Below are 55,191 nucleotides of genomic sequence, written 5' to 3' on the forward strand. Positions count from 1 at the left end.
ACCTTAGACAAGCTCTATTTTCCCTGATCCGAGGGGCATTTCCGTGTCACGGCACCCGCTCACACCCCAAACTCATCGGTGGATCGAGGCTTAGTGGTGGTGGCGGGCGGATTGCGCCCGTACTGCCGCAGCGGTGCCGCAATGGGTTCATTCTATGCACGGCCGGCGCGCGCGCCTGAACGCTGGACGGCCTGAACGCTCTGAACGCTGGGAGCCCGGCAGGCCGCCGTCGTACGCCTGCTTTTCCTAGGCCGGGGCGAGCGGCGTGGCCTGCTCCCCAACGTGCCGGATCTCCAGCGCCTCCGGGTCCAGCAGCTTCCGCGTGCCGGTCCTCGCGTCCAGGATCCAGAACAGTTCAAGGGCAGGCACCACGTCCATCACCCGTCCCCGGTGGAAAAGTTTGCCGTTGTGCCATGCCTCGATCTGGTCGCCGATCCGAAGCTGGCCGGTGAGAACTCCCTGTGCCTCCATGATGCGCCTCCTGCTGTTGTGTCCCCGTAAGAGACAGCATGCCGTGGCCAGGTTGCTGAATTGTTTCAATGTGGTGTTTTTTCTGTGACCAAGTGAATCGCAGGCTTCTGCCTCACGCGGACGGGGCAAGGGTTCCGCCGGAAGGAATCTTTGGTGAGTTTAGTGGTTACCGCGCACGACGGCGGGTAGGGACTTAAGCGATAGCCGAACGGCACAGAAGGAGGAACAGGCGTGACACGGGAAATCCCAAGTACGCCGGCCGGGGCAGCCCGCCGGTCGCTGTCACCGGCTGCCGCGCCGGCGTTTTTGTTCGGTATGGGCATGGGCGGTTTTGTTGACGGCATCGTGCTGCACCAGCTTCTGCAGTGGCACCACATGCTCAGCCACACCGCCGGCGGGAACACCAAAACGCTGGCAGGGCTGGAGCTTAACACCTTGGCTGACGGCCTCTTCCATGGCGCCATGTGGGTGCTGGTGGCAGCCGCCGCCGTCCTGGCCGTCCGCGCCCGAAGGCTGGGGCGCCTCTCGGCGAGCTGGCGGTTCCACACCGGCCTTGTCCTGGCCGGCTGGGGTGTGTTCAACATCGTGGAGGGCCTCATCAACCACCAGTTGCTGCAGATCCACCACGTCCGGGACGATCTGGGCGGACCGCTGGCCTGGGACCTTGGCTTCCTGGGGCTCAGCGTAGTCCTGGTGGCGGCCGGCTGGCTTTTGTACCGGGGTAGTCCAGGGTCTGGAAAAAGCACGGGTCCTGCCGCAGGATAGTAAGCACGCTGATTAAATTCGGCAGTCGGAACAGATCAGTTCCCCAACGGCTTTGGGGGGACGGGTAACGTGTCCATACCCCTCCCGGACCAAGGCTGGACATGCGGTGGGAGGGCAGTTTCGGCAGCATTTTCCGGTAGTACGCTGGAAGAGCCGCAGGAGTCTGCTGTGGTGCAGGTTAGCGTTTTCGGCGCCGGGCGGCAGGCGCAGGGCTACGAGGAGGAGGCCACGCCATGGCTCACGAAACAATCAGGCAACCCCTTGCCGTACCACTGGATGATCTTGTCCTCAGCAGTTCCCACGTGGAGGAATTCCTCCATAATCTGGCCGTCGCGGCGGCCGCGGACCTTTCCTCACCCGGCCAGGACATCTCGTGTTCAGTGACCGTGCTGCGGCGGAAGAAGCCGGCCACGGTGGCCAGCAGCGATGACAGCGCCCGGAGCCTGGACGAGGTGCAGTACGCCTTTGATGAAGGACCCTGCCTATCGGCCATCCGGGAGGGCGGCACAATGCATGTTCCGGATGTGCGCAGTGAACACCGCTGGCCGCATTACATTGCCGCCGTGCACGAATCGCCGCTCGAGTCCGTCCTGGCAGTTTCCATGCTCGAGGGGGGCGAAGCGAGGGCGGCACTGAACCTGTATTCCACCCGGAAACACGCCTTTTCCGGGGAAGCGATCAGTGCTGCGGAGAAATTTGCCCGGGATGCCAGCACCTCCCTGGGACTGGCGCTGCGCATCGCCCAGCTGACTGATTCCCGGGACGACCTCATAGCAGCCATGTCCTCCCGGACCGTTATTGACCTTGCGGCGGGTGTGATCATGGGACAGAACCGCTGCAGCCAGGACGCGGCAATGTCCGTGCTCAAGAGGGCGTCGAGCAGCCGGAACATCAAGCTGCGTGAGGTGGCGGCCAGCGTGGTTGCCTCTGTCACGGACGATCCAGCAGTAACCACCCACTACGATGCCTGAGCCCTACCACCAGGCCTAGGGGCCGGGGCAGCCAGCAGGGTGTCAGGCCGTACCGTCCGGGCTGGAAAAGCCCCTCCCCGTATGGTTCCCTGGAATCCAGCCACGGGAGCCGTCGCAGCCCTGGGCAGTGTCCTGCCCTCCGGCTTCAGCGCTGAAACTGTCGAGCTCGTCCGCGTAGGGCGCGCGGAGCTGCGGCTTTTCGTCAATGAGTTCGTTGGCCGCCATGGCCAGCAGGTCGCGCTGTGCCACGGGCAGGGAGATGAGGCCCTGGGCGTAGGCCTGCACCTCATACTCGCCTGCCGAGCCGCTCATGCTGAAATACCGCAGCCAGAGTTCCCCCACGCTGATGCCGGCCGCGCGGAGGGCATCGTTAAGCTTCCCGCGCTGCTCCGGTTCGTGAGGATCGAATCCCATTGTCCTCACTTCCCCCTCATCGCCCCTCGGGCGGCGGCACCTTACCGATCAGCTGCTCGCTCATCGAGATAAGGGGTACGCCGGCAACCCGGGCATTTTGAATGAGCTGCTGCATCGCCCTGTCCTGGCTGATGCCCTGGCGTTCCATCAGAATTCCGCAGGCACGGTTTACGGCATCCCGTCCAGCCAGTGCAGCCTTGAGGCTTTCACTCATCTGCAACGGCGTTTCCGTACCCTGGATGTGTGCCAGCAAAGTGGCTGCCGCCCCTGCGAACAGGGACAGGATGCGGCCGGTCGTGTCGTCGTACTGCCCTGGCAGGGCAGAATAGATCTTCAACGCGCCGATGGTTTCCTTTCCGTGGAGCAGCGGCGCGCTGATGACCGAGCGGACGGGGAGCTCCGCGACTTCGGATCTCCACGCCGGCCATCGCCCGTCTGTACTGACGTCGTCCACTATCACCACCTGTTCGGTGGCCCAGGCTGTCAGGCAGGGACCCTCCCCGAGCCGGTACTGGGCGTTATCGGCCTGCTGCACCAACGCATCGGTGAAGCCGCTGCTGGTCCTTCTGCCTCCCGCATCCATGAGGGAAACCCCGGTTCCCGAAGCTCCTGGAATGGACTCCTTGATGGCCTGGGCCAGGAGGTGGACCGCGCGGTCCACTTTTTCCTCCGTCAGGAGGATCCCACGGATGCGGGCCACCGCCAGCGTCAGATCATCCAGCGGAAGCCTGCTGGCGCCGCCTGCTGAGTAGTTCACGGCGCAGTGCTGACTGGCGGTCCGGCGCCACACCCGCCCGGCTGGCGGGACATCATGCCACGGCCGGGTAGCTGCGGAGGATGTAGTCAGCCGCGGCAGGACCCGTCATGTGCAGTCGGATATCGTGCAGGTCCACTCCGCAGCGCTGCATCCCTGCGCGGAAAGCCTGGTCCGGTTTGGGCTGGAGTCCGTGAAGCTCTGCCCAGCTGACGTAGAGGCCGTAAAGGCAGTCGGGCCCAAGGGTCGAATCGGTGGATGGATCAAGAACAGTTGCTTCGTCGAGGAACTGCTGAAAGTGCGAGGTTGCCAAGGTTTAGGCCCGTTCCGCTTCTGCATCCTTTGCCGCCGTTTTACTACAGCGGCTGCTCCGCCGGCTGTGCAGAGGGGCCGGGGAGGGGACGGGGCATGACCCCCGTCACACTTCCGAATGTACCCGGGCTGTGGCCGGAAGTACAGGGCAGCCGGATCTTGTACTGCGGCTGGCATCACCGTACCGTAAAACAAGTAAGGGTACTTACTAAGCCTGTGATCTACGGTAAGGAGTTCAACCACCATGAACGAAATGCCCCAGAGCGCCGACGTTCCGCAGCACGGAGATCTTCCGCTGCCGGACTACGACCACCTGCCGGCGGGAACTCTGCCCTCGCGGATCTCCGGCCTGGCAGAAGGGGACGTGGCACGGCTGGTTGCGTATGAGAAAGCGCACGGGAACCGGCTTCCCATCCTGCAGATCCTCGAGAAGAGACTTCAGGACCTGCAGGCCGGCGCCGTTCCCAGCGGACCGCTCAATCCGGGCACACCGGAGGTCAACACCGGCCAGCCTGTGAGGCAGCAGCCGGCAAGCACTCCAGGGCCCCCGGTTAACCCGCCGTCCCAGGGCGTTCCCACGAACCCCGCGCAGCCGCGCCGGTAAGGCCGCGGTGAGGACATGGACGGGCCGGGGACGCAGGCAGCCGCTGGTGCAGCGGATGGCGACGGCGTGGCGCCATTTCCCGGAGCAACTATTGGGCGCGCCCCCGGCCACACCCTGACCCCGGACGTGGCAAAGGCGCAACGGGCAAAGACGCACCGGGCAAAGACGCGCCGGGCAGAGGACGACGGCGATGGCCAGCTTGGGCAATGACGGCACCGGCACCGGCACCGGCAATGACGGCACCGGCACCGGCAGCGCCCGCAGCGAGAGCGGCGACCGGCAGGTCCGGACGTTCGGGATCGAGGAGGAACTCCTCCTCGTTGATCCGGGCACGGGTGAGGCGGTGCCCATGGCCCGCGGGCTCCTGGACCTGTACGTCCGTCCTATGGATTCCAGCAAGGGCCCTGTGCTCACGGCCGAGTTCCAGCAGGAAATGATCGAGGTGGTTTCGCCGCCTCATTCCACCATGGATACGCTGAAGGCAGACATTGTCGCGGGACGCGCCATCGCGGACCGGGCGGCCCGGGATGTGGGGGTGCGCGCCGCTGCCTTGGGCACGTCGCCGCTGCCCTGCGATCCGCATCCCGTCCAACTGCGCCGCTTCGCTGCCATGGCAGAGGAGTATGGGCTCACCGCACGGGAACAGCTCACCTGCGGCTGCCACATCCACGTTTCGGTGGAATCAGCGGAAGAGGCGGTGGCCGTCCTGGACCGGATTCGGATCTGGCTGCCGGTGCTGACCGCGCTGAGCGCCAACTCGCCCTTCTGGCATGGCGAGGACACCGGGTATGCGAGCTACCGTTCGCAGGTCTGGAACCGCTGGCCGTCCGCCGGTCCGCTGGAGATCCTCGGTTCACCCGAGGTGTACCACCAGCTCGTGCATGACATGGTTAGTACCGGCGTGGCGCTTGACGAGGGGATGATCTACTTCGACGCCCGGCTCTCCCGGCACTATCCCACCGTGGAATTCCGGGTCCCGGACGTGTGCCTGCGCCCGGAAAACACGGTGCTTCTTGCCGGGCTCGCGCGGGCACTGGTGGACACTGCCGCCCGGGAATGGCGCGAGGGGATCGAGCCGCTGGGCGTGCCTTCAGCGCTGCTGCGGCTGGCGGGGTGGAAGGCGGGCCGCTGGGGACTGCGCGGGGAACTTCTCGATCCGTACACGTCGCGCCCGGCCCCGGCGCTCGCCGTCGTCAATTCCCTCCTGATCCACATCCACGAAGCACTGGAGGGCACCGGGGACCTGGCGCCGGTGGAAAAGCTGGTCGATGACCTGCTGCGGGCCGGCACCGGCGCAACGCGGCAGCTCGAGGTGCTGCACCGCACCGGCGGCCTCAGGGATGTGGTGCGGGACGCCGTCGACTGCACGGTAGGGAACGCCTGAACTGTCCGTCCCGGCGGGGGCGGCAGGGCGGTCTGCTGTGGGCGTACAGGCACGATCGCACGCATCCTGTGCCCGTAGGATGGAATGCATTATGGATGACCCTCCTTCACATATGCCCAAGCCCCTCCGCCTTCTGACCGGTTCGCCGGCCACCACGGGAGAGGGGCGCCTCAATGTATGAATGGATCATGCTCGGTATTGGCCTCGTCCTGACGGTTGGTACCGGTTTCTTTGTCGCTTCCGAGTTCGCGCTGGTCAACCTGGACCGCAATGACCTCGAAGCCCGCCAGGGGCGCGGCGAAAAGCGCCTCAAGCCCACCATCAAAGCACTGAAGATCACCTCGACGCACCTCTCGAGTGCGCAGCTGGGCATTACCCTGACCACGCTGCTCACGGGTTACACGTTCGAGCCGGCAATCAGCTCCCTCTTGCGTGGCCCCCTGCTCTCGACCGGCCTCCCCGAAGCTGTTGTGCCTGGTATCGGTGCAGTTGTTGGCATCTTCATCGCCACTGTCTTTTCCATGGTGATCGGCGAGCTGGTGCCCAAGAACTTCGCCCTGGCGCTTCCCCTGGCCACGGCCAAGTTCGTGGTCCCGTTCCAGGCTCTCTTCACCACCGTGTTCAAGCCCGTGATCCTGCTGTTCAACAACACGGCCAACAAGATCATCCGGTCCTTCGGCATCGAGCCGAAGGAAGAACTCTCCGGCGCCCGCAGTGCCGAGGAACTCAGCTCCCTGGTCCGCCGGTCAGCCCTCGAAGGTCTCCTTGACGCCGACCATGCCGTTCTGCTGCACCGGACACTCCGGTTCTCGGAGCACTCCGCCGCCGACGTCATGACTCCCCGTGTGCGGATGACGGCAGTCAACGCTGACGACACGGCCGAAGAGATCGTGGCACTGGCAACCACCACCGGTTACTCCCGCTTTCCCGTCATCGGCGAGGACCGCGACGACGTGCAGGGCGTGCTCCACGTGAAGCAGGCCTTCGCGGTGGACCTGGCCGACCGGTCACGTGTACTTGCCTCGGAGCTGATGATCGAGCCGCTCCGGGTGCCTGAGTCCATGGGCGTGGATACGCTCCTGGTCCTGCTGCGGAAGCAGGGGCTGCAGGTGGCCATCGTCTCCGATGAGCACGGCGGCACCGCCGGCATCGTGACGCTGGAGGACCTGGTGGAGGAGATCGTCGGCGAGCTTGAAGACGAACACGACCGCGCACGCACCGGCGTGGTGCGGACCGGGCGGTCCATCACCTTTGACGCGTCGCTGCGGCCCGACGAACTGCTGGACCGGACAGGCATCACCGTGCCCGACGGCGAGGAATACGACACCCTGGCCGGGTTTGTCACGGACCAGCTGGACCGTATCCCAGAGCTGGGCGATGAAGTAGGGATCGACGGCGGCACGCTCCGGGTGGAGCGCGTCCTGGGTACGCACGTGGAGCGGATCCGGTTCACCCCCGACACTTCGGAGGACGCGCCGAAGAGCGCCCATGACCGCATTATCGATGGCCTGACGCAGGAGCTGACCCATGAGTGAATACCTTCCCGGCATCATCTGGCTGGTGATGCTCCTGGTGGTCAACGCCTTCTTCGTCGGTGCCGAGTTTGCCGTTATTTCCGCGCGCCGCTCGCAGATCGAGCCGAAAGCCGAGGCCGGCAGCAAGGCCGCCAAGACTACCCTGTGGGCCATGGAGCATGCCACGCTGATGCTGGCCACCAGCCAGCTGGGCATCACCGTCTGTTCCCTGGTGATCCTGAACGTCTCCGAACCTGCCATCCACCATTTGCTGGAAATTCCGCTGGGCCTGACGTCCCTCTCCTACGAGGCGATCAGCATCATTGCCTTTATTACGGCGCTCCTGCTGGTCACCTTCCTGCACGTGGTGCTGGGGGAGATGGTCCCCAAGAACATCTCCTTCTCCGTCCCAACCCGGGCAGCCCTCATCCTGGCCCCGCCGCTGGTGATGGTCTCCCGCGTGGTCAGGCCGGTGATCTGGACGCTGAACGGCATCGCGAACTCCATCCTTCGCCTGTTCAAGGTGGAACCCAAGGACGAGGCCACCAGTGCCTACACCCTGGATGAGGTGGCCAGCATCGTGGAGCAGTCCACCCGGGACGGCATGCTGACGGACACCACCGGAACCCTGAGCGCCGCCTTCGAGTTCACGGCCAAGACCGTGGCGGACGTTGAAGTTCCCATCTCCGAGATGGTTCTCCTGCCGGAGTCCGCCACGCCGGCTGACATCCAGCGCGCGGTGGCCGGGCACGGGTTCTCCCGGTACATCCTCACCAATGACGACGGCGAGCCCTCCGGATACCTGCACCTCAAGGACGTCATGGACCTGACCACGCAGGAGAAGTTCACCCAGCGGGTGCCGGCGAAGCGGATCCGCCGCCTCGCCTCCGCCTACAGCGGCAGCGAGCTCGAGGACGCCCTGGCCGCGATGCGCCGCACGGGCGCCCACGTTGCCAGGGTGTTCGATGCGCACGGCAACACCACCGGCGTCCTGTTCCTGGAGGACATCATCGAGGAACTGGTGGGCGAGGTCCAGGACGCCACCAGCGCCTGACCCTCCCTGCTGCAGCCACGGCACCACAAGCCGGGAAGGCGCCGCCCCTACACGGGGCGGCGCCTTCCGCCATTTTGGCCTTATGTGATCTGACGGAGCAGCGGGTACTCTAATGAGTGCATGTACGTGCACCTATGCACTTAAGGGGTGGGCTGGATGATCTCCGTTCTGCGGAACGCAACGTACCGGAGGCTTTTCGCTGCCCAGGTTGTGGCGCTGATCGGCACGGGCCTGCTGACGGTGGCCCTGGGGCTGCTGGCCTACGACCTGGCCGGCAGCAACGCCGGCGCCGTGCTGGGAACGGCACTGACCATCAAGATGCTTGCCTATGTGGGCCTGGCGCCGGTCATCAATGCCCTGGTGGCGCGCTGGCCGAAGAAGCCGGTCCTGATCGGTGCCGACCTGGTGCGCGCGGCGATGGCCCTGTCCCTGCCGTTCATCACCGAGGCCTGGCAGATCTACGTGGTGATCTTCCTTCTGCAGTCCGCCTCCGCCACGTTCACCCCGGCGTTCCAGTCGCTGATCCCCACCATCCTCACGGACGAGCGGGACTATACGCGGGCGTTGTCCCTCTCCCGGCTGGCCTATGACATGGAGGCGCTGGCAAGTCCTGCGCTGGCGGCGCTGCTGCTGACCGTCATGAGCTACAACAAGGTGTTCCTTGGCACCGTGGCCGGGTTCCTGGTCTCGGCCTTCATGGTGGCTGTCTCCGTCCTGCCGGTGGCCGCCGCCGCTGAGGCACCGCAGACCCCGCTCTGGCACCGCACCACCCTTGGTGCCAGGATCTTCTGGCGGAACCGGCGGCTCCGGTCGCTGCTGGCACTGAACCTGGTGGTGGCAGCGCCCACCGCCCTGGTGCTGGTGAACACCGTGGTCTATGTCCGCGATGTGCTGCAGCGGCAGGATGCGGACCTTGCCGTGGCGCTGGCCTGCTTCGGCGTGGGGTCCATGGCCGTGGCCCTGTCCGCCCCGCGGGTGCTGGAACGCCTGGGTGACCGAAGGGTGATGCTCAGCGGGGCCGCCGTCGTTCCCTTTGCCATGGCGGGTGCCGCTGCCATGATGTGGGCCTCGCCTCCTGGCGGGTGGTGGCTGCTGCTTCTCCTGTGGTTCCTGCTGGGCGCGGCGAACTCCACGATCCTCACGCCGTCGTCGAGGTTGCTGCGGGAAGCCTCAACAGAGGAAACCCGGCCGTATGTTTTTACGGCCCAGTTCTCGCTCTCGCACGCCTGCTACATCCTGGCCTATCCGCTGGCGGGCTGGGTGGGAGCCGCGGCCGGTTTGGGCTGGGCCGCAGCGGGGCTGACAATTGTTGCGATGATAGGCAGTGCAGGAGCATTCCTGTCCTGGCCCCGGCATGAGGCCGCGGGAGCCATGGGCCGTGCAGGGGAGGAACAGAAGAGTGACCAGCCAGCCCCGCAGCGAAGCCGTCCCCGCCGCTGACGTCCCGTCCCTGGTCCATCAGGTAACACCGGGCCCCGAGTTGTTGGAAGCAGCGTCCGCAACCTTGCGGATGCTGGCTGAACCCACGCGCCTGAACCTGCTCTGGCAACTGGCGCAGGGCCCCAAAACCGTAACGGAGCTGACGGCAGCCGTAGGAGTGCCGCGGACCGTGGCGAGCCAGCACTTGGCCAAACTGCGGCTCAGCGGGCTGGTGGACACCCGCAAGGACGGCCGCCACGTCATTTACTCCCTGCATGACGGGCACCTGGTGCGGCTGATCCGGGAAACCATCAACCACGCGGACCACCGCATCACAGGCGAACCCAGCCACGGCTAGGGCTGTCGGGGAGGTCCGCGCCGCAGCTCACCGCCCACAATGATCAGCACCCTTAGTGATTTGTGGTTACGATGGGAAGGTAAGCCGCTGGCGGCACGCCGGCGGGAGCCGACCGTAGGGAGCAACACCATGGGTTTGGACGACAAGATTGGCAACGCAGCCGAGAAGCTTGGCGGCAAGGGTAAGGAAGCCGCGGGCGAAGCAACCGGCGACGATCGCCTGAAGGCCGAAGGCCAGAACGACCAGGCCAAGGGCGACCTGAAGCAGGCCGGCGAAAAGGTCAAGGACGCTTTCAAGCAGGACTGACTTCCGGTCCACATGCACAGGGTGCGGTTCCACTGGAGCCGCACCCTTTGCTCTTCACAGGTCCGGTCCGGCCGGCCGCATGTCACGGAACAGGGGATCAGTTGCCCATGAACACCCGCAGTGCGCACTGGCTCGATGCCCTGCGGACACAGCTGTGGCCGCTTCCGGTGCTGGCTGTTGCCCTTGCTGTCCTTCTGGGCATGGCGTTGCCTGCGCTTGACTCAGCCGTCGACGGCGAACTGCCGGACAGTGTGACCGTTTTCCTCTTCAGCGGGGGACCGGAGGCTGCGCGGGCCGTCCTGCAAGCCATCTCGGGTTCGCTCATCACTGTCACCTCGCTGACCTTTTCACTCACCGTGGTAACCCTCCAGCTGGCCAGCAGCCAGTTCTCGCCCCGGCTGCTCCGGACTTTTACCTCGGACCGGTTCGTCCACGGAACGCTGGCCCTGTTCCTGGCCGCGTTCGCCTTCGCACTGACGGTCCTGCGCAGCGTGCGGGATGAGGGCAACGGAAACACAGCCTTCGTCCCCGAGATCTCGGTGACGGTCGCCTTTGTGCTGGCCATTGCCAGCGTGGTTGGCCTGGTGCTCTTCCTGGCGCACCTTACGCGGGAAATCCGGGTGGAAACCATGCTGCGCAGGGTCAACGCGGAAACCCGGGAGGCCATCGACCGCGTCTTCCCGCAGGAGCGCCCCGCACGCGGCCCGGAGCCGCTTCCGGCGCCCGGCAGTTTTCCCATCCTTGCCGCTTCGTCAGGGTTCCTGACCTCCTATGACGAAAGAGCCCTCCTGGAGGCCGCCGAAAGTGCCGGTGCCGTTATCCGCCTAGACCGGGAACCTGGCAGCTCCCTGGTGGAGGGCGTGCCCTTTGCCACCGCCTGGCCCGTGGCGCCGGGAGCAACACTCAGCGCCGAAGCCCGGGAGAAGCTGGCTGGAGACATCAACGCCGCCGTGGCAACCGGATTTGAACGGACCAACGTCCAGGACGTCGGGTTCGGGTTCCGGCAACTCGTGGATGTTGCGGCACGGGCTCTCTCCCCAGGCATCAACGATCCCACCACGGCAGTGCACGTCGTGGGGCACCTTTCGGCGCTCCTGTGCGGGCTGGCGGAGCGGGATCCGGGCCCTGAGCAGATGGTGGACGACGACGGTCGGGTCAGGGTGGTGCTTTCGCTTCCCGGGCTCCCGGAACTCCTCAGCCTGGCGATGGACCAGCCCCGGCACTACGGCGCCGCGGACCCTGCCGTCGCAGCCCGCCTCCTCCGGCTCCTCCAGGAGCTTGCGTGGTGCGACCGGAAGGGCCGGTACCGGGCGGAGATCGCAGACCACCTTGGCCGGATGCGCAACGCCATCGGCTCGGCCCGCTATTCAACGCCGGAACGGAAAACCCTGATGGACCTGGCTGACTCAGTCCACGGGGGATAGGGACTGGACGCCGGAAGAAAACCCGATCCCAGCAAAGGCCCAAAATTTATACGCATGTGATCTACGGAACAGGAATGGGAAGCTAGGCTGATAAAAAGCCCCTGACGGGAAGTGGTGATGGCCACCCTAGGTTCGTTTGCACAAGGACTTCTTCGCTGCCTCATGGTGCCGCGGAGTGTTTTCGTGTGGCTGCTCCTGGTCCTGGTCATTGCCGGGGCGGCCTCCTACACCTCCGGCAGCCGTTACGCCCTGGTTCCCGGCCACGGCCCGGTGCAGTCAGCAGCCGAACAGGATGCGGCGGAAGTCCCGGCGCAGGCGGAAACATCGGCCGGTCCGGCAGAACCTGCAGCAACCGCCCAGCACTCCGTCCATGTCATCCACGAGGCCGGCCCGTCCGCAGAGCCTGCAGGGCTGGAGAGGGAAGGCGAGCGGAGCAAGGCCCCCCGCGGCGAACCGGTGCCCGTGCGCACCGGGGCCGTGGACCCGCCGTCGCTCATCCAGCGGCTGCCCGGGGGGACCTTGCATTCCGCCGGTGATGTGCCGCGGGAGCCTGAATTGCCCGCGCTCAGGGTCGTGGACCTTTCCATCAGCAGGACGTAGAACCGGTTCGCCGTTCCACGCCATCAAGACCTGCTGAAAGAACCTGGAAAAGAGATACCAATGACTTATGTACAGTCCATGCTGGACGCCTACCCCAAGGACGTGGCGGGCGTCGACAAAGCCAAGCTCGCCGAATGCATCCAGGCGTGCTTCGACTGCGCCCAGACGTGCACCGCCTGCGCCGACGCATGCCTGAACGAGGATATGGTCGCCGAGCTCACCAAGTGCATCCGCACCAACCTCGACTGCGTAGACATCTGCGCCGCCACCGGAAAGATCCTCTCCCGCCACGGTAACTACGACGTCGGCATCACCCGGGCAGTGCTCGAAGCGTGCCGCACCGCCTGCCGTGCCTGCGCGGAGGAGTGCGGCCAGCACGCCTCCATGCACCGGCACTGCGAGGTGTGTGCCGAGGCCTGCCGCCGCTGTGAGCAGGCCTGCGCCGACCTCCTGGCCTCGCTGGACTAGGCGGGGGTGACAGCCATGGCACCTTCACAGATTCCGCCGGCGGTTCGCCGCCCCGGGCGCAGGGGACCGGCCCGTGCCAGGCGCGCGGAGGACCCGCAGCTGCGGCGGATGCTGGCCACGCATATCCACTGCGGTGAGCCGATGCGCCTGGTCAGTGCAGGGCCGCCGGCAGGGGCACGGCAGGAAAATTACGACGGCGGCCCGCTCACTTACCGGTGCGCCTGCGGGTTCAGCTTCGATCGCAGCGAGGGCTGACAGGCCCGGATCCAACGGCAGGGTTGTCCTTGGCGCTTATTGGGGGCGCCGAGGGCAGCCCGGCCATGGACGTACCCGCCGAAACCTTGGTCAGTCCCCGCCGCCGAGCCTTGCGATGAGCTCGTCGGCCTGGGCCAGGTTGCGGGCCATTTTGGCGCGCTCAGCCATTGCCTTCTCCAGGTACGCTGCGAGTTTGGCCTGCCTGTCACCAGCGGCCCCCGCGTCCTGCTGCGAGAAGAGCTCCAGGATGTCCGCCATTTCCTCCAGCGAGAACCCCAGCGGCTTCATCTGCTTGATCACCATGAGGCGTTCAAAGTCGTCCTCGGAGTAAACCCTGAAACCGCCATCGGTGCGGGCCGTGGCTGGAAGCAGCCCCACGTCGTCGTAATGGCGGATGGTGCGCAGGGACAAACCTGTCCGCTCCGCCAGCTCGCCGATATGCATGGTGGAAGTTCCGGTTCGTGCTGTCATGCGTGGGCCTCCGTAATGTCCGCGTGCAACTCTACCATCACGTTAGGGTAGAGTTGTGTGCGGTTGGTGAGCCGCCTGAGCGGGCTCCCGGCATCCCGGCGCGAGGTTGCGCCCCTTCATTCTTCGAAAGAGAGAGGGCGCCTCTATGCGTCTTCCTGACCATGAACGGAGCCAGCAATGGCCGTCAAGACCGCCGGGGAAGCCCCCGCCTACACTCCGGAACAGCTGCAGTCCGTCCGGGAAACCCTCAAGTCGCCCCGAAGGCTTAAGACCGAGGTCCTTGCGGGGCTGGTTGTTGCCCTGGCCCTGATCCCGGAAGCGATCGCCTTCTCGATCATCGCCGGCGTGGATCCGCGGCTGGGCCTGTTCGCCTCCTTCACCATGGCCGTCACCATCGCCTTCGTGGGCGGCCGGCCGGCCATGATTTCCGCCGCCACCGGCGCGGTCGCCCTGGTGATCGCCCCACTGGTGAAGTCCCACGGCGTGGACTACTTCATTGCCGCCGTCATCCTGGGCGGCATCTTCCAGGTCATCCTGGGCCTCTCCGGGGTGGCGAAGCTGATGCGCTTCATTCCGCGCTCGGTGATGGTGGGCTTCGTGAACGCCCTGGCCATCCTGATCTTCATGTCCCAGGTTCCCGAACTGCTCGGCGTCCCCTGGCTCGTGTACCCACTGGCGGCGCTGGCCCTGGTGATCGTGTTCGGGCTGCCGAAACTCACCAACGCGGTGCCCGCCCCGCTGGTGGCCATCGTGGTCCTCACCCTCATCACCGTCCTGGCATCCATCGCCGTCCCCACCGTGGGTGACAAAGGCGACCTGCCGGAATCCCTGCCGTCGCTGTTCATTCCCAACGTTCCGTTCACCCTGGAAACTCTCCAGGTCATCTTCCCCTTCGGCCTGGCCGTGGCGTTTGTGGGGCTCCTCGAGTCGCTCATGACCGCCAAGCTGGTGGATGACATCACCGATACCCGCTCCCACAAGAGCCGCGAGGCCTGGGGGCAGGGCGTTGCCAACATCGTCACCGGCTTCACCGGCGGCATGGGCGGCTGCGCCATGATCGGCCAGACCATGATCAACGTCAAAGCCTCCGGCGCCCGCACCCGGATCTCCACCTTCCTGGCCGGCGTCTTCCTGCTGATCCTGGTGGTGGCGCTCGGAGGTGTGGTCTCGGTCATCCCCATGGCCGCCCTGGTTGCGGTGATGATCTTCGTTTCCTGGGCCACGTTCGACTGGCACAGCATCCACCCGCGCACCCTGAAGATGATGCCCAAGAGCGAAACGGTGGTGATGGTGGCCACGGTCATCGTCACGGTGGCCACGCACAACCTGGCCATCGGCGTCGGCGTCGGCGTGCTGGTGGCGATGGTGATGTTCGCCCGCCGGGTGGCCCACTTCGTGACCGTGGAACGCACCGTAACGAACGTGGAAGGCCACGAAACCGCCACCTACACGGTGAACGGCGAGCTGTTCTTCGCCTCGTCCAACGATCTCTACACCCAGTTCGAATACGCGCTGGACCCTGAGCATGTGGTCATCGACATGCACGCCTCCCACCTCTGGGACGCCTCCACCATCGCAGCCCTGGACGCCATCACCGAAAAGTACCGGCACCACGGCAAGGACGTGAAGATTATCGGCCTGAACGACGCCAGCACCACCATGCGCGAGCGGCTCGGCGGGAAGCTCGGCGCCGGGCACTAGGCAAGCTCAGAGGGCCTTCGGCTGAACGGTTCAGGGGCGGGTGCTGAACCGTTCGGCGAAGTTCTTGGGGCCCTGGACAATGATCTGGTCGTCGTCGTACAGCACGGTCTGGGCGGTGGTGTGCTGCCAGGTGCCGCCGGGCCTTTTGACCGCCACGATGGTGATCCCGTACTTGTCCCGCAGGCCCAGCACCCCCAGCGGCCGGTCCCGGGCGTCGGACGGCGGCTGGGTCCGGACCATCACAAAGTCGTCCTCGAATTCCACGTAGTCCAGGATGGCCCCGCGGACCAGGTGTGCCACGCGGCGGCCCATGTCGTGCTCGGGCCGGATGACGTGCTGCACCCCCAGCTGGGCCAGGATTTCCGCATGCGGTTCGCTGATGGCCTTGGCCCAGATTTCCGGGTGCTTGAAAGTAAGCAGCCGGGAGGTGGTGAGGATGCTCGCCTCCAGGTCGGAGCCGATGCCCACCACCGCCCGGTCGAACTCGTGAACGGACAACTGCCGCAGCACTTCTTCCTTGGTGGAGTCCGCACGGACCACATGGGCCAGCCGTCCGTTGTAGGACTGCACGATTTCCTCGCTGCTGTCGATACCCAGCACCTCGGTGCCCTGTGCTTCGAGTTCCAGGGCCAGGGAGCCGCCGAACCGTCCCAGACCGATAACGGCCACGGAATCGGGGTGCGCGGCGCGCTCGCCCCTGCGGGTGAAGATGTCCTTAGCCAATGAGGGGCCTTTCCTTCGGGTTTTCGTACAGTATGGGGCGCTTCCGCAGGGCCAGCGCCGTGCCGAGCGTGACGGGGCCGAGCCGGCCGATGAACATGAGCAGGATCAGCACCACCTGCCCCGCCGGAGGCATCCCGGCCGTGATGCCGGTGGACAGTCCCACGGTGGCGAAGGCGGACACCACCTCGAACAGGATGCGTTCCTGGCCGAAGTCGGTGATGAGCATCAGGAACATGGTGGACGCCGTCACCAGGGCGATGGCCAGCAGCACCACGGTGATGGCCTGGCGGTGCACGGCCCGGGAGAGGCGCTTGCCGAAGATGTTCACGGCGGTGTCCCCCCGGAGCTCCGTGGCCAGGATGAAGAACAGCACGGCGAAGGTGGTGATTTTCAGTCCGCCCGCGGTGCCGGCCGGGCCGCCGCCGATGAACATCAGGATGTCCATGCCCAGCCAGGAGACAGGGTGCATCTGGCTGATGTCAACGCTGTTGAAACCGGCGGTGCGGGTGATCACGGACTGGAAGAACCCGCCCAGGATACGGTCCTCAGGTGGCAGGGCGCCCAGCGTGGCGGGATTGGTCCACTCTGCGGCCGTAAGGAACACGGTCCCGCCGGCCAGGAGAACGGCGCTGCCGGCAAGGACGATTTTGGTGTGCATGCTCCAGTAGACGGGCCGGCGGTACTGGCGGCGCAGCTCGAACAGGACCGGAAAACCCAGGCTGCCGATGATCACCGCGCCCGCAATGGGCAGGCACACCCATGGATCGCCCACAAACCCCATCAGGCTGTCCGAGTACAGCGCAAACCCAGCGTTGTTGAAGGCGGACACTGAGTGGAACACCCCGTGCCACAGGGCCTCGCCGGGCGTGTAGCCGTAGCCCAGCAGGAAGCGGAGCATCAGCACCAGCGCCAGGATGGCCTCAACAATGACGGTGATCACCAGGACGCCGACCAGGACGCGGCGCACATCGCCGAACCCCGTGCTTTTGGTCTCCGTGGCGGCCAGCATCCGTGACCGCAGTCCCAGCCGCCGGGCGGTCAGCACGCCCAGGAGCGCGCCGAAGGACATCACGCCGAACCCGCCCACCTGGATCAGCACCAGGATGACCGCATGCCCGAATCCGGTCCAGAACACCGGGGTATCCACGGTGATGAGTCCGGTGACGCAGACTGAGGACGTTGCGGTGAACAGTGCTTCCAGCAGTGTGGCCGGCCGCGTGCCTGTGGTGGCGGCCGGCAGCATCAGGAGCGCTGTTCCCGCGGCGATGGCGAGGACGAAGCCCAGGACGATCAGCTGCGCCGGGTGCCGGGGAACCAGCTTCCCGGCCATTCGCCGGAGGGTGGACACCTGCTTCCCCTGGAGTTCCGCCAGGGACCGGCTGTACCCGGCCAGGACGGCCCTTGGTTTTTTCCTCCGGCGCTGGGGGTGGGGGCTTCGCTGGTAAGCCTTCAGGTGCATAGGCGCCACGGTACCACCGCAGCACAGCGGCGCCTGCCAGATGCAACGGACCTCACATCCTCCGGGGTCAGGCGCGCGTTCCTGCCCGGTTCGTCAGGGCGGACTGCCCTCCCAGGCCGGGACACGCCGTCGTCTGCGGCGCGCCGCAAGGGTGCCCCGGGAAGTAACTGGGGAGGAACGCACGACGGCGGCACCTCACCCAGGTGGGCAGCTTGAGCAGGGGCGCGCGTTCCTGCCCGGTTCGTCAGGGCGGACTGCTCTCCCGGGCCGGGACACGCCGTCGTTCGGGGCGCGCCGCAAGGGTGCCCCGGGAAGTAACCGGGGAGGAACGCACGACGGCGGCACCTCACCCCGAGCGGTCAAAGCAGGGAGTGGGCCTGGCCTAGACCCGCCGCTTCATCCAGCCCCAGACGGCGGTGGCAGCGAACAGCACCAGGCCGATCAGGGCCAGCCACAGCAGCCCCTCGATAACGAAGCCCAGGATGGACAGAACGAGCCAAATGATAAGCAGTGTGATGATGAGTCCCATGCCGGAAGCCTAGCCGCGATGGCCGGTGGCAGGGCATATTGACACGGCCCACCCGCGGGCGCACGCTGATAGCGCTGGGTGCCGGTGGCTGGCGGGCAGCGGATCCGCCGCAGGCCCGTCAACCGAAACCCGGAGCTGTCTGGGCGCTCCGGATGCATTGTTGCCACACCCCTCCTGTCAGGAGAACGAAATGACCGTAAACGCCCTGGAAGCGAAATCATTCGACCAGCCCGACGAAAAACGCCGTCCGCCAAAGACCCAGGTGGATGTGGTGAACCTCGGTGACACAACGCTGGGCAGGTTCACCTTTGAGCCGGGCTGGCGGTGGTCCGAGACCGTCAAGACCGTGGTTAACACGGACACGTGCCAGGTGAACCATGTGGGGATCTGCGCCGCCGGGACACTGACCGTGGAAATGGCGGACGGTTCGCGGGCCACGGTCAGCCCCGGCCACGCGTACACCATTCCGGCCGGCCACGACGCCTGGGTCGAAGGGGACGAGGCGTTCGTGGGCTACGAGGTCATGAGCGCGGCCACCTTCGCTAAGCCGGCCTGATGCCCGGCAGCTGTGCGCGTCCTTCCTAGGAGGGCTTCGGGGCAGCGGGATCCCACGGATGCCGCGCCCCGGAGGCCCCGCTCCCGGAAGAAGCCCCGGCGCCGGTTGCGGCGTTTTGGTATCGCCGTGCTGGTGGTGCTGGGGCTGCTTCTGGTGTCGACGGCGGTCAACGCGGCCTTGGAGCGGGCGGAGAAATCCGGCACCCCTGCCTACGGCGAGCGCGTCCAGGTGGAAGGCGGAGCCCTGAACGTCTGGCGAAGCGGGGGAGAGGGGCAGCCGATCGTCCTCCTCAGCGGATTGGGCACCTCCGCTCCTGGGCTCGACTTTGCGCCGCTGGCCCGTGAGCTGGGCGGCTTCGACGTCATTGTTGTTGAGGGGTTTGGGTACGGATACAGCGACATGGAAGGTCCTCCGCGGACCAACGAAAACATCAGCAGCGAACTGCACGAGGTCCTGGCCCGGCTCCAGGTCAGGCAGCCGTACGTCCTGGCAGGGCACTCGATAGCCGGCTTCTACATGCTGGACTACGCCAACCGGTACCGTTCGGAACTGTCCGCGGTGGTGGGCATCGACGCCACCATACCGAAACCCGGGCCGGAGGCCGTGGACGAGCCCGAACCAGGCATCAGCTGGGAGCGTGCCCCGGCCGTGACGGGGATAGTGCGGGCCGTGACGTTCCTGGCCCCTGGGCTGCTGGACCCGGAGGGTGGCGCCTACACAGAGGATGAGCTGCAGCGCATGCGCCTGATGGCCAACTGGAATTTCGGCAATCCCGCCGTGGCGGACGAAACAGCAAGGATCGCGAACAACGCGGCAGCCTTGAGGGGAGTCACCTACCCCGGGGACCTGCCCGTCCTGGCCTTCATTGCCGACGAAAGCTCAGACTCCACAGCCACCAAGGTGTCATCAGCCCGGAACCTGCTGGACAACGTCAGCAGGCATCAGGTTGTCACCGTTGAGGGCGGGCACTACCTGCACCACACGCAGTCCGCACGGATGGCAGGGGAGCTCCGGGCGTTCATGGGGAGCGGAATAGGTGAGTGAAGCTGCTTTAGGGGCTTTTCTTCCTGCTTCTTGCAAGTAATACCTAATCGCAAGTTCGGGTACCCCCTCCCCATTCCCCGCCAATTACTCCGGGCGTACCGTGCGAGTCATGAGAGCAGACCGAAGAGTGTGGGTCAAGCCGATCGACGCGCAGCGGGTCGCGAGGGCAAAAGCGGCGTTTACAACCCGTCGAGTAGTGCCAGAAGCCATAGCCTCCCTGGTCTCGGGCGCAGTCCGGCCCCGGTCCGGTGACCTGGTACTGGCTCGAATCGTGCAGTTGGGGCATCACCGTCATATTGAGCAGCCGAACGGACGCCGGGCGGTGTTGCACGACGACGACGAAATTATCGTCACGTATGGAGACAGGTACGCCACTGACCAATTTGAATCACAGGTGCCGGCAACACTGGCCAACGCCCAGCTGGTTGCTTCGGGGGGAATCGCCTCCGAGGTGCTGAGCCGGAGCACGGCGGTTAGGAGGGCGACGGAAATAGAGCCCCTGGGACTTCTGGGCGATGCCAAAGGCCGGCCGCTGAATATCCAGGACTTTTCGCTGCAGCCGGTGTCCCCGCAGGTGCCCCGGCCCCGGACCATCGCAGTCCTTGGAACAGCGATGAATTCAGGTAAGACAACAGCTGTCCACTGCCTGGTAAACGGATTCAGCAAAGCGGGCGTCTGGGTGGGGGCTACCAAAGCAACCGGGACGGGGTCCGGCAACGACTACTGGTGCATGCTGGATGCCGGCGCCCACATCATGCTGGATTTCACGGACGTCGGGTTGGCCTCGACGTACCGGCAGCCCATGAACGTGGTGGAGGCTAAATTTGGCGAACTGGTGGACCACCTCACGGATTCAGGCGCGGCCTTGAACCTTGTGGAGATCGCGGACGGCATCTACCAGCATGAAACCTCGCATTTGTTGGAGTCAGCGGTTTTTCGGGCGAATGTTGACGCCGTCATTTTCGCTGCTCCGGACGCCATGGGGGCAGTGGCCGGGGTCTCCCACCTGCAGAAGGTGGGACACGATGTCCTGGCTGTGACGGGCTTGCTAACGCGGTCGCCCCTGGCAATGCGGGAAGCGGCGGCAGCTACGGGACTCCCTGTGGTGACCCGGGACGAACTCGCGGACCCTGAATTTGCCGCCTCGATCCTTCACGTACCGGATATCCTGGCCAACGCCGCCACCGCGGGCACCGAGGCCGCCGGCACGGTGCAGCCAGCCAGCGCAACAAGCGATGTCTTGATCGGACCCTTCGTCGCTACGCCTGAGTGGGCTGAGCCCAAGCGGGGGTTCCTCGGATTCCCTCGACCAGCCACCCCCTCTGGCAGCCCGGATGCGTGGTAAAACCAGTGCCCGGCAAGAATAGGCTGTACCACATTCCGCCAGCCGCCTTCGCAAAAATCATTGCCATCGGCCTGGCCCAGGTCCTCACTTTGGTGGCTTACATCCTGCTGCTGCGCAGCATCGTGGATAACCTGGCACCGGCCACAGTTGGGGAAGCTGCGGACCTGCAGTGGCGCTGGGCGCTGGCCCAGGCCGCCCTCCTGGGGGCAGTGGCATTGGTCCACGGTTGGCTCCGGGCCCTCGGCTTCAACGTGGCCGAGACCGCAGGCTACAACGTGGTCCGGGACCTGCGGATGAAGATGTACAAACACTTGCAGGGCATGACTCCGCGGCAGTTCCAGGGCAGGGCCCGAGGCGGCCTGCTCCTGCGTTTCCTGGGTGACCTCTCGATGACCAGAATGTGGATCAGCCGTGGAGTACTCGGCGGAATGATTGCCGCCATGGTGCTGGTTGGCACACTCACTGTGCTCTTCTTCTTCAGCTTCTGGATGTCACTTGCAATCGTTGCGGCAATATCCGCCGGAGCAGCGGCGTCCCTGGTGGCCGGACAGCGCATGCGCCAGGCAACCCGTGTTATGCGTCGGCGCCGCTCGCTGGTAATGAGCAACCTGGACGAGCAGCTCAATGCCCAACGTGTTGTCCAGGTCTTTGGACGCTCTGCCGGGGAGTATGCCCGTCTTTCACATCAAAATGACGAGCTCACTCGTGCCCTCATCAGGGTCGCCCGCCTGCGGGGCTACCTCCGCGGCGTCGCAACCGCTTTTTCCCTGCTTGCGCTGGGCGCTGTCCTGGCCGCGGGTCTGTTCGAAGTCCGGCAGGGAACAGCAAGCATAGGAACAGTGATTGCCTTCATCGTTGTCACCAGGCAGCTTTCCAGCCCAGTGCGCACCCTCGGCCTGGCCCATGACTACTGGCACCGTGCCCAGGTGTCCGTCGGCAAGATCAACGAATACCTTCGCAGTTCCAGCCGGGACTTGGACAGCGATGGCCACGGTCCCCTGCAAGTCCGGCACGGCGTTATCGAGTTTTCCTCGGTAACGGTGAACGGTTCCCTCCATGACGTCAATTTGCGGGTCAAACCGGGAGAACTGGTTGCAGTGACAGGAGATGGTGGAAGCGGCAAATCATCCCTTCTCGGGCTGGTTTCAAGAACCATTGACCCTGACCAAGGCTGCATCATCGTTGACCGGCAGGTTCTGGCGAATACCTCTTTGCGATCTGCGGCTCAGTGGATAGGGTGCGTGGGCCCTGAACTTCCACTGATGCGCGGAACCTTGTGGCGGAACCTTACGTACGCCGCCCCCAGTGCGTCAGAAGAAGACGTCGAGCGGGTTCTGGCTGCCACCGGAGTGGACGGCATGCTTGCCGACCTCCCCTTTGGGCTGCAAACCTGGGTTTCCGAAGGCGGGCTCAACTTGTCGCGGAGCCAGCGGCAACGCATAGCACTTGCCAGGGCGCTGATGGGAAACCCTCCCATCCTGCTCCTCGATGAGCCAACCACCGGATTGGACGCCGCAGCGAAGCAGGCCTTCGCCACGATGCTCAAGAGATTCGACGGCACGGTTCTCCTGGCCACGCAGGATCCCCAGGAACTCGCTTTGGCGGACAGGATTGTGGTTTTGTCCAAGGGCACAATCGCCGAGGTGATATCCGGCGAAGAATTCCGGGACCGCATGTGGCTGGAAAGCAACCTGCCAGCGCTCCCCGCACCGTCGCCCAGGGCAACCCAAGGCGGCACGGCCAGAGCAACACTCAGTCAAGCTTCCGGCGCAGAAAGCGATGCCTGATGAAACCGACAACACGCGACAGGCTGCTCATGGTGACGGCCCTGGCTGTTTCGCTCGGCGGTACCGGCGCAATTGCAGCCAACTATGGAGGGAAACAGGCTCCGGAAGTGCAGGCCATTGAAGTGTGGGCCGGCAACGACGCCGAGGGAAAGTGGTCGGTCCAGTTCGTGGGGGACACCATGCTGGGCAACGGAGAAATCCGAACCTTGGACCCTCTTGCACTCGATGCTGCCTTGTCGGGGGTGGCGCCTCTCTTTGATGGAGACTTTGTCATCGCCAACGCAGAAGGCCCTATGACCTTCAGCGAGCAACCCTTGATCCCGGGAAAAGCGTTTTCGCACCGTGTGGCCCCGCAGGCGGCCTGGGCGTTATCCAAGGCGGGCGTGGACGCGATCAGCCTGGGCAACAACCATTCCATGGACATGGGGCTCATTGGACTTCAGGACACCATCAGGTATGCCCGCAATGCCGGGATGGCCAGTTTTGGCGCCGGGAACAACCTCGCTGAGGCTGAGCGCCCGTTGATGCTTCGGACCGAAGCAGGGACGATCGGTGTGGTGGCAATCGGTGAGAACTTCGGCAAGTTATCAAAAGCGGACGAAGTCAACCCCGGCACTGTGGTTTTTAGCCCGGAAGCGGTGCAGCGCGGGTATGACCTTGCCCGCGCTGCTGGGGCTGATTGGGTCATCGGGTACGTGCATTGGGGTGACAACTACACCGACACAACACCGCAGCAGCGGTACTGGGCGCAAGTGCTGGTTGACGCCGGATATGACGTGATCGTTGGGGCAGGATCCCACATCGCGGAGAAGATCGAATTTATCGGTGACGTCCCGGTGGCCTACGGCCTGGGCAACTTTGTCTTTGGTACGCGTGGCCGCTACGAGTCGTTTGGAAAGCAGGGAGTCGGGCTCATGCTCAGCCTGGAACTGAGCCCCAGCGCTCCTACCCAAATGGCAGTCAGGTGCGTTGTCACCGATAACCGCATCAACGGGTTCCTCACCCAGGCATGCACTGCCCCCCAAATGGTGGGCGTCATGTCGGAAATTAACCCGGCGCTCCAAATCCAGGGCGATGTAGCGAGGATGCCTTGCCGCTGCCTTGAGCCGCCGGAATGACGGAACCCCCTGCCATGCCAGGGCCGCATAAGAGGGTTTCTTGGGTGTTGCTGTGGCTTGTGGCAGTACTGGCAGTGCTGGCATCCTGCACCGAGGTGGCAGGAGAACAGCGCCGGGAACCAACAGCGTCGGACCAGGGAGACGATATGCCGGGCGGCTCAGCTACAGAAACCCAGACAAAATTAATTACGCCAGGCACCATGGGAGATTTGTCCTTTTCGTGGAAAGGCCCGCTGGCCAACCAGCCCATCCGGGTCTGGTACGACGCTCCGGACGATCCTTCCTCTGCCCAGATCCTGATGGTCATGACCGGGGCCCACCGCGACGGGGAGGGCTACCGGGAAGACTGGCTGCCCATTGTGCAGGACCACAATGCCCTGCTTTTGGTGCTGGAGTTTCCCAAAGACGATTACCCCGGATCTTCCTCCTACAACCAAGGCAACATCCTTGATGCCTCCGGGGATATAAATCCGCCGGAGGCATGGACCTTCAATATGGTCGAGGCACTTTTCGAGGCCGTCGTCCGGGATACAAAGAGCGGGGAAAGGGACTATGCCCTTTTTGGGCACTCAGCTGGCGGCCAGTTCGTGCACCGCTTCATGGAGTTCACCCAAGAAAACCATGTCCGGGTTGCGGTCGCAGCAAACGCCGGCTGGTACACGATGCCGGACCGGGACGTTGAGTACCCGCACGGCCTGAAGAACTCGCCCCTTTCCTCAAAAGAGTTAAGGGAGGCCTTCTCCAGGCGCCTGGTCATCCTTTTGGGTGCCGACGACATCGACCCGGACGACACGCTGCTTCAGCGTGACCGGAAAACGGATACCCAGGGGGACAACAGATTGAGCCGGGGGCTGAACTTCTACCAGGCGTCCCGGGATGCGGCCGGGGAGGGTGACGAGTTCAACTGGGGCCTGATGGTGGTTCCGGGTGCCGCCCACGAGCACAAGAAGATGGCCGAAGCAGCCGCACCGTTCCTCCTGTCCTCCCGCTGACCCGCCCACCCCAGCAAACGGCCGGCGCCGGCTGCCTACCCGGCGGGGTACTGCGAGGTGCGGAGGAAGCGGGCCACGTGCGCGGCGTTACGCGCGGCACCGGCGGTGGTGGCGGCAACCTTCTCCGGCACTTCCTTCAGGTCCTTGTAGTCCACGGTCTGCATGGCCTCGCCCACCCAGTACGTGGCGCCCTGGGCTGGAAGCGTGAAGCCGACGTCGTTCAGTCCCTGCTGCGTGTCCGCCACGGTCTTGTGGGCGCCATCCTCGTTGCCCACCACGGCCACGATGGCCACTTTCCCGTACATGATGGGCCGGCCTTCGTTGTCCGTTTCGGCGAGGTCCGCATCGAGCCGCTCCATGACCCGCTGGGTGATGCTGCTCGGGTGCCCCATCCAGATGGGGGTGGCGAGCACCAGGATGTCCGCCGCCAGGATCTTGTCCCGGATAGCGGGCCAGGCGTCGCCGTCGCCCATGTCCACCTGGACGCCGGGCATCACGTTGTGGTCCACCACCCGCAGCGACGTGCCGCTGACGCCGTGGGCGGCCAGCCCATCCAGCACGTGGCGGGCCATGAGCTCGCTGCTGGACGCCGCCGGGGAGGGGGTCAGGGAGCAAATCAGGGCAAGCGCGGTGAGGTCGGCCATTGTATCGTCCTTTGCTGTGGTTTGCTTTGGTCTGCGGTCAATGCCATTGGTGGTTCGGGGCCGGCGGCCGGATGGACTGCCCGGCCATCGACCGGCTGGACGTTAGTCGGTTCCGGATGCCGCCATCCTAACCATCATCACGTGTATCTGTGCCGGCTGCGGCAGGGCATACGACGGCGGCCCTCACCATGGGTGCCCCGTCCCAAGTTGTGGGCCCGGGATGGTCGGGGCCTTGCGCAATGGATGTCCACTGTGCCTAGGATCTATTTAGTAACCATGCTTACTATCTCGATCTGCCGGTTTCCGACAGCGTCCCACAAGGGCCTGGAGGATCCGGCGGGCGGGACCGTGGAACACCAACGAAAGGACCGAAGTCATGAAGCGACTGTTCTTGTTCTTCCTGCCCACCATCATCAGCAAGGTACAGAAAGCCCGGAAGGCCAAGCAGCTCCGCGCCGCCCAGCAGGCGCAGCCCCCGCGCAACCGCCGCTAGTTAAATGCGCAGTCCGCCCTCTCCCATGGAGGGCGGACTGCGCATTTAGGGGTGCGCCCCGCCGAAGGTGCTGGGCACGCGGCTGCGGTTGTCTTGTCTCCTAGTCCGAGTCATACCGGTCAAGGATGGACTGCATCTGGGAGATTTCTTCCCGCTGCGCCTCTACGATCTGCTCGCAAAGTTCCACGATTTCCGGGTCCGTAACGTCGGCCTCCTGGCATACCAAAATGGCCCGGGAATGGTGCGGGATCATGGATTTCAGGAACTCCTCGTCGCCCACGAAAGTTTCGGTGCGGCCAAGGGCGAACACGCCGCCGAAAAGGAGGGCGAAGCCCACCAGCATCGCAATGTTCGCTTTTGTGTTCTTGAACATGGACCACATGCCGATGACCATGATAATCGCCATGGCCGAAACCATAAGCAAAGCCATCCAGAAATTGCTCAGGTTGTAGTAGAAGTGGTCGATGGTCCGCACCATGGACATGGACAGCGTCCACATCAGTCCCAGGCTGACCAGCAGGATGATGCCGAACTTCACGTACATCCGGGCTGATCCGCCGTGTTCTTTGTGGTCCTGCCCCGCCTGCTTTCGCTCGGGTCGGGGAGGCCCGGCGTCGTGATGTCCTCGCATATTTTCCGTCGAGTCCATAATCTTCTCCTCACATCCCAGAGCCGGTTGTTAAGCGAGCGAGGACAGCAGCTCCGCGCAGGCCTGCTCGCAGCGGCGGCACGCTTCAGCGCAGACCCTGCAGTGTTCGTGCATCCCAGCATGCTGCCCACACTCGTCGCCGCACGCCTTGCAGGCCGTCCGGCATGCCTCCAGGAGGGCGCGGGTGATGTTCGCGTCGTAGCCGGTGTGGCGGGACAGGACGGTGCCCGTTGTGGCGCAAATATCGGCGCAGTCCAAGTTGGTCCGGATGCATTTGGTCAGCTCGGCCACCATGTCCTCGCTGAGGCAGGCGTCCGCGCAGGCTGTACAGGTTTGTGCGCACTCGAAGCACGCTGCGATGCAGTCAGCCAGCTTTCGGCGGTCCACGCCGCCCAGGTCTTTCGGGTAGGTTTCCAGCATTGACGTGATGTGGCTCATCGTTTCGCTCCTGGTCCATTGTCGAAAAAAGCGGGCCAGCGGGCCGCCGACCCATAAAACACAGTAGCCTTACTATTTTGCTTCTGGCCAGCACCGTTTTTTAAGATCAGGGCTTTTAGATCAGGGCGAGAGTAGGCGGCTGGACTTCCCTGTAAATGAGAATGGTTCGCATGTAGTATCTTGGGTATGTCTTTGACCCTTGTCAGCTCCCTTGACGTTTTTAGCCGCCAGAAAGCCTGTGCCGCGCTGGCCGCCGAGCAGCCGGGTGCCCTTGTTGTGTTCCATGAACGTCCGGGGGGTCCAGCTGATCCGCGAGTTGGCGCCGTATGCGGTGCTGGCCGAGAGCGACGGCGACGTGTGCACCGGAGTCCACAGCCTCGCGGAGGCCACCGGGCGCAGCATGCCCGGTTCGGTGCAGGCAGCCCCCGAATCCTCGACTCCATTCGCAACCTGGGTGCACCGGGTGGAGCGGCCCCTGCACCCGGAGCGCTTCCGCCACGCCCTGGCCGCCCTAGCCGAGGCGTGCTGCTGGCTCCGCGGGCGGCTCTGGGTGGCGTCGGCGCCGGATTGCAGGATCGCCGTCCAACGCATTGGTTCGCGGGTCTGGCTGGAGAACACCGGCCCCTGGCAGGCCAGCCGGAAGTCCCTTCCGGTTGTGCCAAATATGCCGGGCGCTGGCCTGGAAGACTGGCATCCCGAGTACGGTGACCGCGGCACCATCCTGGCCTTTACCGGGGACGAACTGGACGCTGCCGGGATCGCCGAATTGCTCAACGCCTGCGAACTGACCGAGGCGGAAATGGCCGCCAGCGAAGACTCGTTCCCGGACCCCTTTGGCCTGAACCAGACCACCGAAACCTCAGAAAGGAGCAGTTCATGAAAGTACGCAACTCACTGCGCGCCCTGAAAAAAATTCCGGGAGCCCAGATTGTCCGCCGCCGCGGCCGGACCTTCGTTATCAACAAGAAGAATCCCCGCATGAAAGCACGCCAGGGCTAAAGCCCTGATGGCCATTAGGGCACCCGGCCGGCAGCGCCCCCTCAGCTCGGGCGCGGCTGGCCGGGTGCTGCCGTCTGCGAGGCGGTCTGCGCTGCGGCGTCTTGGCAGCAGCCGCACGCGTCGGCGCCATCGCCCGCCTTCTCCGGGATCAGCAGCCCGGCGGCAGGCGCGTCCACTCCGGAGGCCGGTGCCGCCGTCGTCGTTCGCTGACCTGCACGCGTGGAGACCGGAGGGGTGGGCGCGCAGCAGCCCTCGCCCTTCCAGGCATCCAGGCCCTCCTTGACGGCCACGGCCGCAATGACCAGCGCGGCCACGGGGTCGGCCCAGGACCAGCCCAGGGTGCTGTTCAGCACCAGGCCCAGCAGCAGGACGCCGGACAGGTACGTGCACAGGAGGGTCTGGCGGGAGTCGGCGACGGCGGACCGTGAGCCGAGCTCGCGGCCCGCCCTGCGCTGGGCCAGGGACAGGAACGGCATCACGGCCAAGCTGACAGCCGCCAGGACAATGCCCACCGTTGAATGCTCCGCCTCACCTGCCCCCAGCAGTGAGCGGACAGCGCCCACGGTGACGAAGGCGGCAAGGGCGAAAAAGGCTATGGCGATGAGCCGCAGTGCCTTCTTTTCGCGCGACTTCGGGTCTCGGCCGGAGAACTGCCAGGCGACGGCAGCCGCCGAGGACACTTCAATCACCGAATCCAGGCCGAACCCGACCAGGGCCGTGGAGGAGGCAATTGTTCCCGCGCTGAGGGCCACAACCGCCTCGATGACGTTGTAGGAGATGGTTGCCGCCACCAAGAGGCGGATCCGGCGGGCCAGGACGGCCTCGCGGTTCGCAGTTTTTGTGGTGTGCGGGGCGGCCATCAGCAGCACCCTTCCTCTGCGCTGACGCTGCAGTGCTCGGGGTCGACGGCCAGGACCACGCCTAGGAGGTTGGTCAGGGCAAGCCCAAGCCGCGGATCGGCCAGCTCATAGCGCATGCGCCGGCCCTCGGGGACGGCCACCACCAGGCCGCAGCCCCGCAGGCAGGCGAGGTGGTTGGAGAGGCTTTGCCGGCTCACGCCGATCAGCTCGGCCAAATCGCTGGGGTACGACGCCGCATCCCGCAGCGCCAGCAGGATCCGGGCCCGGGTGGGATCGGACAGGGCGTACCCGAAGCGGGCCAGGACAGAGGAATGGGTCAGCGTCTCCATGGTTTGCATAGTACAGCCTTGGATGTATTCATTACCTGATGTATCGATGACCCGTCAGAACGCAGCAGATGCACACCTCGGCCAGCCCTAAACATCGGGCAAAAATCATCCCGAAGACACCTGCAGTCAACCTGGCGGCGGCAGCATTGGAGCCGGGGGAGTCCTTGCAGCGAAAGGGGCGGCCAGGCAGCCGTGCCGATCACAACCAAACCAAGCGGAAGGAATAACGCAATGGACGCACCAGCTGTTGAAGCCGCCGTCGCGCTCCTTGTTATGGTCCTCGTGTCAGTCCCGCCGTTGGCCATCGTGGCCCTCGCGGCCGCCCGCGCCACGCCGCGCCAGCTGACCGAGATGCTCATGGCCCGGGACAGCCACTAGGCATGACAACGGGTGACGGCCCGGTTGCCGGCTCATTTAAGGAACTGCGTCCGGGCGATGCCGTGGAAGCGTACCGCAACGGCAGGATGGTTCACCGCGGACCGGTGGTGGAGGCGATTCCGCAGTGTGGCCTGTTCTGGATCCTGGACACCGTGACCGGTTCCAGGCGCCTTATCGACGTGTCAGAGATCGACATTGTCCGCCTGCCCCCGCCGGCGGTGGAGCCACGGATGGAGCGCTTCCTTCCCAGGGGCCGCCGGCAGCCAGCTGAAGGCGCCCCACCGGCGGGCAACCCTGGCGCCCCACCGTCCAGCTGGCGTGACGCATCACCGCGGAGGTAAAGAACCATCAGGCCAGCTATCCCGGAACGACGTCCCGGGGTTGCCAGGTGGCGAATGCAACAGCGAAGCCCCCTGGCAGGCCGAGAGCGGCGGGGCTTAGATCTTCAACCTTCCACAGGGCGGCGGCGGGAGGCCCGCTTAGTCCTGCGGGAATTGGGCCGGACACATCAATTAGGGAGGGAGCTTTGGCCAGGCCCGTCCCGAGTGCTTTGAGGACTGCTTCCTTGCGGACCCAAAGCCGGGTCTGGAACTTGGCCTTCAGCGCGGGCGGCACTTCCTGCAGCTGGCCACGCTCGGACGCGGTCAGCGCAAGTGACGGGAAACCGTCAAAGTCCGCCGCGGACCCGTCCTCAAGATCCACCCCAATACCGGCGAGGCCTTCATCCAGGCTGGCGGCCAGCACGCACCAGTTCGCGGACCGGCTGAGGCTGGCACGGAGCCGGCCGGTACGGGAAGGGACCTGGTATTGGGGGATCCCGTGGCCGCCGCGGTTGCTGCAGGTCGGACAGAAGTAGTCCGCCGTGAGTGACCCGGGGCTGTCTCCGGTGAGTGCGCTGATGTGGAGGCGCAGCGCTATCCGGCCGGCCGTGAAGGTGTCCCGCAGGGCGGGGGAGCGGAAGGTTGCGGCCCTGGCCAGTTCCGCCTCGTCCAGGATGTGAGCCAGGCCCAGGTCCACATCGGACAGCCGGACGGCTGCCAGCGAGAGGCCCTGACGCGACGTCACGGGAGCGGGGGGAGTGCGGACTGGTAAAGCCAGGGGGCCAGGATGGCGCGGGCATCGAAACCGGGGAGTTCGCCGCACGCCTGGTTGGCAGTCTCCACAAAATCAGCTGTGCTGACGCCGCCAAAACGGTACCGGTGCGTCCACGTCCTCAGGAGCCCGAAGAACAGCACATCCCCGGTGGCACGCCGCAGGGCATGCAGGGCAAGGGCGCCGCGCTTGTACACCCGGTCATCGAACATCAGCTCCGGTGAGGGGTCGCCCACCAGCAGGTCCTGCGCCTGGGACGCGAGCAGCTGCCAGGCGCTGCCGGCCCGCTGCTCTGCGGTGGCGTTCCCGGACGCCTCGGACCAGATCCACTCGGCGTAACAGGCGAACCCCTCGTGCAACCAGATGTCAGCCCACGCGGTGGCGGTCAGGGAGTTTCCAAACCACTGATGGGCAAGCTCATGGGCAATAAGCCGCTGGTCCTCCCACTGCTGGGTGAGATGGTTGGGGCCGAACACGGACAGCGACTGGGCTTCCAGGGGAATCTCGAGGGCGTCGTCCGCCACCACCACGGTGTAACCGGCGAAGGGATACGGGCCGAAGCAGGCCTCGAAAGTCTCCATCATCTGGCCCTGCCAGCCAAGGGCGGCAGTGGCGGTGGGCATGAGCGCCCGGGGTGCCGCAACAAACTGCGGGACGGGCCGCGCACCGCCGTCGTGCTGTGTGACGGCGCGGTGCGCCGGAAGCGGGGGCTGGAAGGCCAGCGGAAGAAGCTCGTAGCGGCCGATCTGCACCGTGGCCAGATACGTGGCCATGGGTTCGGCCTGTTCAAAGACCCAGGTTTCGCGGCTGGCCTTGGCATGGCGCGAGACCAGCACACCGTTGCAGACCACCCGGTAGTTGGCCTCCGTGGTGATGGTGTATCCGAAGCTGGCTTTCTGGCTGGGGTGGTCGTTGCAGGGAAACCAGGACGGTGCGCCGGTGGGCTGGCCGGCCACCAGCACGCCGTCGGTGAGCTCTTCCCAGCCCACTTCGCCCCAGTTGCCGCGCAGCGGACCAGGGGAACCGTCGTACCGAATGTCCAGGCTGAAGTCGCTGCCGGCGGCCACCGGACGGGCGGGGACGATGAAGAGCTGGTGTCCCCGCTGGCTGAATCTCTGGACGCGCTGCCCGTCCAGCTGGATTTTCAGCACCCGCAGCCCGGCCAGGTTCAGGGTTATGTTGGCCAGCTCCACGTGGGCGTGCGCTGTGATGGCGGCGTGGCCGGAGAGCCTGTTGGTGGAGACGCGGTAGTCCAGGTACAGCTCGTAGCGGGACACCCCATAGTCGGCGGATCCGTGCCCCGGCGTGTAGGGGTCCGGCAGGGAACGGGAGGGTGCTGCCGTCCGCGATCCGGCCGGCAGGTGCTCCTGGTGTGCGGTCACTGTGGCTGGGCCTCTCGGGCGGGAACGGCGGCGGCCGGGGACGACCATGGGCTGACCGGATTCCCGATCCAGTAGCTGGCCGCCGGAACGGTTTCGCCACGCATCACAAGCGATGCCGGACCCACTGTACCCCCGGCACCAATCCGGGCTGCCGGCAGGATGACCCCGTGCGGGCCCATGGTTGCCCCGGCTTCAAGCGTAACGGTGTCAATGCTCATCACCCGGTCGTGGAAGAGGTGGGTCTGGATGACGCAGCCGCGGTTCACGGTGGAGTTCTCGCCCAGCGTCACCAGGTCCGCCTCGGGCAACCAGTAGCTTTCGCACCAGGCACCGGAGCCAATCTTGGCCCCAAGGCCGCGCAGCCACCAGACCAGGGCAGGGGTGCCCGCGGCAGCACGCGCGAACCAGGGCGCCGTGACCATCTCGATAAAGGTGTCCACCACCTCATTGCGCCAGATGAACGAACTCCACAGGGGGTGCTCCCGCGCATCGATCTTCCCCACCAGAAGCCACTTGGCCGCTACCGAGCTTGCCGCGGCAACAGCCCCGGCCGCCAGCACCACGGGCGCCCCGAGCACGGCGGCGGCGGCATATCCGGCGGTGCCGGCTATCCCGTCCAGCACCGCGAGGAGGGCGACGGCGATAGCCGCGGTGAGGATGACGGGGACGGCGCGGCACAGTTCCCAGCAGGCGCGGTAGATCTTCAGCCGCAGGGGAGGGTCATAGGTGAGGCTCTGGTCAACCTCCATCCGTGCACGGCGCAGGCGCACCGGCGGGCTGCCCAGCCAGGACGTCCCCGATTTCGCTTTCGCCGGCGTCGCGGACAGCACAGCCACCAGCGAGTTCTTGGGCACGCTGCGGCCTGCCCCGGTCATGCCCGAATTCCCCAGGAATGCCCGTTTTCCGATCTTCGCCGGAGCGATCCTCATCCACCCGCCGCCGAGTTCGTAGGAGGCAATCATGGTGTCATCGGCCAGGAATGCGCCGTCGCCCACGGTGGTCATGGAGGGCAGCAGGAGTACGGTGGACGCCTCAACGTTGCGGCCCACCTTGGCCCCCAGCAGCCGCAGCCAGACCGGCGTGAACAGGCTTGCGTAAAGGGGAAAGAGCAGGTCCCGGGCCATGTCCAGGACACGTTCGGTGGCCCACACTCGCCATCCCGTGAAGCTGCGCACGCGGTAGTGGCCTTCCCTGAGTCCAAGGCCCAGCAGACGGACGACGGCGGCCGTCAGGGCCATGTTGGACAGGAACCAGACGACGGCGGCAGCGGGGACAGCCCACAGCAGCACCGGCCACGAGGAGAACAGGGTGTCCTGGCCCTGGACGGCGGCGATCACCGGGAGGGCGCCCAGTGCGGCGGAGGCGAAGGGGATGAGCGCCAGCGCTGCCGCGGCGAGCGCATAGGCGGCAAACGCAAGCACCGACTTCAGCCCGGACGGCGGCCGGGCGGGCCAGTCCTGCTGTGCCTTGCCGAGGCGCTGGGCCGGCGAGCCGGCGAACCGCTGGTTCGCCTTGACCTTGCCCAGGACGGCCGAGCCGGGGGCTATTTCTGCTCCGGCGCCGATGCGCGCCCCGGGCATAAGGGTGCTCCGGGAACCCACAGTCGCCCCGGGGCCCACCCGGACATGTCCAATGTGGACCAGGTCGCCGTCGATCCACCAGCCCGAAAGATCCACCTCGGGTTCGATCGAGCAGCCGGCCCCGAGGCTCAGCATGCCGGTCACGGGCGGGACGGAATGAAGGTCAACATCCTTGCCCACTTTGGCGCCCAGGGCCCGGGCGTAGTACGGAACCCAGGGGGCACCGGCCAGGCTCACAGCTCCGGACAGGTCCGCGATCTGTTCTGCCAGCCACAGCCTCAGGTGCACCTTCCCGGACCGCGGATAACTGCCGGGAACCACGCCGCGGAGCAGCAGGCGGGCCGCCGCCACGGAGATGGCCATCCGGCCCAGCGGATTCACGAAAACCAGCCAGGACGCCAGCACCCACCACCAGGACACGGTGGGGGCATTGGTCAGGACACCCCACGCAGCCAGGATATTGTTGACGGCCATCAGGTAGGTCAGCCAGCGCATGGCCACCAGCACGTGCAGCGGCAGCCCGGCCAGGATCTGGAAGATCTGCGATTTCCGGGCGGTGGGCCGCACTGAACGTTCCATTTGCTCGGAAGCCGCCATGCCGCCGTCGGGCGATGAAAGCCGGGCGAGCTCAATCAGTGCGCCAAGCCGCGGGCGGGCGTAGACGTCTGCCACGGTGATGGTTGGGTAGCGCACCCGGAGGGCGGAGACCAGCCGCGCGGCGGCCAGGCTGCTGCCGCCGTAGGCAAAGAAATCAGCGTCCAGGCTGTCCGGTGGCGTCCCCAGGACGGCCGCCCACTGTTCAACGATCCACGCTGACTGGGGGTCCAGGTCCAGTGCCGCGGTTTCCGTTGCAGACGCTTGCGCCAGCGGCCACGGCAACGCATGGCGGTCCACCTTCCCGCTGGTCTTCACAGGGAGGCTTTCGACGACGGCGAGCAGCGGAACGAGCGCCGCGGGGAGCTGGGCGGCCAGCAGGCGCCGTGACTCGTCCAGATCCGGGGATGTCCCCGGCGCCGGCGCCAGGTACCCCACGAGGATCTGGTTTCCCGCAGCGGTAGTCTGGACCGCGGCAGCCGCGCCCTGAATGCCGGGCAGGGACTGCAGCGCGGCGTCGATTTCGCCCAGTTCGATCCGGCGCCCACCGAGTTTCACCTGCTCATCGGCCCGGCCCACAAAAACCAGGCCTTCAGCCTCGTACCGGACAAGGTCACCGCTGCGGTACGCGCGGTCCCATCCCAGGGTGTCCATGGGCGCATACTTTTCCGCGTCCTTGGCCGGGTCCAGGTAGCGGGCCAGGCCAACACCGCCGATGATCAGTTCCCCGGTCTGCCCTTCGTCCACTGGGACGCCGGCAGAGTCCACCACAGCGAGGTCCCACCCGTCCAGCGGCAGCCCGATCCGGACCGGGGCGGAACCGTCCATCCGTGCCGCGCAAGCGACGACGGTGGCCTCGGTGGGCCCGTAGGTGTTCCAGACCTCGCGTTCGTCCACGGCAAGCCGCGCCGCCAGCTCGGGCGGGCAGGCCTCGCCGCCGAAGATCAGGAGCCTCACCGCGTCCAGTGACTCCGCCGGCCACAGGCCGGCAAGGGTGGGAACGGTGGAGACCACGGTGATCCCGTTCGTGATCAGCCACGGGCCCAGATCCATCCCGGTCCGCACCAGGGACCGCGGGGCGGGCACCAGGCAGGCGCCGTTCCGCCAGGCCAGCCACATCTCCTCGCAGGACGCGTCGAAGGCCACCGACAGCCCCGCCAGGACGCGGTCCGAGGAGTTCACGGGATTGTCCGGAAGGAACAGCCTCGCTTCGGCGTCAACGAAGGCAGCAGCTGACCGGTGGGTCACCGCCACACCCTTGGGTTTGCCCGTGGAGCCGGAGGTGAAAATGACCCAGGCGTCATCCTCGAGCCCGGGCTGCCGGGGCGCCGGGAAGGGACCCTTCCCGCCGGAAACGGTGATGATCTCACCGGCGCGGAGGACCGCCGCCACCCCGGCTTCTTCGAAGACCAGGGCCGCCCGCTCTTCGGGGTCGTCGGCGTCGACCGGAACGTAGGCTGCACCCACCAGCAGTGTGGCGAGGATGGCTACGTACAGTTCGTTGGTTCCCGACGGGATGCGGATCCCGACTTTGTCGCCGGCCCCAATCCCGTTACGGTGCAGGCGCAGGGCGTACGCCTTTGCCGCGGCGTGGAGGTCCGCGTAGCTGAGGGAGGTCCTCCCGTCGTCGAGGGCCGAAGCGTCGGGGAACTGCCGGGCCGTTTCCTCAAAAACCTGGACCAGGGTGCGCGGCGGTGCAGCCTTCCCGGCGCCGGCCAACTGGGGCAGGTACGCTGCCTGGTTCCCGGCCGGTTCAGTCAGATCAGAAACATTCACCGGCTGAAGTTACTCTGCGGGAGTGAACGGATGGTGAACAGCTGCGGCAGCCGTGAAGCGGGATGATCAGCCTGGCCGGTGGCCGGTCTCCCTATGGAGCCGGTTCCAGGCGCTGCGTTCCACCAGGATCGGCAGGTAGCTGCGGATGCCGGCGTGGCCCAGGGTGCCGAATTCGGCGGCCACGATGTCCTCGATGTAGTCCCTGGGGGTCTCCGGATAGCTTGCAGCCAGCCGATCAACCACGCGCAGTACAAGGGGTTCCTCTGGGTCCTGGTCCATCCGACAAATTGTGGGGGTGGCATTGCCGGGCGTCAAGCATGCTTGAATTCTGTATGGCTTATGAAGGGCCGCTGATTCTCGGGGCCCCGTGGCCGGTTCCGCCGAGGCTTGTCTACTCAGCTGCAGAGCTGGCTGCTGCGCTGGACGTCCACCTTGTCTGCGCCTATGTTGATCCGTCCAGTGTCCTCACCGAGTGGGAGCCTCAACGGATACGTACAGCGCTCTCGCTCGACCCCGTTGTCAATGAAGAAGCGCTTTACCCTGCCAAGGAAGTACGTTCACGCATCACGGGGCTTCTTGGGCCGGACGGAACAGCATGGTCCTTCCGGGAACTGCACGGCGACGTCAGCACCGCACTGGCGCGACTGGCTGAAAGCACCGGTGCCTGCATGGTCATGGTGGGCAACGGCCGGCCCGGCGTTCTCGCCAAACTCGGCAGGAGCATGGAGGGCGCGGTGGCGGACAGGCTCACCCGGATACAGAACAGGCCGGTCGTCGTTGTCCGCGAATACTGAGCGTTCTTCACCGCCAGGCAAGGGGACGAAATGTTTCCGCTTTTAATCTCCGGTCCCGGCCGGTCAGCCGTACACTGGCCACAACTACAAGGAGCCGGGGGGCGCTTAGTGGAAGAACAACACGTCTGCCTGGTCATTGAAGATGACCCTGACGTTCGCGGACTGATTACCGCCGTGTTGAGCCGTGCCGGGTTCACGGTGCTCGCCGTCGGCTCAGGGGCCGAGGGCAAAGCAGTAGCCGCCGCATCCGGTCCCACCCTGGCCCTGATCACCCTTGACCTGGGCCTGCCGGACATCGATGGACGGGACCTTAGCCTTGAGCTGCGGAAGCTGAGCCCTGCACCGCTGCTGTTCCTTACGGCCAGGGCAGAAGACGACGACGTCCTTGCCGGGCTCTCGGCCGGAGCCGCCGCGTATCTCACAAAGCCCTTCCTTCCAAGCACGCTGCGGGAAACGGCTCTGGAACTTTGCCGCCTGAAGCCCGGCGCCCGCCTCTGAACGCCGGTTACGGCGGCTGCGTGACTCAGCCGCCCTGGGTGACTCCCGTGTCTGGCAGGGCGAGTGGGCGCCAGTCGGCGATGATCCCGGTATCTTCGTAGGACAGTTTGATGTTGACGTTGTAGCTGCCGGCTCGTCTGAGGTCCGGCACCCAGATTTCGGCCACCCCCGCATCGTGAGGGGTGCCTCCCACCACCCTGTAGGCGAGTTTTTCGGCCTGCCAGGTGAGCGGTACATCCAGGCCGTCCAGGGACCAGGTCAGGAGCAGGGGGACATCCGCGAGTCCCTGGAGGTCAACCCTGACGGCCACGGTCCAGCCCTGCGGATCCTCGCCCTGCGGGCCGGTGGTCGACTCCACCTCCTCCAGCGCCTGCGCCAGCTCCTTGGCCAGTTCGGCCGGGGGAAGCGTCTGGCCTTTTTCGTCCACCGGCTCGATGCTCAAGTACTGGATGGCGCGCTCGGCAGCCTCGGGGACGTAGATGGCGAGGACCTTCTGTTCCGCGACGGCGTCCCTGACATCCTCTGTCAACGGCTTGGGAACCCTCAGCTTTGTCATTGTCGGTCCGGGGGAGGGAGTCGGGCTGTCCGTCCCTGTAGAGGTGCCGGTGGGCGTGGGACTGGGCGTCGCCGTCGTACGCGTCGGCGTGGGCGTTGGCGTGAATGTCCGGAAGGTGGGCCTCGGAACCGGCCGCACGGTGGGCAGGGGACGCATCGTGAACTGTTCCAGGCCCGTGAATTGTGGCGTGGCCACCGCGTTCCGTACGGCTGCTGGCTCCGCCTCGGCGACAACCGCCCCGGCCAGCCCGGCGTCGTCGTAAGTCCGCCCTGCGGAGGCAGCCTCAGGGACGGCGGTCAGGGGCAGGAGCCCGCCGATCCCTTCCGGGGCAAAGCCGGTCAGCGGTGTGCGCTTGATGATGTGGATCGCTTCGATGCGGGCCACGTCGTCGTCCGGCGGCGGGAAGATCCTGTCCCAGAGGTTCAGCACACCCAGGATTGCGGCCGCCAGCGCACCCGCGGCGATGATGAACGTTGAGGTGCGTTTGTACCAGGGAGGTTTGTTTGTGCGCTTGGTCTTTCCCGCCCCTGCACCGCCGGTGGATGTTTTGGCCGGCTTGTACCGGGGGTTCCGTTTGTCCGGTTTGGCTTTCCTGGGCACGGCACAACCTCCCAACGCCAAGTAGAGCAAGGAGCCGTTACTGCCGCGTTACTGGTCAGCTGTTTCAGAAGTCCGGCCCGTTGTGTGCCCGCGTTCCCAGATCGGTCGGCTTGCAGAGGTGGGCGCCGTGGGCCCTCGCTGCACATATTCGGTTACGACACCCATATCCGGATACGACGCTCAAATACCCCTAGCGCCAGCGAACGTGCGCATCACATACGCACTTGCGCGTCGAGAATCGCAGAACGCGTACGACGACGGGGCACGCCCGCCGCCGCCAGCTTGCGTTCCAGCGTCCTCGGATCCATGAGCTCGGCCCAGTCCCAGCGGACCACGTTCAATCCTGTGGCCCGGATCCGGTTTTCGCGATTCTTCTCTGCCACCACGGCCTGGGACGGGGTCCGGCCGTTGAGGTGTTCGGGCTTGGCGTACTTCTCCTCGCCGTCGAATTCACCAACAACTCTTGCTTGCTTCCAATAGAAGTCCGAGTAACCCACCAGGCCATCGCGGTCGCGGATCTCGTGCTGGAGGACCGGAGCTTCGAAGCCGGCCACATGGATCAGCGCCCGGCTCCATGATTCCCCGGCTGATCCCGAAGCCGGATCGGCGAACTCAATAACCGCCCGGATCCTCCGGCCGGCGGTAGCAGAATAATTCGATCCGATTCCCGCCTCGAGCTCTGCCTTGGTCACCGCGGGCAACCGACGCACCCTGTCCGGCCGAAGCACATGGTCCACGGGAACCACAGCCTCGGCGAAAGGCGTGTACGCCGCCAGATCCAGGACGGTGCGGGTGCGGTCCGTGACCAGCAGGCCTTCACGACGGACCACGTTGAGGCCGGCGCGCGCGGCATAATGCCGGCTGACTCCGGCACGCGACCTGCCGCCGTCGTTCGTGAAAGTGAGGGCCTGAACCGGGTGGTGCAGGCCAATGGTGGATATTCCCCACACGCTGGCAGAAGAGTGCCGCGCGAACACGGTGGGCTTCTCGAACGTTTCGGCCGCTGCCTGGACCCGGAGACGGTACTGCTCCCAGGGCTTCAGGCTCCGCCACTCAGCGCCATCGGTGTAGATGCCGTGCCGGATGCGGACCAGGGCACCCGCCTTCACGCGCTTGGTGAGCTCGTCCGGAGTGAGGCCATGCAGGAGGCGGTCGCGGGACAGCAGGAGCGGCGGAAGATCGGGCATGGACCGACGTTGCCAGCTGCGCGCCCGCCGGTGGTAGGGGCGGGTGCCACTATGTGGACAAGTGCTGCCCGACGCGCATGTCCGTTTTCGACTCGCAGGATAGGTGGCGCACCCCGTATGTGGGCCGCGCGGGCGAACGAGCGCGTCGAAAACGAATCCGGGCGTCACGGCCTGCCGTACGGAAGCAGGGAGCAGGAACGCACGACGGCGGCACGCGCCACCCGCGGGCAAGGAGGCAGGGCAGGGGGCGGGGCCGGCAGGCGGGAGGGGGAAGGCCGGGGAGGCGCAACGCTTGACGGGCCCGCGGGCTTCCGCATATCCTGAACGAACGGTCGGTAAATAATTCCGCACGTCCCAGACGGTCTTTGCATAGGAGCAACCATGGCAGCCCAGAACTTGCAGTCAGTGCCGGTCGAGCTAACGGCTGGAACCAGCGAAACGGCAGAGGCGGACGGCCAGGCCAACTTTGACCGCGTCATTGCCGAGGACTCCCGCATCGAGCCCAAGGACTGGATGCCGGCGGCCTACCGCAAGACCCTCCTGCGCCAGATCTCCCAGCATGCCCACTCTGAGATCATCGGGATGCAGCCGGAAGCCAACTGGATCTCCCGCGCCCCCAGCCTGAAGCGCAAGGCCATCCTCATGGCCAAGGTCCAGGATGAGGCCGGCCACGGGCTGTACCTCTACTCCGCCGCCGAGACCCTGGGCCAGAACCGGGACGAGATGACGGATGCGCTGATCGCCGGGAAGGCCCGCTACTCCAGCATCTTCAACTACCCGGCCCGCACCTGGGCGGACATGGGCGCTATCGGCTGGCTGGTGGACGGCGCCGCCATCTGCAACCAGGTCCCGCTGTGCCGCGCCTCCTACGGCCCCTACGGCCGGGCCATGGTCCGCATCTGCAAGGAGGAGTCGTTCCACCAGCGCCAGGGTTTCGAGATCCTGCTGGAGCTCTCCAACGGCACCCCCGCCCAGAAGCAGATGGCCCAGGACGCCGTGAACCGCTGGTACGCCCCGGCCCTGATGATGTTCGGCCCGCCGGATGACGATTCCCCCAACTCCAAGCAGTCCATGGCCTGGAACATCAAGCGCTTCAGCAACGATGAACTCCGCAGCCGCTTCGTGGGCATGATGGTGGAGCAGGTCCGGGTCCTGGGCCTCACCCTCCCCGATGACCAGATCCGCTTCAACGAGGACAGCAAGAAGTGGGAGCACGGCCCGCTGGACTGGGAAGAGTTCCACGAGGTGCTGGCCGGCCGCGGCCCCTGCAACTCCCAGCGCCTTGAGCGCCGCAGGGAAGCGCACGACGACGGCGCCTGGGTCCGCGAGGCAGCCGCCGCCTATGCACAGAAACAGTCAATGACGACGAAGGAATACGCAGCATGAGCCCCCACGGCAACCCGGAAGCCCCCGCCAGCTCCGCCACCGAGATCAACCGCGAAGCCCCCAAGGCATCCCCCAAGCCGCAGGAACACACAGACCACGCCTGGGGCCTTTGGGAGGTCTTCGTCCGGTCCAGCCGCGGCCTGAGCCACGTCCACGCCGGCTCCCTGCATGCACCGGACGCCGCCATGGCCCTGCGCAACGCCCGGGACCTCTACACCCGCCGAAACGAGGGCGTGTCCATCTGGGTTGTCCCCGCGGACGCCATCGCCGCCAGCGATCCCGATTCCAAGGGCGCGTTCTTCGAGTCCCCCCAGGGCAAGGACTACCGCCACGCCACGTATTACACCAAGAGCGAAGGGGTGAAGCACCTGTGAGCGAAGCCAACGCCTCCGCAACAAGAATCACCCCCGGCAACGCCCTCCGCCCCGAGGACATCGCGCTGGAGGTCCGCACCGGCCTCGCGAAGCCAACCGAAGACGTCGCCGAATATGCCCTCAGGCTGGGTGACGACGCCCTGATCCTCGCCCAGCGCCTGGGCCACTGGATCTCCCGCGCCCCCGAGCTGGAGGAGGACATCGCCCTGGGCAACATCGCCCTGGACGAACTGGGCCACGCCCGCTCCTTCCTCAGCTACGCCGGCGGCGCCATGGTGAACGACGACGGTTCGGCTAGGAGCGAGGACGACCTCGCCTATTTCCGGCGCGAGCATGAGTTCCGCAGCGTGCAGCTGTTCGAGCAGCCCAACGGGGACTTCGCGGCCACCATCGCCCGCCAGTTCGTGGTGAGCTACTACCAGTTCCTGCTCTACAGCCGCCTCACCGAATCGAAGGACGCCACCCTGGCCGCCATCGCCGCCAAGGCCGTGAAGGAAGTGGACTACCACCGCGACCACGCGGCCCAGTGGGTCCTGCGCCTGGCCGGCGGCACCGAGGAATCCCGTAAGCGGATGATCCACGGGTTCCGCATTATGTGGCCCTACGTGGAGGAACTCTTCCGGGACGACGCCCTGACGGACCGGCTCGCGGAGGCGGGCATCGCCGTCGCGCCTTCCTCGCTCAGGGAGGACTTTGACCGGCTCACCGGCGAAATCCTCACCGAGGCCGAACTCGAGGTGCCGGACGTTCCCGCAGCCCCCGGCGGCGGCCGGCAGGGCAAGCACTCCGAACACCTGGGCTACATCCTGGCCGAGATGCAGGTCCTGGCCCGCGAGCACCCCGGAGCGAAGTGGTGACGGCAGCGATGTACATCTCCGATTTTGAATCCAGGACGCAGACGCCGCGGCAGAAGGCCTGGGACATCGCCGCCACCGTGGTGGACCCGGAGATTCCCGTGCTGAGCATCGCGGACCTGGGGATCCTTCGGGACGTCGCAGTTGCAGGGGACCACGTAAAGGTCACCATCACCCCCACGTACTCGGGCTGCCCGGCCATGGACGCCATCCGGGACGACGTCAAAACCGCCTTCGCCAAGGAGGGCTACCAGGACGTCGAGGTGGACTTGGTGCTCTCCCCGGCCTGGACCACGGACTGGATGACGGAGCAAGGCAAGCAGAAGCTGCAGGAGTACGGCATCGCCCCGCCCACGGGCAAATCCCACGCAGCACGGCACGCCGGCCCCATCCGCCTCACCATGGCCGTGAAGTGCCCGCAGTGCGCCAGCCTGAACACCAAAGAGCTCACCCGCTTCGGCTCCACCTCCTGCAAGGCGCTGTACGTCTGCCAGGACTGCAAGGAACCGTTCGACTACTTCAAAGTCCTGTAAGGAAGCCCCATGCCTGTTGTCCGCCAGACTGCCGCCGAGGAGGCGCAGGCCACCGGCCGCCGTCGTCCGTCCTTCCACACCCTGGCCGTGAAGGAGGTGCGCCGGCTCACCGATGACGCCATCGAGGTGTCCTTCCACGTGCCCGCGGAGCTCGCCGGCCAGTTCGACTACCTGCCCGGCCAGTACGTGGCGCTGCGCACCACGCTGCCGGACGAGTCCGGTGAGCCGAAGGAAATCCGCCGCAGCTACTCCATTTGCGCCGAGCCGCGCAGCTTCGAGGACGGCACCAGCGAGATCCGGGTGGCCATCAAGAAGGACCTGGGCGGGCTGTTCTCCACCTGGGCCAACGCCGAGCTGAAGGCCGGGGACACCCTGGACGTGATGAGTCCCATGGGTGCGTTCGTCTCCAAGTTCGGCCGTGACGGCCAGGCCGTGGAGCAGAACCGGATGAACTCCATGAACAACCCGGAGGAGCTGGCGGGGGACGTCGCCTCCCAGGGGGAAGCGAGCTTCGTGGCCATCGCCGCCGGTTCCGGCATCACCCCGGTGATCGCGATCGCCCGGACGCTGCTGGCCGCCAACCCGGAGTGCCGGTTCGATCTGATCTATGCCAACAAGGCCGCCATGGACGTGATGTTCCTGGAGGAGCTGGCGGACCTGAAGGACAAGTACCCGCAGCGGCTGGCCATCCACCACGTGCTCTCCCGCGAGCAGCGGATCGCGCCGCTGCTCTCCGGCAGGATTGATTCGGAGAAGCTCCAGCAGCTGCTGGGCACCGCCATCCACGCGGACGATGTGGATGAGTGGTTCCTGTGCGGGCCGTTCGAGCTGGTGCAGCTGTGCCGGGACACCCTGGCCGAGCGCGGCGTGAGGCCGGAGAGCGTCCGGTTCGAGCTGTTCACCTCCGGGAAGCCGGACAAACCGGAGGGCAACGCTGGCCGTCCCGTGCTGGTGGACGAGTCCAAGGAGACGTACAAGATCACGTTCAAGCTGGACGGCCTGCAGGGCGAGGTGGCCAGCCCCACCCATGCCCGCGAGTCCATCCTCAACGCCGCGCTGCGGGTCCGCCCGGATGTGCCGTTCGCGTGCGCCGGGGGAGTGTGCGGCACCTGCCGGGCCAAGGTGGTCACCGGCAGCGTGACCATGGACGAGAACTACGCGCTGGAGCAGGATGAGCTGGACAAGGGCTATGTGCTGACCTGCCAGAGCCACCCCACCAGCAAGGAAGTCACGGTCGACTTCGACGTCTAAGTCTTTGCCGGGTCTTATCGAAGGAGCCCCATGATTTCCCTCTCCATCAACAACGCTGTCGCCGAAGTCGTTCTGGACGCACCGCACAAGCTGAACTCGCTGGATGAGCAGGCGCTGAAGGATTTAGCACAGGCGTACGACGACGCTGCTGCCGCCGCCTCCCGTGGTGAGGTGCGGGCACTGCTGCTGAGAGGAGAGGGCCGCGCCTTCTGCGCGGGCCGGGACATCCAGAACGTGACGCCGGAGAGTGACGACGCCGCCGCGTACCTGGGCGGGCTGGTGGAGCCGCTGCTGAAGAAGATGGTGGAGTTCCCGGCGCCCACCTTTGCCGCGGCGCACGGGGCGTGCCTGGGCGTGGGGCTGGGGCTGCTGCTGGCCACGGACGTGGTGTACGTGGCGGAGAACGCGAAGTTCGGATCGCCGTTCGCCAAGCTGGGGGCCACGCTGGACTCCGGCGGGCACTGGTACTTCACCGAGCGGCTGGGCATGCACCGGACGCTGGACCTGATCTACACGGCGGACCTGATCTCCGGCGCCGAGGCTGTGGCGCAGGGGATGTTCAGCCGGGCCATGCCGGGGGATTCCTTGTTGGAAATCACGCGGGGGATCGTGGGCCGGGTCGCTTCCGGCGCTACCGGTGCGTTTGTGGCGAGCAAGGAGCTGGTGGCGCACATCCGGGACCAGCGCCTTGGCCTATGGGAGGCCATGCAGGAGGAGAACGCCGAGCAGGCCCGTCTCTGCAAGACTGACGATTATGCCGAGGGCTTCCGGGCTTTCCAGGAAAAACGTGAGCCGAAGTTCACCGGTTTCGCTGGGTGAGCCTGCCGCCAAGGGTGGTTGGGCTCGTCGAAACCGAAACCCGTTGACGGAGCTGTCGAAATCCTCGGCTTCTCCATTTTTTCTGCCTCTCTTCCTTCATAGATCTTGAGCCAATCTTCGGTTACAGCTGCGGTGACCTTGATTCAACTTCGAAAGAGTGAGCGAGCCTGGATAAACCAGTTCAAAGCACGCTGCACCGAGCCGGTAAGCAAAAACCGGCCGGGGCGAGCGGCAACCCGATGGGTGACGTGGGACTCGGCTCGTCACCGATTCAGCATTCATTCCGGCAGTTATATGCCGGTCGCTTCCACAGCAAATGGTGCTCTCTCACCTGTCGATGCGCCGTGGCAGCACGAATGAGAAAAGAATCAACATGGGGGCATCTCAGAGACGGTTTCTCGCCGCCGCTGCTTCACTTGCCATCGCAACATGCAGCTTCGGGTCTGTTGCACCGGCCATCGCAGCACCAACGACTGTAACCAACGAGCAGGTTACGGAACCAACAAATCCACCCGCCGAAACGGGCACGGCTCCCGCTGAAACCCTGGCGGCGACTCCCGCAGAGGCAAGCCAGCCAGCACCGACAGAAGGGCACAGCGCTCCTGCAACTGCCCCTGCGGAACCGGCACCGCATGAAAGTTCGGAAGCACCCCAGGTGGCCTCGGCTGAAAGCCTGAACGCGGCCAGCGAATCCGGCACCACGTTCGGCCAGGTCTTCGGGCTCTTGGGCTCGCTGAAGGTTCTGCCTGAGTCAACGGTGCAGTACGACCGGTCCCTGTTTGAGCATTGGATTGATGCTGATGGGGATGGCTGCCACACACGCAAAGAAGTCCTGATTGCAGAATCGCAGGTCCCGGCCACCGTCAGTGCAGGCTGCACAGTGACAGCAGGCCAGTGGACTGGATGGTACGGCGGAGGCACGGCATATGATGCCTCTGCCATTGAGATCGACCACTTTGTTGCCCTGTCGGAGGCGTGGGACTCGGGCGCTGCATACTGGACGCCGGAGCAGCGCCGTGCCTTCGCAAATGACATGGTGATCGGCGAATCGCTGGAGGCCGTCCCGTCGGCCGTCAACCAGAGCAAGAGCGATCATGACCCCACCGGCTGGCTGCCGGCGGACCCATCAGTTTGGTGCAGGTACGCGACTTCCTGGCTGAAGGTTAAGTACCGCTGGAATCTGGCTGTGGATCAAGACGAATATTACGGGATCGAGCGGATCCTCTCCCTCGGAAGTTGCGGCTATGACACGTTGTACTACCCGGAGAAGGCCGGCACCACCGAGCCGACTGCCGATAGAACCTACTTAGTGCAAGGCGCTATTGCCGCAAAACATGCAGCAGCAGCGGGGGTGCTGGGTTCTCCCACCTCCCAGGAGTTCGCCAACCAGCGGTTCGGCGGGGCCTACCAGCTCTTTGAGCGTGGCACTATCGCTTACCTCCAGCAGTACGGCGCATACGCTGTCATCGGCGGCATCAACGCCGTATGGCATTCAATCGGCGCCCAGGACAGCGATCTCGGCTACCCGACTTCTGATGAGTACGCGCCGATGGCCGGTGGCGTGATGCAGAACTTCCAGTTCGGCAAAATCTCGTGGAACCCGGCCACCGGGTCCAGGATCACGAAGGGCGGCATCGGCGTCACGTGGGACAACGCAGGCGGCCCGCTCAGCGGTCTCGGTTATCCCACAACGGATGAATACGCTCCGATGCCGGGCGGCGTCATGCAGGGTTTCCAGTACGGAAAGATCTCCTGGAACGCTGCAACCGGGTCTCGCATCACAAAGGGTGGTATCGGTGCCACCTGGGACAAAGTAGGAGGTCCACTCAGTGGCCTTGGCTACCCCACTACGGACGAGTACGCCACCGCCAACGGAGGCGTGACGCAGGCGTTCCAGTACGGGCAGATCGTCTGGTCGCCTGCAACGGGCTCCCGGTTCATCAAGGGCGGTATCGGCCAGACGTGGATCAACGCTGGCGGGCCTAACAGCGGACTGGGTTACCCCACCTCGGATGAGGTCGGCGGCCTTGTCGGCGGCGGTGCGAAGCAGTACTTCCAAGGCGGAGAGGTGGTTTGGTCTCCTGCTTCGGGTGCCCGCGTCATGACCGGTGGGATCAGGTCAGCGTGGGTCGGCCAGGGCTCCGAAGGAGGACGCCTGGGCTACCCGACCACCAATGAGTATGGTGCCAGCGGTGGCGGGTACTCGCAGGACTACCAGGGCGGCCGCATCACGTGGCGCTCCGGCAGTGTTGGCATCGAGTACGCGTCCGACGCCTACCAGCCCGCACCCGCACCCGCACCCGCACCCGCACCTGCGCCGGCACATGCGCCTGCTCCCGCCCCAGCCCCGGTTTACTATGCGAACTGCGATGCAGTGCGTGCTGCAGGGAAAGCGCCCCTCTACAGCTGGCAGCCGGGCTACCGCTCCGCACTGGACGGGGACTTCGACGGCATCGCCTGCGAATAGGAACAGGGGAAAGCCCCACCCTCGATCATTGAGGGTGGGGCTTTTTCGGCTTGTTCCAGACACCGAAATGAACCGAAGATTCAGTCATTTAGGAAGGTCCATATGTTCCTTCAGGCAGGCGCCGGCTGGAGCGGACCGGGCGGGACGCGGTAGCCGCGGCAACAATCCCAAGCAGGACGATGACCGCGGCAATCTGCTGCCACTCGCCGTCGAACACCTCAAGCTTCGAGGATGCTGAGGCGTTGAAGGACGCGTGCAGCAGCCCCACGATCAGCAGGGAGTAGCCCGTCCTCAAGTACGCGATTCCCATGAGCAGGCGGAAGAACGGGGCGAAGAGGAACAGGACCGCCCAGGAGACGGCGACGTCGGTCCAGGGCGTGCCGGCGAAGCCCTTCTCAGCGAAGGCGAAGGGCAGGTGGATGAGTGCGAACGGGATGGCGGTCAGCAGGGCAGCCATGACAGCTCCCCGCCGGTCCATGAGGCGGTGCTGCACCACGCCGGTCCAGGCGAGCTCCTCCCAGATGTTGGCCAGCAGGGCGCCGATGATCACGGTGTTCAGCAGGTAGTTCCCGGCCAGGGGCGCCCAGCCGCCAGCCGGCGCGTGGAAGGTGCCCGTCAGCGCAGCTATGAGGGCCGTCAGCGCGGGAAGGGCCAAAACCGCCACCACGTACCAGGCTGCGCCCACCCGCCAGCGGAACGCCCGGCGGAAAAGCTCACGGAGGGCTGGCCGGCCGTCCGCGGCGCCCGTGACCAGGATGGCCGTGCCCAGCAGTATCAGCAGTTCGGCGAGGATTCCGGGCAGGATGTTGCCCAGCAGCAGGAGGGACAGGATCTGGGCGGCCCAGGACAGCGTGACGGCGATGACCACGAAGGCGGCCACGGGATGCCGTTTGATGAGTGGCAGGGGACCGGCCGGAGGCGGGGTCATCAGCGGGCCCCGGACAACGGGCGGATGTGGTTGACCATCTCGTCGAAGAAGACGTTCTGGTTGCCGGCGCTGCCCAGGCCGTGCCCGCCCTCAAGCCAGACCAGCTTCTTGTCCGGGGCCGTCAGGGCGTTGTAGTACTCCTCCACCAGGGAGGACATGGCGTTGACGTCGTGCCGGCCGACGAAGAAGTACACCGGCACCCGCAGTTCCGCCGCCTGTTCCTTAAAGTCCAGGCCTTCCAGCTGTGGGTACACCACGTTGAACGTTTCGATCAGCCCCCGGGTGTGGTTTATTTTGTCGATGTAACCGTACTCGGGGACGAAGAACGGGATGAGGGGCACGATGACCGTGAACCGCGGGGTGTCCATGATTTCGTTGAGCACGTTCAGGAAGTCGACATAGGGGGCCACCACGTTGTCCCCGCGGTACGGCGGCGGGCCGTTGCGGCGCAGCTCCTCCGCCCGCCCGGTGTCGCCCTGCTCGTCGAGGTGCTGCAGGGCCAGCTCGTAGCCCATGCGGTCGTTCTGGGTGGTGTTCACCATCTGGCCGCTGCTGACGAACGCGTGGTACAGCTCCGGGTGTTCCTGGACCAGCCAGATGCCGATGATGCTGGACCAGGACACCCCGTAGATGAAGACTTTCTGCTGCCCGAACCGTTCCCGGAGCAGGTTGGTGAGGGCCACGGCATCAGCCACGTACCGTTCCTTGTCCAGCTCGCTGAAGGGCACGGCGCCGAAGGATTTCCCGGTGCCCGGCTCGTCCCAGCTCACCACGGTGAAGTGCTCCTCGAGCGGCCGGAACTCCATGGAATTGAAGAACCCGCCACCGCCCGGGCCGCCCATGCCCAGGTTGAGCAGCACGGGGTTGGAGGTGTCGCTGCCCCGGACCATGATCCACTGCTCGCTGCCGTTCAGCTCCACTTTTCCGACGCTCGCGATGCTGCCGGGCAGGGCCTGTCCGTCCGGGCCGGTGATGGGCGCCGTCGTCGTGAAGACCTGCGAGGCGAGGACGGCAGCGGCGGCGATGAGCGCCAGGACCCCCAGGCCGGCCGGCTGGGCGTAGGGCTGCCGGCGGCGGACCACCAGCCAGGCCACCGCAGCCAGCGCCACCAGCAGCAGGGGCAGCCAGGCCAGGGCCGGAACCCCCGTGGTAAGGGGCAGCAGCACCTCCGGCAGGAGCAGGACGGAGGCGGCCACCAGCGCGAGGGCTGTCTTCCAGCCAACGGCCCGACGGCGCCGCGATGGGACTGGCGCTTCCGTGGCGGTGGCGCCGTGGGCTGGCATAGTCCGGTGGGAGTTCATGGCACAGGGAGGGGTCGCTCGGGGAAGGATGGCCGGGGATGGAGCGGTGGACCGGTGGGTCTTCTTCGAGGATCCGCCCAACGGCGGCCGGCTTCTAGGGCTGAAGGTCCCGCTGTTCCAGGCGCTGACTTTCCGGGACGAAAATTGCCTTTGCCTGCCGCTGATTTGTAAGGTTCAGCTATGACAACGGGGAAAGCAATAACCAAAGCCGTCATTCCTGCTGCCGGATTGGGAACTCGCTTCCTGCCCGCCACGAAGGCAATGCCGAAGGAAATGCTGCCGGTGGTAGACCGGCCGGCTATCCAGTATGTGGTGGAGGAGGCCGTGAAGTCCGGCCTCACGGACCTGCTGATGATCACGGGGCGGAACAAGCGCTCCCTGGAGGACCACTTTGACCGCGAGCCGGGCCTGGAGCGGGCGTTGGAGCTCAAGGGGGACAAGGACAAGCTGGAGTCCGTGCAGTACGCCTCGGAACTGGGCCCCATCCACTACGTGCGCCAGGGTGAGGCCAAGGGCCTGGGCCACGCGGTGCTGTGCGCCAGCCAGCACGTGGGCAACGAGCCGTTCGCCGTGCTGCTGGGTGATGACCTCATTGACGAGGCCGAGGACCTGCTGACCACCATGATGGAGGTGCAGCAGAAGACCGGCGGTTCGGTGATCGCCCTGATCGAGGTGGATCCGGCCCAGATCAGCGCCTACGGCTGTGCGGACATCACCGCGGTGGACGGCGAGGACTATGTCCGGGTGAACAGCCTGGTGGAAAAGCCTGCTGTGGGGGATGCGCCGTCCAACCTTGCCGTGATTGGCCGGTATGTCCTGCACCCGGCCGTGTTCGGCATCCTGGAGGAGACCGGGCCGGGCCGCGGCAACGAGATCCAGCTGACGGATGCGCTGCAGACCCTTGCTGCCGGCGAGGGCGAAGGCTCCGGCGTGTACGGCGTGGTGTTCAAGGGCCGCCGGTTCGACACCGGTGACAAGCTGAGCTACCTCAAGGCCGTCATCACCCTGGCGTCCGAGCGGGTGGAGTTCGGCGAGGACCTGAAGACCTGGATGAAGGGCTTCGTGAACTAAGCGACGCTACAGACCTCTTACAGGTCCGCTGCCGGAAGGCGGCGGGCCTGTAGTTGTTTAAGGGCTGCAGGGGCCAGGAGGGCACCGATGACAGCGCCTGACGTGTTTGTCACAAGGTCCACAGGGCTCGGAAAACGGTCGTGAAGAAACAGCAGCTGGCCGAGTTCCATGCACCCGGAAATGAGCAGTCCAAATGCGCCGATTTTCCACCAGGGCCAGCTTGAAAAAGCCAGCGAGCTTACTGCTCCAACGGGGACAAAAAGTGCCACGTTAGCGGACGCTTCCACAAATTTGTAATTGAACCACGTGGGAACTCCATGCCGGTGGAGGAATTTCAGGACGGCTGCGAGCTGGCCTTGAACGGGCTGGTCCACGGGGCTCGGCCAGAAGGCGATGAGTGCCAGGGGGACAAGCATGGCAATGAGGACCAGCCGCCAGAGCCGGGAGTTTTCGAGCTGCTTCACAGGGCCTTCAGGAGGTCCGTAGAAGGGCCAGCGCTGCGGTACCCAGGGCGGCAGCCGCCAGCAGCGCCAGAAGAACGTAGGAGAGCACCTGGGTGCTGGGGAGGGGAATAGAGAAGTCGTACTGCCGTGGTGCTTTTCGCCAATGTCTCCCCATAGCTCATATTGATACCACAGCCCGGCCGCCCGTTTGGTGGCCCAGGCTGCTGGGACGTTAAACGAAGAAGGCGGGTGTTCTCCGTTTCCGGAGTACACCCACCTTCTTCGGTGGTACTTGGGAGGTGCTGTTATGCAGCTACCTCAGCCTTGGCACGGCGGCGAACAACCACTACCGAGGTTGCGCCGGCGGCCAGTGCGCCTGCGCCCACCAGGGTCCACAGGACCAGGCCGGAGTCAGCGCCGGTGTTGGCAAGGCCTGCACCCGTGTTGGCGAGCGGAGCGCCACCGGCGTTGCCACCGGTGTTGGCCAGGGAAGCTGCCACGGTGACCGTGACGGGGCCAACGACGACGCCGGACTGGGTGCCTTCAGCGGTCAGGCTGTAGGTGCCTGCTTCGCTGATGGAGATCGGCAGGGCGAAGGCGCCCTGGGCGTCGGCGGTTGCGCTGAGTTCCTGCGGTGCCAGGAACACAGGGATCTTGGCGGAGAAGGACGTACCACCGGCGATGTTGGCACCACCTGCTGCCGGCGGCTGGCCGGGCGTTACGCGGATGATGAGCGGTTCGCCGGCAAGGAAGCCCTGGCCGCGGAAGACAAAGCTTTCGCCCGGGCCAACAACGCCGTCAGAAACAGCGGCCTGCGGCGGAAGCGCAGGGTATTCGGCTGCTACGGCCGGTGAGCCAATAAGGGCGAGAGAGCCAGCGAGTGCGAGTGCTGCGAGTGTTTTCTTCATGAGTGTCCCCCCGGAGACGTATAAGTTTTTGGTGTACCCGTTTGTGAGGAAATTTTCCTCTCCACACGAGACCTGCGCGGAACTACGGATAATGATCCCAACAGAGACGCTACCATCTGCTCCTGTTTGCGAGCAATGTCAATCCACTCGGTTTACATAGTGTTAACGCCCGGGTCACTTTTCTAGCCGCACGCAACGCTTTCTGTGGGCAACGTCACGTCCTTTACATCTTGAACAGTCGGCGTGACAACCACGTTAGGTTCCGTGTGCTGAACAATCTTGCCAAAGGTAAAATCGACGGTTTTGCTCTCACCGGGTGCTAGCCGAATGGCAAGCACCCCGACCGGTCTGTTGCCATGGAAGTAGGGAGCAAACTCGGACTTCTGCCCGTCGAGCTTCGCTGTCTCTACGTGGGCCTGGGCTGGTCCGTACGCCACGATGTTGGTTTGCACGGATCCTGGGGGCACACCAAAGTTGCCATCTCCGGTCACGTAAGGGGGTAGTGATGTTGCTGCATCACCTGGAGCAGTGTTCGTGCTGGTGATTCGTACGGTTGTCTCTTCATACCCGTCTCGCGGGCATTCCTTGATGAGTTGGACTGTTCGCTTGACGTAATAGTCCATTTTGGCGCCCGTGCCGTCATTGAAGTAGACGCCAAACTCTGCCGGTTGGACACTTGTGCCATTAATCGAGCCACTTATCGAATATCTGCTTATAAGCGCCTGCTCATTAGCGTCCCTAGACCAAAGGAGCACACGCCCTTCGCTAACGCCCCGGGTAAGGCTCTGGAGCAGCACCTTACTGTCTACATCTCCGCTCGAAATACTGGCAAAGATTTGCTCGGCAACTCGGGCGAAATAGGCATCTTGAAGTTTTGGATCTTCAATCTCGCGGTAAGTGTCAGACAATACGGTTTGAACAAAATTGCCACTACTAAGTTGCTCGGGAAGGTTACTTCCCGCAAGAGTTGCCTGTTCCGGCTGTTTGATGCTGACAGGGCCCGTCGCTTCTAATATGTAACTGAGCGCAACAGGATCTATCGAGACTACGCCGTCTAAGGGCTGGCCAGTCTTGCCTAGCCACATAGACTGCGCGGTGTTTGCTGCGGTCGGGAAATCTGGCGTCAGGTTAACGTCCTGCATGTACTTGCCTAAGCGAGTGGAATAAATACTCTGCTGCATAGGATCCACCTGTATCGCCGGCGACATGCTGCCCAGCTCGGCCGCACTCTTTTGCGCTTCAAGCTTGATTTTTCCGTTATCGACGCCAAGCACGGCCAGGGCACCCGGGATGCCTCCTGTTGCGCGCGATTCCGCGTTATTCTGGATCAGGAGCAAATAGTTTCTGGCTCCCTGTGCCCCCATCATGTCAGGTGCAAGCTGGACCACGCTTTCCGCTACATCCAGACCTGTCCGCAGGCCACTAAGTTTGGCACGGGCTTCTCGCAGTGGCGAGGCAATCTGAGGGAGCAGAGGTTCCTCGTCGATTCTTGCCAGCCGTTCGGATGATTGGCGGACTGCATGGGCAGCACTAGTAATTCGAGGCTCGGCTGCTGCGAAGGAAGACAAATCAGGGCTGTCTCCAAGGGTCAATGAGTCCCAGTCCATAGAACTGTAAACGGATACGAGCGGTCTTACACCCAGTTGCGCTATGTCGTCTGCAGAGGTGGCGATTTGCGTAGTGGCTTCGAAGTTGACCCCGAGACCGGGAACAGATGAAGCCAATATCCAGAGAGGGTCGTTCGCAGCACGGCGGGCACTGGCAGTATGTGCGCCCATTAGGTCAGAAGTTGCTGTCGCTGCAGCCAGATTTTCCCTAGTGAGGTCTTCTTGAAGCTGACCGACTAGGTTGCTGGCAGCCTGCAAGTCCTCTTTGATAAGACTTCCTTTGAAGCTCAACCAAGTAAGCGCCACCGCGATCAAGCCAACAAGCACCGTCGGGAAGAATACCCAATAAATGAGACGCCGACGTGTTCGCTTTTTCTTTTCACTTGTCATATGTCGTCTTCGGCTTTCATGTTTGTCTCTGAACCGTTCGTCTTCCAAGCCCGTCAAAAGCTCCAGACTTTAAAGCTCGTCTCAGTAGGCTCCGGAACTGCGAAACACGGCGCGAACCGTTCTCAAAATGATCACCAGGTCTCCGGCCAATGACCAATTTTCGACATAATAGAGGTCAAGGCGCACAGAATCCTGCCATGAGAGATTTGATCGCCCGCTGACCTGCCAAAGGCCCGTTAGGCCGGGCTTAACTAGGAGTCGTCGTCTTACATCGTGTTCGTAGTTTTCTACCTCTGCTGGCAAAGGGGGCCGAGGACCGACGACGCTCATTGATCCGCCAAGAATGTTGAACAACTGAGGGAGCTCGTCAAGACTGTACTTTCGAAGCACACGGCCCGATCGGGTGATGCGAGGGTCGTTTTTCATTTTGAACAACACCCCCGAACCTTCGTTCTTGTCTTTTAGCCCCGCGAGTCGCGCTTCAGCATCAACTCCCATCGAGCGAAACTTCAGCATCCGGAAGGAACGTCCCTCTATACCTATCCGCTCTTGTTTAAAAAGAACGGAACCAGGGCTATCCAACTTCACAATGCAGGCCAAGATAGCCATTAGAGGGAGGAGCACCGTAATAAAGACTGCAGAAAAAACGATATCGAAGAGTCTTTTTGCCACCCTTTGGCCTCCCTCCAGGGTGGGCGTGGTGACGTGGATCAGCGGTAGTCCGGAAACTTGCTGAGTATGTATCCGGGGCCCGGCAATGTCAGTCAGGGCGGGCGCCATAATAAGCCCCACGTTCCTCGCAGCGAGTTCCCAACCCAGGTGACGGATGGTTTGCGGGTGAAGCTGGACGCCTGCAGATACAGCAACTGCGTCAGCCTTGCACTCGTCGATAGCATTGAGAATCGAATGCATGTCATGGCTGGTGCCCAACAAGGGAAGTTGCGATTCGGGTTCGATCGAGGACTTTCCCACGCCACCAGGCGTATAAACAGCCACTGGCACGTATCCGGCATCTTGGGCGCGCTCAAGCGAAGATGCCAGGTGCGCAACGGCGCTTGGCCCACCTAACAATAAGAGCCTGGACATGCTTTCTCCTCGCCATCGATCAACGCTCAAGTGTTGTCGAAGTAACCAACGGCCGAGTAGCAATCCCGCCAGGCCGACGGGCAAAGCGATTCCGACAAAGCCACGGGCCGTGTCAAGCCTCAATAC

General features: G+C 65.0%; 59 protein-coding genes (1 of these 59 only partly in view). 34 read left to right on the forward strand and 25 right to left on the reverse strand.

What is annotated here, in order from left to right:
* Nucleotides 1-246: 246 nt before the first annotated feature.
* On the reverse strand, nt 247-471 hold the full coding sequence (locus ACIQF4_RS18815; protein WP_350002730.1) for a hypothetical protein: 225 nt from the start codon (nt 469-471) through the stop codon (nt 247-249).
* A 231-nt stretch (nt 472-702) separates the two neighbouring features.
* On the opposite strand from ACIQF4_RS18815, the gene ACIQF4_RS18820 reads away from it, so the two are divergent.
* Nucleotides 703-1,236: a DUF2243 domain-containing protein gene (locus tag ACIQF4_RS18820; protein WP_350002728.1), complete on the forward strand. Its 534-nt coding sequence runs from the start codon at nt 703-705 to the stop codon at nt 1,234-1,236.
* A 233-nt stretch (nt 1,237-1,469) separates the two neighbouring features.
* Nucleotides 1,470-2,207, forward strand: coding sequence for a GAF and ANTAR domain-containing protein (locus ACIQF4_RS18825; RefSeq protein WP_400517195.1), 738 nt, complete (start codon nt 1,470-1,472; stop codon nt 2,205-2,207).
* A gap of 42 nt (nt 2,208-2,249) precedes the next feature.
* Here ACIQF4_RS18825 and ACIQF4_RS18830 read toward each other — a convergent pair whose 3' ends face one another.
* From ACIQF4_RS18830 to ACIQF4_RS18840, 3 genes are read right to left on the reverse strand one after another with little or no spacing between them, the layout of a single operon-like run.
* Entirely contained in the window at nt 2,250-2,621 is a 372-nt protein-coding gene (locus ACIQF4_RS18830; protein WP_400517196.1) for a hypothetical protein, read from the reverse strand.
* Between the two features lie 16 nt (nt 2,622-2,637).
* Nucleotides 2,638-3,378, reverse strand: a complete 741-nt coding sequence (locus tag ACIQF4_RS18835; protein ID WP_400517197.1) for a GAF domain-containing protein — start codon at nt 3,376-3,378, stop codon at nt 2,638-2,640.
* Nucleotides 3,379-3,430: 52 nt separating this feature from the next.
* Nucleotides 3,431-3,688, reverse strand: coding sequence for a hypothetical protein (locus tag ACIQF4_RS18840; RefSeq protein WP_350002723.1), 258 nt, complete (start codon nt 3,686-3,688; stop codon nt 3,431-3,433).
* 243 nt (nt 3,689-3,931) lie between these two features.
* Between ACIQF4_RS18840 and ACIQF4_RS18845 the strand changes: the two genes are divergently transcribed.
* The 11 genes from ACIQF4_RS18845 (at nt 3,932) to ACIQF4_RS18895 (ending at nt 13,073) form a co-directional block, all read left to right on the forward strand.
* On the forward strand, nt 3,932-4,291 hold the full coding sequence (locus ACIQF4_RS18845) for a hypothetical protein (protein WP_400517198.1): 360 nt from the start codon (nt 3,932-3,934) through the stop codon (nt 4,289-4,291).
* 190 nt (nt 4,292-4,481) lie between these two features.
* Nucleotides 4,482-5,675, forward strand: a complete 1,194-nt coding sequence (locus ACIQF4_RS18850; RefSeq protein WP_400517199.1) for a glutamate--cysteine ligase — start codon at nt 4,482-4,484, stop codon at nt 5,673-5,675.
* Nucleotides 5,676-5,848: 173 nt separating this feature from the next.
* Nucleotides 5,849-7,210, forward strand: coding sequence for a hemolysin family protein (locus ACIQF4_RS18855; RefSeq protein ID WP_400517200.1), 1,362 nt, complete (start codon nt 5,849-5,851; stop codon nt 7,208-7,210).
* Entirely contained in the window at nt 7,203-8,243 is a 1,041-nt protein-coding gene (locus ACIQF4_RS18860; protein ID WP_400517201.1) for a hemolysin family protein, read from the forward strand. Before ACIQF4_RS18855 ends, ACIQF4_RS18860 begins: the two co-directional genes overlap by 8 nt.
* A gap of 156 nt (nt 8,244-8,399) precedes the next feature.
* Complete coding sequence (locus ACIQF4_RS18865; protein ID WP_400517202.1) at nt 8,400-9,683, forward strand: MFS transporter; 1,284 nt, start codon at nt 8,400-8,402, stop codon at nt 9,681-9,683.
* Nucleotides 9,643-10,020: a helix-turn-helix transcriptional regulator gene (locus tag ACIQF4_RS18870; protein ID WP_231456970.1), complete on the forward strand. Its 378-nt coding sequence runs from the start codon at nt 9,643-9,645 to the stop codon at nt 10,018-10,020. The genes ACIQF4_RS18865 and ACIQF4_RS18870 overlap by 41 nt, the downstream gene beginning before the upstream one ends.
* A 129-nt stretch (nt 10,021-10,149) precedes the next feature.
* Nucleotides 10,150-10,326, forward strand: a complete 177-nt coding sequence (locus ACIQF4_RS18875; RefSeq protein WP_400517204.1) for a CsbD family protein — start codon at nt 10,150-10,152, stop codon at nt 10,324-10,326.
* 107 nt (nt 10,327-10,433) lie between these two features.
* Entirely contained in the window at nt 10,434-11,750 is a 1,317-nt protein-coding gene (locus ACIQF4_RS18880) for a DUF2254 domain-containing protein (RefSeq protein WP_400517205.1), read from the forward strand.
* A 162-nt stretch (nt 11,751-11,912) separates the two neighbouring features.
* Nucleotides 11,913-12,350: a hypothetical protein gene (locus tag ACIQF4_RS18885; protein WP_400517206.1), complete on the forward strand. Its 438-nt coding sequence runs from the start codon at nt 11,913-11,915 to the stop codon at nt 12,348-12,350.
* Between the two features lie 60 nt (nt 12,351-12,410).
* A complete protein-coding gene (locus ACIQF4_RS18890) occupies nt 12,411-12,818 on the forward strand; it encodes a four-helix bundle copper-binding protein (protein ID WP_400517207.1) in 408 nt (135 codons plus the stop codon).
* 15 nt (nt 12,819-12,833) lie between these two features.
* Nucleotides 12,834-13,073 (forward strand): hypothetical protein, encoded by a 240-nt coding sequence (locus ACIQF4_RS18895; protein ID WP_400517208.1) that lies wholly within the window; start codon nt 12,834-12,836, stop codon nt 13,071-13,073.
* A gap of 90 nt (nt 13,074-13,163) precedes the next feature.
* Here the strand turns inward: ACIQF4_RS18895 and ACIQF4_RS18900 are convergent, their stop codons facing one another.
* Nucleotides 13,164-13,544: a MerR family transcriptional regulator gene (locus tag ACIQF4_RS18900; protein WP_400517209.1), complete on the reverse strand. Its 381-nt coding sequence runs from the start codon at nt 13,542-13,544 to the stop codon at nt 13,164-13,166.
* A 177-nt stretch (nt 13,545-13,721) separates the two neighbouring features.
* Between ACIQF4_RS18900 and ACIQF4_RS18905 the strand changes: the two genes are divergently transcribed.
* Nucleotides 13,722-15,245, forward strand: coding sequence for a SulP family inorganic anion transporter (locus tag ACIQF4_RS18905; RefSeq protein ID WP_400517210.1), 1,524 nt, complete (start codon nt 13,722-13,724; stop codon nt 15,243-15,245).
* Between the two features lie 30 nt (nt 15,246-15,275).
* Here ACIQF4_RS18905 and ACIQF4_RS18910 read toward each other — a convergent pair whose 3' ends face one another.
* From ACIQF4_RS18910 to ACIQF4_RS18920, 3 genes are all read right to left on the reverse strand, one after another.
* Nucleotides 15,276-15,968 (reverse strand): potassium channel family protein, encoded by a 693-nt coding sequence (locus tag ACIQF4_RS18910; protein ID WP_400517211.1) that lies wholly within the window; start codon nt 15,966-15,968, stop codon nt 15,276-15,278.
* Entirely contained in the window at nt 15,961-17,298 is a 1,338-nt protein-coding gene (locus ACIQF4_RS18915; RefSeq protein ID WP_400517248.1) for a TrkH family potassium uptake protein, read from the reverse strand. The genes ACIQF4_RS18910 and ACIQF4_RS18915 overlap by 8 nt, the downstream gene beginning before the upstream one ends.
* 511 nt (nt 17,299-17,809) lie before the next feature.
* Entirely contained in the window at nt 17,810-17,956 is a 147-nt protein-coding gene (locus ACIQF4_RS18920) for a hypothetical protein (RefSeq protein ID WP_350002709.1), read from the reverse strand.
* A 190-nt stretch (nt 17,957-18,146) separates the two neighbouring features.
* Here ACIQF4_RS18920 and ACIQF4_RS18925 point away from each other — a divergent pair, with 190 nt between their 5' ends.
* The 6 genes from ACIQF4_RS18925 to ACIQF4_RS18950 all read left to right on the forward strand — a co-directional run bounded on the left by ACIQF4_RS18925 (nt 18,147) and on the right by ACIQF4_RS18950 (nt 24,798).
* The gene (locus tag ACIQF4_RS18925; RefSeq protein WP_231457207.1) at nt 18,147-18,512 is read left to right on the forward strand and encodes a cupin domain-containing protein; all 366 of its coding nucleotides are present in this window, start codon (nt 18,147-18,149) and stop codon (nt 18,510-18,512) included.
* Nucleotides 18,513-18,617: 105 nt separating this feature from the next.
* Nucleotides 18,618-19,556: an alpha/beta fold hydrolase gene (locus tag ACIQF4_RS18930; RefSeq protein WP_400517212.1), complete on the forward strand. Its 939-nt coding sequence runs from the start codon at nt 18,618-18,620 to the stop codon at nt 19,554-19,556.
* A gap of 196 nt (nt 19,557-19,752) precedes the next feature.
* Nucleotides 19,753-20,901, forward strand: coding sequence for a DUF1611 domain-containing protein (locus ACIQF4_RS18935; protein ID WP_400517213.1), 1,149 nt, complete (start codon nt 19,753-19,755; stop codon nt 20,899-20,901).
* Nucleotides 20,902-20,906: 5 nt separating this feature from the next.
* Nucleotides 20,907-22,688, forward strand: a complete 1,782-nt coding sequence (locus ACIQF4_RS18940) for an ABC transporter ATP-binding protein (RefSeq protein WP_400517214.1) — start codon at nt 20,907-20,909, stop codon at nt 22,686-22,688.
* Nucleotides 22,688-23,806, forward strand: a complete 1,119-nt coding sequence (locus tag ACIQF4_RS18945) for a CapA family protein (RefSeq protein ID WP_400517215.1) — start codon at nt 22,688-22,690, stop codon at nt 23,804-23,806. The genes ACIQF4_RS18940 and ACIQF4_RS18945 overlap by 1 nt, the downstream gene beginning before the upstream one ends.
* A 44-nt stretch (nt 23,807-23,850) precedes the next feature.
* Entirely contained in the window at nt 23,851-24,798 is a 948-nt protein-coding gene (locus ACIQF4_RS18950) for a hypothetical protein (protein ID WP_374152841.1), read from the forward strand.
* Between the two features lie 35 nt (nt 24,799-24,833).
* Here ACIQF4_RS18950 and ACIQF4_RS18955 read toward each other — a convergent pair whose 3' ends face one another.
* The 3 genes from ACIQF4_RS18955 to ACIQF4_RS18965 all read right to left on the reverse strand — a co-directional run bounded on the left by ACIQF4_RS18955 (nt 24,834) and on the right by ACIQF4_RS18965 (nt 27,022).
* Nucleotides 24,834-25,442 carry a flavodoxin family protein gene (locus ACIQF4_RS18955; protein WP_400517216.1) on the reverse strand — a complete coding sequence of 203 codons (609 nt, stop codon included), beginning with the start codon at nt 25,440-25,442 and terminating at the stop codon, nt 24,834-24,836.
* Between the two features lie 593 nt (nt 25,443-26,035).
* Nucleotides 26,036-26,584 (reverse strand): DUF305 domain-containing protein, encoded by a 549-nt coding sequence (locus ACIQF4_RS18960; protein WP_400517217.1) that lies wholly within the window; start codon nt 26,582-26,584, stop codon nt 26,036-26,038.
* Nucleotides 26,585-26,614: 30 nt separating this feature from the next.
* Nucleotides 26,615-27,022 (reverse strand): four-helix bundle copper-binding protein, encoded by a 408-nt coding sequence (locus tag ACIQF4_RS18965; protein ID WP_400517218.1) that lies wholly within the window; start codon nt 27,020-27,022, stop codon nt 26,615-26,617.
* A 283-nt stretch (nt 27,023-27,305) separates the two neighbouring features.
* On the opposite strand from ACIQF4_RS18965, the gene ACIQF4_RS18970 reads away from it, so the two are divergent.
* Both ACIQF4_RS18970 and ykgO read left to right on the forward strand, forming a co-directional pair.
* A complete protein-coding gene (locus tag ACIQF4_RS18970) occupies nt 27,306-27,902 on the forward strand; it encodes a GTP-binding protein (RefSeq protein ID WP_400517219.1) in 597 nt (198 codons plus the stop codon).
* Nucleotides 27,899-28,021: a type B 50S ribosomal protein L36 gene (gene ykgO / locus ACIQF4_RS18975; RefSeq protein ID WP_011693081.1), complete on the forward strand. Its 123-nt coding sequence runs from the start codon at nt 27,899-27,901 to the stop codon at nt 28,019-28,021. The genes ACIQF4_RS18970 and ykgO overlap by 4 nt, the downstream gene beginning before the upstream one ends.
* A 41-nt stretch (nt 28,022-28,062) precedes the next feature.
* Here ykgO and ACIQF4_RS18980 read toward each other — a convergent pair whose 3' ends face one another.
* Nucleotides 28,063-28,881, reverse strand: coding sequence for a cation transporter (locus tag ACIQF4_RS18980; RefSeq protein ID WP_400517220.1), 819 nt, complete (start codon nt 28,879-28,881; stop codon nt 28,063-28,065).
* Nucleotides 28,881-29,210 (reverse strand): helix-turn-helix transcriptional regulator, encoded by a 330-nt coding sequence (locus ACIQF4_RS18985; RefSeq protein WP_231457216.1) that lies wholly within the window; start codon nt 29,208-29,210, stop codon nt 28,881-28,883. Before ACIQF4_RS18985 ends, ACIQF4_RS18980 begins: the two co-directional genes overlap by 1 nt.
* 231 nt (nt 29,211-29,441) lie before the next feature.
* On the opposite strand from ACIQF4_RS18985, the gene ACIQF4_RS18990 reads away from it, so the two are divergent.
* Nucleotides 29,442-29,588: a hypothetical protein gene (locus tag ACIQF4_RS18990; RefSeq protein ID WP_350002698.1), complete on the forward strand. Its 147-nt coding sequence runs from the start codon at nt 29,442-29,444 to the stop codon at nt 29,586-29,588.
* Between the two features lie 2 nt (nt 29,589-29,590).
* A complete protein-coding gene (locus ACIQF4_RS18995) occupies nt 29,591-29,929 on the forward strand; it encodes a hypothetical protein (protein ID WP_350002697.1) in 339 nt (112 codons plus the stop codon).
* 16 nt (nt 29,930-29,945) lie between these two features.
* On the opposite strand, the gene ACIQF4_RS19000 is transcribed toward ACIQF4_RS18995, so the two are convergent.
* The 4 genes from ACIQF4_RS19000 to ACIQF4_RS19015 all read right to left on the reverse strand — a co-directional run bounded on the left by ACIQF4_RS19000 (nt 29,946) and on the right by ACIQF4_RS19015 (nt 36,291).
* Nucleotides 29,946-30,653, reverse strand: a complete 708-nt coding sequence (locus ACIQF4_RS19000; RefSeq protein ID WP_400517221.1) for a 4'-phosphopantetheinyl transferase family protein — start codon at nt 30,651-30,653, stop codon at nt 29,946-29,948.
* Entirely contained in the window at nt 30,650-32,062 is a 1,413-nt protein-coding gene (locus ACIQF4_RS19005) for a M1 family metallopeptidase (RefSeq protein WP_400517222.1), read from the reverse strand. Before ACIQF4_RS19005 ends, ACIQF4_RS19000 begins: the two co-directional genes overlap by 4 nt.
* Entirely contained in the window at nt 32,059-36,012 is a 3,954-nt protein-coding gene (locus ACIQF4_RS19010; protein ID WP_400517223.1) for a Pls/PosA family non-ribosomal peptide synthetase, read from the reverse strand. The genes ACIQF4_RS19005 and ACIQF4_RS19010 overlap by 4 nt, the downstream gene beginning before the upstream one ends.
* A 66-nt stretch (nt 36,013-36,078) precedes the next feature.
* Nucleotides 36,079-36,291 (reverse strand): three-helix bundle dimerization domain-containing protein, encoded by a 213-nt coding sequence (locus ACIQF4_RS19015; RefSeq protein ID WP_400517224.1) that lies wholly within the window; start codon nt 36,289-36,291, stop codon nt 36,079-36,081.
* A gap of 38 nt (nt 36,292-36,329) precedes the next feature.
* On the opposite strand from ACIQF4_RS19015, the gene ACIQF4_RS19020 reads away from it, so the two are divergent.
* Both ACIQF4_RS19020 and ACIQF4_RS19025 read left to right on the forward strand, forming a co-directional pair.
* Nucleotides 36,330-36,806, forward strand: a complete 477-nt coding sequence (locus tag ACIQF4_RS19020; RefSeq protein ID WP_400580025.1) for a universal stress protein — start codon at nt 36,330-36,332, stop codon at nt 36,804-36,806.
* Between the two features lie 108 nt (nt 36,807-36,914).
* A complete protein-coding gene (locus ACIQF4_RS19025; RefSeq protein ID WP_400517226.1) occupies nt 36,915-37,304 on the forward strand; it encodes a response regulator transcription factor in 390 nt (129 codons plus the stop codon).
* 25 nt (nt 37,305-37,329) lie between these two features.
* Here the strand turns inward: ACIQF4_RS19025 and ACIQF4_RS19030 are convergent, their stop codons facing one another.
* Both ACIQF4_RS19030 and ACIQF4_RS19035 read right to left on the reverse strand, forming a co-directional pair.
* On the reverse strand, nt 37,330-38,460 hold the full coding sequence (locus ACIQF4_RS19030) for a hypothetical protein (protein WP_400517227.1): 1,131 nt from the start codon (nt 38,458-38,460) through the stop codon (nt 37,330-37,332).
* Nucleotides 38,461-38,672: 212 nt separating this feature from the next.
* Entirely contained in the window at nt 38,673-39,647 is a 975-nt protein-coding gene (locus tag ACIQF4_RS19035; RefSeq protein WP_400517228.1) for a hypothetical protein, read from the reverse strand.
* 381 nt (nt 39,648-40,028) lie between these two features.
* Between ACIQF4_RS19035 and paaA the strand changes: the two genes are divergently transcribed.
* The 7 genes from paaA (at nt 40,029) to ACIQF4_RS19070 (ending at nt 47,331) form a co-directional block, all read left to right on the forward strand.
* The gene (gene paaA / locus ACIQF4_RS19040; RefSeq protein WP_400517229.1) at nt 40,029-41,033 is read left to right on the forward strand and encodes a 1,2-phenylacetyl-CoA epoxidase subunit PaaA; all 1,005 of its coding nucleotides are present in this window, start codon (nt 40,029-40,031) and stop codon (nt 41,031-41,033) included.
* A complete protein-coding gene (gene paaB / locus ACIQF4_RS19045; RefSeq protein ID WP_104184541.1) occupies nt 41,030-41,407 on the forward strand; it encodes a 1,2-phenylacetyl-CoA epoxidase subunit PaaB in 378 nt (125 codons plus the stop codon). The genes paaA and paaB overlap by 4 nt, the downstream gene beginning before the upstream one ends.
* The gene (paaC, locus tag ACIQF4_RS19050; RefSeq protein ID WP_400517231.1) at nt 41,404-42,264 is read left to right on the forward strand and encodes a 1,2-phenylacetyl-CoA epoxidase subunit PaaC; all 861 of its coding nucleotides are present in this window, start codon (nt 41,404-41,406) and stop codon (nt 42,262-42,264) included. Before paaB ends, paaC begins: the two co-directional genes overlap by 4 nt.
* Nucleotides 42,265-42,272: 8 nt before the next feature.
* Nucleotides 42,273-42,794, forward strand: a complete 522-nt coding sequence (paaD, locus tag ACIQF4_RS19055; protein WP_400517249.1) for a 1,2-phenylacetyl-CoA epoxidase subunit PaaD — start codon at nt 42,273-42,275, stop codon at nt 42,792-42,794.
* A 9-nt stretch (nt 42,795-42,803) separates the two neighbouring features.
* Nucleotides 42,804-44,045, forward strand: coding sequence for a 1,2-phenylacetyl-CoA epoxidase subunit PaaE (paaE, locus tag ACIQF4_RS19060; RefSeq protein ID WP_400517232.1), 1,242 nt, complete (start codon nt 42,804-42,806; stop codon nt 44,043-44,045).
* Between the two features lie 30 nt (nt 44,046-44,075).
* A complete protein-coding gene (locus ACIQF4_RS19065; protein ID WP_400517233.1) occupies nt 44,076-44,864 on the forward strand; it encodes an enoyl-CoA hydratase/isomerase family protein in 789 nt (262 codons plus the stop codon).
* A gap of 655 nt (nt 44,865-45,519) precedes the next feature.
* Nucleotides 45,520-47,331: an excalibur calcium-binding domain-containing protein gene (locus ACIQF4_RS19070; protein ID WP_400517235.1), complete on the forward strand. Its 1,812-nt coding sequence runs from the start codon at nt 45,520-45,522 to the stop codon at nt 47,329-47,331.
* Nucleotides 47,332-47,419: 88 nt separating this feature from the next.
* Here ACIQF4_RS19070 and ACIQF4_RS19075 read toward each other — a convergent pair whose 3' ends face one another.
* Both ACIQF4_RS19075 and ACIQF4_RS19080 read right to left on the reverse strand, forming a co-directional pair.
* Complete coding sequence (locus tag ACIQF4_RS19075; RefSeq protein WP_400517236.1) at nt 47,420-48,259, reverse strand: lysostaphin resistance A-like protein; 840 nt, start codon at nt 48,257-48,259, stop codon at nt 47,420-47,422.
* A complete protein-coding gene (locus tag ACIQF4_RS19080) occupies nt 48,259-49,542 on the reverse strand; it encodes an alpha/beta fold hydrolase (protein ID WP_400580027.1) in 1,284 nt (427 codons plus the stop codon). The genes ACIQF4_RS19075 and ACIQF4_RS19080 overlap by 1 nt, the downstream gene beginning before the upstream one ends.
* A 198-nt stretch (nt 49,543-49,740) precedes the next feature.
* On the opposite strand from ACIQF4_RS19080, the gene galU reads away from it, so the two are divergent.
* Nucleotides 49,741-50,631: a UTP--glucose-1-phosphate uridylyltransferase GalU gene (gene galU / locus ACIQF4_RS19085; RefSeq protein ID WP_400517238.1), complete on the forward strand. Its 891-nt coding sequence runs from the start codon at nt 49,741-49,743 to the stop codon at nt 50,629-50,631.
* Between the two features lie 17 nt (nt 50,632-50,648).
* On the opposite strand, the gene ACIQF4_RS19090 is transcribed toward galU, so the two are convergent.
* The 4 genes from ACIQF4_RS19090 to ACIQF4_RS19105 all read right to left on the reverse strand — a co-directional run.
* Entirely contained in the window at nt 50,649-51,095 is a 447-nt protein-coding gene (locus tag ACIQF4_RS19090) for a VanZ family protein (protein ID WP_400517239.1), read from the reverse strand.
* A gap of 284 nt (nt 51,096-51,379) precedes the next feature.
* A complete protein-coding gene (locus tag ACIQF4_RS19095) occupies nt 51,380-51,982 on the reverse strand; it encodes an LPXTG cell wall anchor domain-containing protein (RefSeq protein ID WP_188813356.1) in 603 nt (200 codons plus the stop codon).
* Nucleotides 51,983-52,164: 182 nt separating this feature from the next.
* A complete protein-coding gene (locus ACIQF4_RS19100) occupies nt 52,165-53,979 on the reverse strand; it encodes a DUF4012 domain-containing protein (protein WP_400517240.1) in 1,815 nt (604 codons plus the stop codon).
* An 81-nt stretch (nt 53,980-54,060) separates the two neighbouring features.
* Nucleotides 54,061-55,191, reverse strand: the 3' portion of a protein-coding gene (locus tag ACIQF4_RS19105; RefSeq protein ID WP_400517241.1) for a sugar transferase. 255 nt of this gene lie beyond the right edge of the window; 1,131 of the gene's 1,386 nt are visible here — the last part of the coding sequence; the start codon falls outside the window, past its right edge; its stop codon occupies nt 54,061-54,063.

The organism is Pseudarthrobacter sp. NPDC092202 (assembly GCF_044755505.1).
Classification (GTDB): Bacteria; Actinomycetota; Actinomycetes; order Actinomycetales; family Micrococcaceae; genus Arthrobacter.

Bases quoted from the DNA above. Each gene is read 5' to 3' on its own strand.
- ACIQF4_RS18815 (WP_350002730.1), bottom strand. From the start codon at position 471: ATGGAGGCACAGGGAGTTCTCACCGGCCAGCTTCGGATCGGCGACCAG.
- ACIQF4_RS18825 (WP_400517195.1), top strand. From the start codon at position 1,470: ATGGCTCACGAAACAATCAGGCAACCCCTTGCCGTACCACTGGATGAT.
- ACIQF4_RS18830 (WP_400517196.1), bottom strand. From the start codon at position 2,621: ATGGGATTCGATCCTCACGAACCGGAGCAGCGCGGGAAGCTTAACGAT.
- ACIQF4_RS18845 (WP_400517198.1), top strand. From the start codon at position 3,932: ATGAACGAAATGCCCCAGAGCGCCGACGTTCCGCAGCACGGAGATCTT.
- ACIQF4_RS18850 (WP_400517199.1), top strand. From the start codon at position 4,482: ATGGCCAGCTTGGGCAATGACGGCACCGGCACCGGCACCGGCAATGAC.
- ACIQF4_RS18855 (WP_400517200.1), top strand. From the start codon at position 5,849: ATGTATGAATGGATCATGCTCGGTATTGGCCTCGTCCTGACGGTTGGT.
- ACIQF4_RS18860 (WP_400517201.1), top strand. From the start codon at position 7,203: ATGAGTGAATACCTTCCCGGCATCATCTGGCTGGTGATGCTCCTGGTG.
- ACIQF4_RS18865 (WP_400517202.1), top strand. From the start codon at position 8,400: ATGATCTCCGTTCTGCGGAACGCAACGTACCGGAGGCTTTTCGCTGCC.
- ACIQF4_RS18875 (WP_400517204.1), top strand. From the start codon at position 10,150: ATGGGTTTGGACGACAAGATTGGCAACGCAGCCGAGAAGCTTGGCGGC.
- ACIQF4_RS18880 (WP_400517205.1), top strand. From the start codon at position 10,434: ATGAACACCCGCAGTGCGCACTGGCTCGATGCCCTGCGGACACAGCTG.
- ACIQF4_RS18885 (WP_400517206.1), top strand. From the start codon at position 11,913: ATGGTGCCGCGGAGTGTTTTCGTGTGGCTGCTCCTGGTCCTGGTCATT.
- ACIQF4_RS18890 (WP_400517207.1), top strand. From the start codon at position 12,411: ATGACTTATGTACAGTCCATGCTGGACGCCTACCCCAAGGACGTGGCG.
- ACIQF4_RS18895 (WP_400517208.1), top strand. From the start codon at position 12,834: ATGGCACCTTCACAGATTCCGCCGGCGGTTCGCCGCCCCGGGCGCAGG.
- ACIQF4_RS18900 (WP_400517209.1), bottom strand. From the start codon at position 13,544: ATGACAGCACGAACCGGAACTTCCACCATGCATATCGGCGAGCTGGCG.
- ACIQF4_RS18905 (WP_400517210.1), top strand. From the start codon at position 13,722: ATGGCCGTCAAGACCGCCGGGGAAGCCCCCGCCTACACTCCGGAACAG.
- ACIQF4_RS18915 (WP_400517248.1), bottom strand. From the start codon at position 17,298: ATGGCCGGGAAGCTGGTTCCCCGGCACCCGGCGCAGCTGATCGTCCTG.
- ACIQF4_RS18920 (WP_350002709.1), bottom strand. From the start codon at position 17,956: ATGGGACTCATCATCACACTGCTTATCATTTGGCTCGTTCTGTCCATC.
- ACIQF4_RS18925 (WP_231457207.1), top strand. From the start codon at position 18,147: ATGACCGTAAACGCCCTGGAAGCGAAATCATTCGACCAGCCCGACGAA.
- ACIQF4_RS18945 (WP_400517215.1), top strand. From the start codon at position 22,688: ATGAAACCGACAACACGCGACAGGCTGCTCATGGTGACGGCCCTGGCT.
- ACIQF4_RS18955 (WP_400517216.1), bottom strand. From the start codon at position 25,442: ATGGCCGACCTCACCGCGCTTGCCCTGATTTGCTCCCTGACCCCCTCC.
- ACIQF4_RS18960 (WP_400517217.1), bottom strand. From the start codon at position 26,584: ATGGACTCGACGGAAAATATGCGAGGACATCACGACGCCGGGCCTCCC.
- ACIQF4_RS18965 (WP_400517218.1), bottom strand. From the start codon at position 27,022: ATGAGCCACATCACGTCAATGCTGGAAACCTACCCGAAAGACCTGGGC.
- ACIQF4_RS18970 (WP_400517219.1), top strand. From the start codon at position 27,306: ATGAACGTCCGGGGGGTCCAGCTGATCCGCGAGTTGGCGCCGTATGCG.
- ykgO (WP_011693081.1), top strand. From the start codon at position 27,899: ATGAAAGTACGCAACTCACTGCGCGCCCTGAAAAAAATTCCGGGAGCC.
- ACIQF4_RS18980 (WP_400517220.1), bottom strand. From the start codon at position 28,881: ATGGCCGCCCCGCACACCACAAAAACTGCGAACCGCGAGGCCGTCCTG.
- ACIQF4_RS18985 (WP_231457216.1), bottom strand. From the start codon at position 29,210: ATGGAGACGCTGACCCATTCCTCTGTCCTGGCCCGCTTCGGGTACGCC.
- ACIQF4_RS18990 (WP_350002698.1), top strand. From the start codon at position 29,442: ATGGACGCACCAGCTGTTGAAGCCGCCGTCGCGCTCCTTGTTATGGTC.
- ACIQF4_RS18995 (WP_350002697.1), top strand. From the start codon at position 29,591: ATGACAACGGGTGACGGCCCGGTTGCCGGCTCATTTAAGGAACTGCGT.
- ACIQF4_RS19015 (WP_400517224.1), bottom strand. From the start codon at position 36,291: ATGGACCAGGACCCAGAGGAACCCCTTGTACTGCGCGTGGTTGATCGG.
- ACIQF4_RS19020 (WP_400580025.1), top strand. From the start codon at position 36,330: ATGCTTGAATTCTGTATGGCTTATGAAGGGCCGCTGATTCTCGGGGCC.
- ACIQF4_RS19035 (WP_400517228.1), bottom strand. From the start codon at position 39,647: ATGCCCGATCTTCCGCCGCTCCTGCTGTCCCGCGACCGCCTCCTGCAT.
- paaA (WP_400517229.1), top strand. From the start codon at position 40,029: ATGGCAGCCCAGAACTTGCAGTCAGTGCCGGTCGAGCTAACGGCTGGA.
- paaB (WP_104184541.1), top strand. From the start codon at position 41,030: ATGAGCCCCCACGGCAACCCGGAAGCCCCCGCCAGCTCCGCCACCGAG.
- paaD (WP_400517249.1), top strand. From the start codon at position 42,273: ATGTACATCTCCGATTTTGAATCCAGGACGCAGACGCCGCGGCAGAAG.
- paaE (WP_400517232.1), top strand. From the start codon at position 42,804: ATGCCTGTTGTCCGCCAGACTGCCGCCGAGGAGGCGCAGGCCACCGGC.
- ACIQF4_RS19065 (WP_400517233.1), top strand. From the start codon at position 44,076: ATGATTTCCCTCTCCATCAACAACGCTGTCGCCGAAGTCGTTCTGGAC.
- ACIQF4_RS19075 (WP_400517236.1), bottom strand. From the start codon at position 48,259: ATGACCCCGCCTCCGGCCGGTCCCCTGCCACTCATCAAACGGCATCCC.
- ACIQF4_RS19080 (WP_400580027.1), bottom strand. From the start codon at position 49,542: ATGCCAGCCCACGGCGCCACCGCCACGGAAGCGCCAGTCCCATCGCGG.
- galU (WP_400517238.1), top strand. From the start codon at position 49,741: ATGACAACGGGGAAAGCAATAACCAAAGCCGTCATTCCTGCTGCCGGA.
- ACIQF4_RS19095 (WP_188813356.1), bottom strand. From the start codon at position 51,982: ATGAAGAAAACACTCGCAGCACTCGCACTCGCTGGCTCTCTCGCCCTT.
- ACIQF4_RS19100 (WP_400517240.1), bottom strand. From the start codon at position 53,979: ATGACAAGTGAAAAGAAAAAGCGAACACGTCGGCGTCTCATTTATTGG.